General features: G+C 58.2%; 38 protein-coding genes. 22 read left to right on the forward strand and 16 right to left on the reverse strand.

The window, feature by feature from the left end; translation table 11 throughout:
* Positions 1-360: 360 nt before the first annotated feature.
* The 7 genes from JRJ26_14075 (at position 361) to JRJ26_14105 (ending at position 10,267) form a co-directional block, all read left to right on the forward strand.
* A complete protein-coding gene (locus JRJ26_14075; GenBank protein MBW2058617.1) occupies positions 361-1,719 on the forward strand; it encodes a TrpB-like pyridoxal phosphate-dependent enzyme in 1,359 nt (452 codons plus the stop codon).
* A 110-nt stretch (positions 1,720-1,829) separates the two neighbouring features.
* Positions 1,830-2,096 carry a hypothetical protein gene (locus JRJ26_14080; protein MBW2058618.1) on the forward strand — a complete coding sequence of 89 codons (267 nt, stop codon included), beginning with the start codon at positions 1,830-1,832 and terminating at the stop codon, positions 2,094-2,096.
* 333 nt (positions 2,097-2,429) lie between these two features.
* Positions 2,430-2,888 (forward strand): NAD(P)H-dependent oxidoreductase subunit E, encoded by a 459-nt coding sequence (locus tag JRJ26_14085; GenBank protein ID MBW2058619.1) that lies wholly within the window; start codon positions 2,430-2,432, stop codon positions 2,886-2,888.
* Complete coding sequence (locus JRJ26_14090) at positions 2,857-4,755, forward strand: 4Fe-4S binding protein (protein ID MBW2058620.1); 1,899 nt, start codon at positions 2,857-2,859, stop codon at positions 4,753-4,755. Before JRJ26_14085 ends, JRJ26_14090 begins: the two co-directional genes overlap by 32 nt.
* Before the next feature lie 25 nt (positions 4,756-4,780).
* Positions 4,781-6,088 (forward strand): (2Fe-2S)-binding protein, encoded by a 1,308-nt coding sequence (locus JRJ26_14095; GenBank protein ID MBW2058621.1) that lies wholly within the window; start codon positions 4,781-4,783, stop codon positions 6,086-6,088.
* A gap of 78 nt (positions 6,089-6,166) precedes the next feature.
* Positions 6,167-9,673: an FAD-dependent oxidoreductase gene (locus JRJ26_14100; GenBank protein ID MBW2058622.1), complete on the forward strand. Its 3,507-nt coding sequence runs from the start codon at positions 6,167-6,169 to the stop codon at positions 9,671-9,673.
* A 9-nt stretch (positions 9,674-9,682) separates the two neighbouring features.
* Positions 9,683-10,267, forward strand: a complete 585-nt coding sequence (locus tag JRJ26_14105) for an indolepyruvate oxidoreductase subunit beta (protein MBW2058623.1) — start codon at positions 9,683-9,685, stop codon at positions 10,265-10,267.
* Here the strand turns inward: JRJ26_14105 and JRJ26_14110 are convergent.
* Entirely contained in the window at positions 10,257-10,709 is a 453-nt protein-coding gene (locus JRJ26_14110; protein ID MBW2058624.1) for a GNAT family N-acetyltransferase, read from the reverse strand. The two genes, JRJ26_14105 and JRJ26_14110, sit on opposite strands and share 11 nt — an antisense overlap.
* A 205-nt stretch (positions 10,710-10,914) precedes the next feature.
* Between JRJ26_14110 and ade the strand changes: the two genes are divergently transcribed.
* On the forward strand, positions 10,915-12,648 hold the full coding sequence (gene ade / locus JRJ26_14115; protein ID MBW2058625.1) for an adenine deaminase: 1,734 nt from the start codon (positions 10,915-10,917) through the stop codon (positions 12,646-12,648).
* On the opposite strand, the gene JRJ26_14120 is transcribed toward ade, so the two are convergent.
* Positions 12,624-13,196 (reverse strand): epoxyqueuosine reductase QueH, encoded by a 573-nt coding sequence (locus tag JRJ26_14120; protein ID MBW2058626.1) that lies wholly within the window; start codon positions 13,194-13,196, stop codon positions 12,624-12,626. The two genes, ade and JRJ26_14120, sit on opposite strands and share 25 nt — an antisense overlap.
* 238 nt (positions 13,197-13,434) lie before the next feature.
* Here JRJ26_14120 and JRJ26_14125 point away from each other — a divergent pair, with 238 nt between their 5' ends.
* A complete protein-coding gene (locus tag JRJ26_14125) occupies positions 13,435-16,266 on the forward strand; it encodes a pyruvate, phosphate dikinase (protein MBW2058627.1) in 2,832 nt (943 codons plus the stop codon).
* Between the two features lie 93 nt (positions 16,267-16,359).
* On the opposite strand, the gene JRJ26_14130 is transcribed toward JRJ26_14125, so the two are convergent.
* The gene (locus JRJ26_14130) at positions 16,360-17,268 is read right to left on the reverse strand and encodes a glucose-1-phosphate thymidylyltransferase (protein ID MBW2058628.1); all 909 of its coding nucleotides are present in this window, start codon (positions 17,266-17,268) and stop codon (positions 16,360-16,362) included.
* Positions 17,269-17,835: 567 nt separating this feature from the next.
* On the opposite strand from JRJ26_14130, the gene JRJ26_14135 reads away from it, so the two are divergent.
* Positions 17,836-18,165, forward strand: coding sequence for a PilZ domain-containing protein (locus tag JRJ26_14135; GenBank protein MBW2058629.1), 330 nt, complete (start codon positions 17,836-17,838; stop codon positions 18,163-18,165).
* 30 nt (positions 18,166-18,195) lie between these two features.
* Here JRJ26_14135 and JRJ26_14140 read toward each other — a convergent pair whose 3' ends face one another.
* From JRJ26_14140 to JRJ26_14175, 8 genes are all read right to left on the reverse strand, one after another.
* Complete coding sequence (locus JRJ26_14140; GenBank protein ID MBW2058630.1) at positions 18,196-18,582, reverse strand: hypothetical protein; 387 nt, start codon at positions 18,580-18,582, stop codon at positions 18,196-18,198.
* Positions 18,583-18,629: 47 nt separating this feature from the next.
* Complete coding sequence (locus JRJ26_14145; GenBank protein ID MBW2058631.1) at positions 18,630-20,699, reverse strand: glycine--tRNA ligase subunit beta; 2,070 nt, start codon at positions 20,697-20,699, stop codon at positions 18,630-18,632.
* Positions 20,700-20,742: 43 nt separating this feature from the next.
* Positions 20,743-21,621, reverse strand: coding sequence for a glycine--tRNA ligase subunit alpha (locus JRJ26_14150; GenBank protein MBW2058632.1), 879 nt, complete (start codon positions 21,619-21,621; stop codon positions 20,743-20,745).
* A gap of 342 nt (positions 21,622-21,963) precedes the next feature.
* Positions 21,964-22,728, reverse strand: a complete 765-nt coding sequence (gene recO / locus JRJ26_14155; protein MBW2058633.1) for a DNA repair protein RecO — start codon at positions 22,726-22,728, stop codon at positions 21,964-21,966.
* Between the two features lie 60 nt (positions 22,729-22,788).
* Positions 22,789-23,478 (reverse strand): outer membrane lipoprotein chaperone LolA, encoded by a 690-nt coding sequence (gene lolA / locus JRJ26_14160; protein MBW2058634.1) that lies wholly within the window; start codon positions 23,476-23,478, stop codon positions 22,789-22,791.
* Between the two features lie 33 nt (positions 23,479-23,511).
* Positions 23,512-25,680, reverse strand: a complete 2,169-nt coding sequence (locus tag JRJ26_14165) for a DNA translocase FtsK 4TM domain-containing protein (protein MBW2058635.1) — start codon at positions 25,678-25,680, stop codon at positions 23,512-23,514.
* A 64-nt stretch (positions 25,681-25,744) separates the two neighbouring features.
* A complete protein-coding gene (locus JRJ26_14170) occupies positions 25,745-26,398 on the reverse strand; it encodes a 1-acyl-sn-glycerol-3-phosphate acyltransferase (GenBank protein MBW2058636.1) in 654 nt (217 codons plus the stop codon).
* Positions 26,399-26,451: 53 nt separating this feature from the next.
* Positions 26,452-27,228, reverse strand: coding sequence for an AAA family ATPase (locus tag JRJ26_14175; GenBank protein ID MBW2058637.1), 777 nt, complete (start codon positions 27,226-27,228; stop codon positions 26,452-26,454).
* A gap of 118 nt (positions 27,229-27,346) precedes the next feature.
* On the opposite strand from JRJ26_14175, the gene JRJ26_14180 reads away from it, so the two are divergent.
* Complete coding sequence (locus tag JRJ26_14180) at positions 27,347-28,303, forward strand: GDP-mannose 4,6-dehydratase (GenBank protein ID MBW2058638.1); 957 nt, start codon at positions 27,347-27,349, stop codon at positions 28,301-28,303.
* On the opposite strand, the gene JRJ26_14185 is transcribed toward JRJ26_14180, so the two are convergent.
* The 3 genes from JRJ26_14185 to fusA are packed head-to-tail and all read right to left on the reverse strand — an operon-like array spanning position 28,287 to position 32,528.
* A complete protein-coding gene (locus JRJ26_14185; GenBank protein ID MBW2058639.1) occupies positions 28,287-29,444 on the reverse strand; it encodes a pyridoxal phosphate-dependent aminotransferase in 1,158 nt (385 codons plus the stop codon). The genes JRJ26_14180 and JRJ26_14185 overlap by 17 nt on opposite strands.
* Before the next feature lie 2 nt (positions 29,445-29,446).
* Positions 29,447-30,442 carry a biotin--[acetyl-CoA-carboxylase] ligase gene (locus tag JRJ26_14190; GenBank protein MBW2058640.1) on the reverse strand — a complete coding sequence of 332 codons (996 nt, stop codon included), beginning with the start codon at positions 30,440-30,442 and terminating at the stop codon, positions 29,447-29,449.
* 43 nt (positions 30,443-30,485) lie between these two features.
* A complete protein-coding gene (gene fusA, locus JRJ26_14195; protein ID MBW2058641.1) occupies positions 30,486-32,528 on the reverse strand; it encodes an elongation factor G in 2,043 nt (680 codons plus the stop codon).
* A gap of 296 nt (positions 32,529-32,824) precedes the next feature.
* On the opposite strand from fusA, the gene JRJ26_14200 reads away from it, so the two are divergent.
* The 6 genes from JRJ26_14200 (at position 32,825) to JRJ26_14225 (ending at position 38,453) form a co-directional block, all read left to right on the forward strand.
* Entirely contained in the window at positions 32,825-33,952 is a 1,128-nt protein-coding gene (locus tag JRJ26_14200) for a hypothetical protein (protein MBW2058642.1), read from the forward strand.
* Positions 33,953-34,023: 71 nt separating this feature from the next.
* The gene (locus JRJ26_14205; GenBank protein MBW2058643.1) at positions 34,024-34,506 is read left to right on the forward strand and encodes a CarD family transcriptional regulator; all 483 of its coding nucleotides are present in this window, start codon (positions 34,024-34,026) and stop codon (positions 34,504-34,506) included.
* A 134-nt stretch (positions 34,507-34,640) separates the two neighbouring features.
* Positions 34,641-35,720 (forward strand): TRAM domain-containing protein, encoded by a 1,080-nt coding sequence (locus JRJ26_14210; protein MBW2058644.1) that lies wholly within the window; start codon positions 34,641-34,643, stop codon positions 35,718-35,720.
* Positions 35,705-36,457 (forward strand): 2-C-methyl-D-erythritol 4-phosphate cytidylyltransferase, encoded by a 753-nt coding sequence (ispD, locus tag JRJ26_14215; GenBank protein ID MBW2058645.1) that lies wholly within the window; start codon positions 35,705-35,707, stop codon positions 36,455-36,457. Before JRJ26_14210 ends, ispD begins: the two co-directional genes overlap by 16 nt.
* The gene (locus JRJ26_14220) at positions 36,454-36,945 is read left to right on the forward strand and encodes a 2-C-methyl-D-erythritol 2,4-cyclodiphosphate synthase (GenBank protein MBW2058646.1); all 492 of its coding nucleotides are present in this window, start codon (positions 36,454-36,456) and stop codon (positions 36,943-36,945) included. Before ispD ends, JRJ26_14220 begins: the two co-directional genes overlap by 4 nt.
* 17 nt (positions 36,946-36,962) lie before the next feature.
* A complete protein-coding gene (locus tag JRJ26_14225) occupies positions 36,963-38,453 on the forward strand; it encodes a cysteine--tRNA ligase (protein MBW2058647.1) in 1,491 nt (496 codons plus the stop codon).
* Positions 38,454-38,484: 31 nt separating this feature from the next.
* On the opposite strand, the gene JRJ26_14230 is transcribed toward JRJ26_14225, so the two are convergent.
* On the reverse strand, positions 38,485-38,973 hold the full coding sequence (locus tag JRJ26_14230) for a DUF4833 domain-containing protein (protein MBW2058648.1): 489 nt from the start codon (positions 38,971-38,973) through the stop codon (positions 38,485-38,487).
* A gap of 297 nt (positions 38,974-39,270) precedes the next feature.
* Between JRJ26_14230 and JRJ26_14235 the strand changes: the two genes are divergently transcribed.
* Together JRJ26_14235 and uvrB are read left to right on the forward strand one after the other, a co-directional pair.
* Entirely contained in the window at positions 39,271-40,617 is a 1,347-nt protein-coding gene (locus JRJ26_14235) for an FAD-binding protein (protein ID MBW2058649.1), read from the forward strand.
* Between the two features lie 17 nt (positions 40,618-40,634).
* Positions 40,635-42,629: an excinuclease ABC subunit UvrB gene (gene uvrB, locus JRJ26_14240; protein MBW2058650.1), complete on the forward strand. Its 1,995-nt coding sequence runs from the start codon at positions 40,635-40,637 to the stop codon at positions 42,627-42,629.
* Between the two features lie 17 nt (positions 42,630-42,646).
* Here the strand turns inward: uvrB and JRJ26_14245 are convergent, their stop codons facing one another.
* Complete coding sequence (locus JRJ26_14245; GenBank protein ID MBW2058651.1) at positions 42,647-43,474, reverse strand: undecaprenyl-diphosphate phosphatase; 828 nt, start codon at positions 43,472-43,474, stop codon at positions 42,647-42,649.
* 416 nt (positions 43,475-43,890) lie between these two features.
* On the opposite strand from JRJ26_14245, the gene JRJ26_14250 reads away from it, so the two are divergent.
* The 3 genes from JRJ26_14250 to JRJ26_14260 all read left to right on the forward strand — a co-directional run.
* Positions 43,891-45,240 (forward strand): GumC family protein, encoded by a 1,350-nt coding sequence (locus JRJ26_14250; GenBank protein MBW2058652.1) that lies wholly within the window; start codon positions 43,891-43,893, stop codon positions 45,238-45,240.
* A gap of 11 nt (positions 45,241-45,251) precedes the next feature.
* Positions 45,252-46,517: a DUF4388 domain-containing protein gene (locus tag JRJ26_14255; protein ID MBW2058653.1), complete on the forward strand. Its 1,266-nt coding sequence runs from the start codon at positions 45,252-45,254 to the stop codon at positions 46,515-46,517.
* Positions 46,518-47,200: 683 nt separating this feature from the next.
* Positions 47,201-48,469: hypothetical protein (locus JRJ26_14260; GenBank protein MBW2058654.1), on the forward strand; the 1,269-nt coding region annotated here is incomplete at its 3' end.

Consider the following 48,469-nt stretch of genomic DNA (forward strand, 5'->3'; position numbering starts at 1 on the left):
TCAGCCACTAAATCCAACCTACTCCCCAATCCGAATCTCGCCTAGTCGAACATAACTTAGCCCTTTTCGGGGGCTTAACTATCCGCGCCGGCAAAAGTTACGGAATCGCTGCTCCAGGGGGAAAATCCTTGACAAACCGCCCGAATGGTGCTATGGACTAACCTGCCCTGTTTTGTCGACAGGCCTTTACATCTTCAATGAATTTCTATCAGGGAGGGAGGTGCGAGCCACCTGCAGAGCCGCTTCCAGCCCGACAGGGGGTGCAGCGGCACTGCCACGAGCAGGCCATGATTGTGTCCTGCTCAGGACCAGAGGAAAGGGTCGACCAGGAAACATCCCCAAAACAAAAAGGAGGACAAGATGGAAAGAGCCATGTACTTCCTCGATCAAAAAGATATGCCAACCCACTGGTACAACATCCAGGCCGACTTGCCGGAGCCATTGCCGCCGGTTCTTCATCCAGCCACCGGGAAGCCAGTCACTCCTGACGATCTAGCCCCACTCTTCCCAATGGAGCTGATCAAGCAGGAGGTGAGCACAGAGCGCTGGATCGAGATCCCCGAGGAACTCCAGGCTGTCTACCGCACGTGGAGGCCCACCGTGCTCCATCGGGCGTACAGGCTGGAAAAGGCTCTGGATACACCGGCCAAGATCTTTTACAAATACGAGGGGACAAACCAGGCCGGCAGCCACAAACCCAACACGGCCACAGCCCAGTGTTACTATAACATGAAGGAGGGTATCAGGCGGATAACGACTGAGACCGGCGCCGGACAGTGGGGCAGTGCCCTCAGCCTAGCCGGAGCGTTCTTCGGTGTGGAGATCAAAGTCTACATGGTCAGGATCAGCTACGACCAGAAGCCATACCGGCGCATCGCCATGGAGACCTGGGGGGCAACGTGCGTTCCCAGTCCCAGCAGGGAGACCAAGGCAGGGCGGGAAATGCTCGAAAAGTGGCCGGATTGCCCTGGCAGCCTGGGACTCGCCATCAGCGAGGCGGTCGAGGAGGCCGTGGGCCGGGACGATACCCACTACGCCCTTGGAAGCGTACTCAATCATGTTCTCCTCCACCAAACCATCATCGGCGAGGAGACCCGCAAGCAGATGGAAATGGCGGATGCCTATCCTGATATTATTGTCGGCAACATCGGGGGCGGATCGAACTTCGCCGGGCAGTTCCTGCCCTGGATAAGGGACAAGATCAGCGGGCAAAAGCCCGACCTCCGGATCATCTGTGTGGAGCCTGAGAGTTGTCCCACCATGACCAAGGGGATATACGCCTATGACTTCGGTGACTCGGCGGGAATGACCCCCCTGCTCAAGATGAATACCCTGGGCCACGGGTTCATTCCACCCCCCGTCCACGCGGGAGGACTGCGCTATCACGGCATGGCACCGATCATATGCCATCTCCATCAATTAGGCCTCATTGAAGCAGTGGCTGCCCATCAGACGGCCACCTTTGAGGCGGGGGTGAAGTTCGCCCGGACCGAAGGCATAATCACCGGGCCTGAGCCGTGTCACAATCTGAAAGTGGCCATAGACGAAGCCCTCAAGTGCAAGGAATCGGGCGAGGCAAAGACCATCCTGATCGCCCATAGCGGCCACGGTCACTTCGACCTTGCAGCCTACGATGCCTACCTGTCCGGCAAGCTGGTGGATTATTCCTATCCGGAGGAGGAGGTAAAAAAGGCCCAGGCCGACCTGCCCAAGGTCTGAGCCCCGGGACCGGTGGGAAAGACAATAGACGGCGTTGCTGGTGAGGGGGTACACCCGCAGGTTCCGAGCGGCTCTGTGGATGTCCTCCCCTCGCCGTGGAGGGGGCCAGGTTGATCGAAGAGCATGACGGGAAAGGGATTCGATGCCCGAGGTTGGGCGGAGAGGTGACCTTCAAGTTCTGCCGTACAATGAACGACCACCTCCCCTGCGGGTGGATTGCCAGGTGCTGGCGCGGGCAGCTGGACATAGAGAAGTTTCTGGCCGACCATTATTCACCTCAAGAGCTCGACCGAGTGTTCACCCCTCCGAAATCGAAGCTGGAGACCCTGGTGGAGCTCGTCGAAAAGGCAAAAAAGAGAGAGAAAGAGTCCCAGTGACACCCCCTGCCGGGTTCTCCCTCTGTTCGACCATTTCCAAGAAAGCCCCCGGGGGAGTTGAAACGGTCTCGGAACCAAGGCGTCTCCTTTCGGGGATTGGAGGCTCCGAGGGGCGTTCTCGGCAAGCTGCCGTAGGCTCTGGTCGATCATCCCTCTCGGCACAGAATCAGTGTAAAGTCGCGGTACTCCCTGTACAGGTTCACGCGGGCTGGGGATGGCCTTGCATTGTGGCCGATCGGAGTCGATCCGTCAGGCTCTCCCGCCCGTTCCCGGGTCCCGGCCGAGTGGAGGAGGAAGTGCTCCATGGCTGAAGGCCGGCACGGGGAGAAACCCATGGACGAGGTTTTGGACACGGTCTCGGAAATCATCGAGAGACACGGGTACAGGGATTCCTCCCTGCTCGCGGTCCTCCAGGAGATCCAGGAGGAGTTCAGATTCCTGCCACGAAAAGCCCTCCTCCAGGTGGCAAGGACTCTCGACATCCCCCTCACCAGAATCTACGGGGTCGCCACCTTTTACAAGGCTCTCAGCCTGGAGCCCCGGGGGAGGCACACCATCCGGGTCTGCCTGGGAACGGCATGCCATGTCCGGGGAGGGGCAAAGATCCTCGACTTTCTCGAGAACCGGCTCCATCTTCAGGGTGGGGGTACCACGAAGGATCTGAGGTTCTCTCTGGAATCCGTCAACTGCGTGGGGGCCTGTGCCCTGGGTCCGCTGGTCATCATAGACAATCACTATCACGGCAACGTCCGGCTCGGGGATGTGGAATCCATCCTTGAAGAGTACGGATAAAGACCATAAGGTGGACCGTCGAATACCGAGCATTTCGGCACTAAGGGCTTTCCGCCGGTCCCTTCAGCACTCCAGGGATCCGGCCAAGCCCTGCATAACCGTCTGTGGAGGAACCGGCTGCCTGGCCTCCGGGGCCCGCGAAGTTACAGGGGCCTTCCGGGAGGAGTTGAGAAAAGAAAACCTGGATCGGGAGGTCGCCCTCCGGGAAACGGGGTGTCACGGGTTCTGCGAGCGAGGCCCCCTGGTTGTAATTCGTCCTGAAGGCGTCTTCTACCAAGGGGTGCAACCCGGAGATGTCGCGGATATCGTCGCCAAGACCGTCAGGAAGGGGGAGATCATCGATCGTCTTCTCTATGTGGACCCGGTGACAGAGGAGAGAGTCCTGCACGAGAGGGATGTCCCCTTCTACAGTCTTCAGATGCGCCTTGTCTTCGGAAGCAACGGAGAGATCGATCCCACACGGATCGACGACTACATCGCCATCGGGGGGTACCAGGCCCTTGAGACGGTCCTCTCGGCCATGACCCAGGAGGAGGTCATCGACGCAATCAAGCGATCGGGCCTGAGAGGCCGCGGCGGGGGAGGATTCCCAACAGGGGAGAAATGGGATGCCTGCCGCCGGGCCCCGGGCAAAGAGCGGTTTGTCGTCTGCAACGCCGATGAAGGCGACCCTGGTGCCTACATGGACCGGTCTCTTCTCGAGGGAAATCCCCATGCCGTCATCGAGGGGATGCTCATCGGCGCCTACGCCATCGGGTCCGAGGAGGGCTATGTCTATGTCCGTCATGAATACCCCGTGGCCGTGGCCCACCTGATCCGTGCCATCGACCAGGCAAAGGCTTGCGGTCTTTTGGGCAAAGACATCCTGGGCTCCGGTCTGAACTTCACCCTCAGGGTGAACCAGGGAGGCGGCGCGTTTGTTTGCGGCGAGTCCACGGCCCTGATGGCATCCCTGGAGGGGAGGGCCGGAGAGCCCCGGGCCAAGTACGTCCACACTGTGGAGCGCGGCCTCTGGGACAGGCCGACTGACCTGAACAACGTGGAGACCTGGGCCAATGTGCCGGTCATCATCGCCCAGGGACCGGAAAAGTACTCCAGTGTCGGCACCGAGGGCTCGAAGGGGACAAAGATTTTCTCCCTCGTAGGAAAGATCAACAACACCGGCCTGGTTGAGGTACCCATGGGAACAACCCTCCGCCGGATCATATACGACATCGGCGGAGGGATTCCCGGGGGAAAGCGATTCAAAGCCGTGCAGACCGGAGGACCCTCTGGCGGCTGCATTCCCGGGCATCTCCTCGACCTCCCCGTGGATTTCGACCGGCTCCAGGAAGCAGGATCGATGATGGGTTCGGGCGGCATGATCGTCATGGATGAAGAGACCTGCATGGTAGATATGGCCAGGTACTTTGTCCGCTTCCTCGAGGGGGAATCCTGCGGCAAGTGCACGCCCTGCAGGGAGGGGCTCTACCAGATGGACCGAATTCTCACGGATATCTGTGAAGGAAAGGGGACGATGGGGGATATCGAGCTTCTGGAAGACCTGGCCTGGACCATGAGGGAAACCTCTCTGTGCGCCCTGGGGACGACTGCACCCAACCCGGTCCTGTCGACTATCCGTCACTTCAGGGAAGAGTACGAGGCCCACATCCGAGACAAGCGCTGTCCGGCAGGGGTGTGCAAGACTCTGATCACCTACACCATCGACCCGGAGCGCTGCACCGGCTGCGGTGCCTGTCTCAAGGTCTGCCCGGCCGATGCCATCTCAGGGGAGGCCAGGCACCCGCACCGGCTGGACAGGGAGCGCTGCGTCAAATGCGATGCCTGCCACCAGGTCTGCAGGTTCGAGGCTGTCTTGAAGCAATAGGTCGGCCTGTGAGAGGGACCCGGCGATGATCACTCTAACCATCGACGGAAAGAAGGTGAAAGCCGCAGAGTCGGCAACACTGCTGGACATCGCCAGGAAGATGTCCATCCCGATCCCCGCACTATGCTATCATCCGGACCTCACCCCTTACGGTTCGTGCAGGCTCTGCACCGTGGAGGTGAGAGACAAGGGGAGGGAATCCCGCCTGGTCACGGCCTGCAACTATCCCGCCAGGGAGGGAATCGAGGTAAGAACCCGTTCGAGAAGGGTCCTGCGTGCCAGACGGCTTCTGGTTGAGCTCCTCCTTGCCAGGTGCCCGCAGGTCCCTGTCATTCAAGAGCTTGCCCGTCGACTGGGGGTCGAGAAGAGCCGCTTTAGGACCGAAAACCGGGAAAACACCTGTGTCCTCTGCGGCCTCTGTGTCCGGGTCTGCCGGGAGATCATCGGAGCCGAGGCAATCGGTTTTTCCAACCGGGGTATCTCCAGAAGGGTCGGGGCCCCCTTCGGTATCGATACGGAGAACTGCCTGGCCTGTGGGGCTTGCGAGTACGTCTGCCCCACAGGGACAATGGAGATGGAGATCGACCGGACCAGAAAGATCAAACACTCCGCCACGGGGACGGTGCGGTCTTGCAAATATGTGAGACTGGGACTTCTCGACTTCATGATCTGCTCCAACGGCTATGAGTGCTGGCGGTGTGAAGTGGACCAGGCCATGGAGGATCGCTTCCACACCCATCCGGCCCTTGCCTTCAGACCGGCCGAACAGAGGCGTGCCTTCAGGCTCCATGGCTTCACCTTCCTCCCAGACCGGAGTTACAGCGCGTGGCACGTCTGGGCAAAACCGATGGGCAGGCTCATCCGACTGGGGTTGGATGACCTGGCCTCGACCTTTGCAGCTCGAGCGGATCGGATCGATCTCCCCGGGGCCGGCGATTCTTTGGAGAGGAACGGGCCTTTGGTCAGGATCGTTGTGGGGAAGAGAGAACTCACGATCCCCTCTCCCCTGGGCGGGAAGGTCTCCGCCGTGAATCACGACCTCAAGGAAGATCCCATGTTGGTCTGGAAGGCTCCTTACCACCGGGGATGGCTTGTCATGGTCGAACCGGGTCCTTCCGGGGATCTTTCAGGACTCCGTTCCGGAGCATCGGCCGCACCGTGGTTCGACGGCCAGGCCTCACGAATGGCGGTTTTTCTCATCCGAAAAACGGGGAAGACGACAGCCCGGGAGGAAGGGTCTTCTCAGAACTCCCTCTTCCAGGTCGGCCCGCTCGTCTCCCTCACCTCGGGGTGCCACTGGGAAGAGGTCGAGGAGATACTGTTTTCCGGCTGAGGGTTTCACCCCGTGGTGGCGGGAGTTCCTTCGGCCTTCATGGACCAGCAGACAACAAGGAGTGGAAAGAGGATTACCATGCCGGGGTCAGAGAAGAGAGTCCTTTTGGGGAACGAAGCCATCGCCAGGGGGATCGTGGAGAGTGGATGCCACTTCATGGCCTCCTACCCGGGAACTCCCAGTTCGGAAATCCTGCCCGGTGTGGTCCTCTTCAGCAGGGAGAACAATCTCGACACGTACATCGAATGGTCCACAAACGAAAAGGTGGCTTTTGAGAACGCCCTCGCCGCCTCCTACACTGGAAAGAGGGCCGCTGTGGCAATGAAGCAGGTAGGACTCAATGTGGCTACGGATCCCCTGATGAGCTCGGCCTACATAGGGACCATGGGCGGCTTCGTTATCATAAGCTGCGACGATCCAGGACCGCACTCCTCCCAGACAGAGCAAGATACACGCTTCATGGCCATGTTCGCAAAGATACCGGTCTTCGACCCGGCCAGTCCGAGAGACGCCCATGAGATGATGCCCCTGGCCTTTGAATTGTCGGAAAAATTCCAGATCCCCGTACTCTTCCGTCCGGTCACAAGGGTCTCCCACGCCAGGCAGACCATCCGGTTCAGGTCTATATCCAGGCTCGAAAGAAGGGCCCACTTCCAGCGGAATCCCCAAAGATGGAGCGCAACCCCGAGGTTTCGCTTTTTCCTTCACAGGCAACTCAACCTGAAGCTCAGGGAGATCGCCGGCGAGTTCGCTTCCATGGGATCCGTCAACTTTGTGGAACACGGCCGGGAGGACGCGCCTCTGGGTATCATTGCAGGGGGCATCTGTCATGCCATGGTCCGGGACATCCTACGCGAAATGTACCTCCAAGAGGAGATCCCCCTCCTCAAAATAGGGACGCCCTACCCCCTGCCCACCGGTACGGTGGAGGCATTCATCAGCCATTGCAGAAACGTCCTGATCCTGGAAGAAACCGAGCCGGTCATAGAACTGCAGATCCTGGACAAGTCGAAGCTCCGGGGGAGGCTCGACGGAACAGTCCCCGCCGAGGGGGAGATGACTCCTGACACGGTCAGCCGAATCCTCTCCGATCTCTGCCGAGGGCTCTCCATCCCCTTGCCGGACAGGCCCTCTCCAGGGGAACTGGAGCAGATCATCGGCGATCTCGGGCTCCCCCTTCGCAGGCCGTCCCTCTGCCCGGGTTGTCCTCACAGGGCGTCCTTCTACAGCCTGAAACGAGCCTTGCCGGAGGCCATCTTCACCAGTGACATCGGATGCTACACCCTTGGAATGAACATGGATGCCGTCGACACCTGCCACGACATGGGGGCGAGCATCACCTTTGCCAGCGGCCTCTACCATGCCTACAACCAGGATGGGCTCGATCCTCCCATCATTGCCACCATCGGGGATTCGACCTTCTACCACTCCGGCACTCAGGGACTGCTGAACGCCGTCTACAACGGTTCCCGCTTCATTCTGGTAGTTCTCGACAATTCCACCACCGCCATGACGGGAATGCAGCCTACCCCGGAGTCGGGCCTTACGGCCGACGGGCATCCCGGGACGGCCCTGTCCCTGGAAGAACTCGTCAAGGGGGCCGGTGTGAAGTATGTCCGACTGGTCAACCCTTACGATATGAAGGATCTCGTCAGGGAGACGCGGAGGGCCCGTCGATACACCAAACAGCCCGACGGAGGGGTGGCAGTCCTCATCGCCAGGTATCCCTGCATCACCCACCAGCCGGAGCAACTCAAGATCCGCCCCATAAAGGTCGACATCCGCCACCTGCCTCCACCGGACAAGGACATCCACCCCGTGGCAGGAGGCGCCGTACCCGAGGCTCTTCTGCCGGTCCATCGAGACAAGCCAGCCCCGTGCACGGCCGCCTGTCCCCTCCAGGTCGATGCCAGGGGATACATTGCCCTCATCTCTAAAGGAAGATTCGATGAAGCCCTGGCTCTGGTCCGTGAAAAGAATCCCTTCCCCGGCATCACGGGAAGACTCTGCGCCCGCCCCTGTGAGAAGATCTGCCGCAGAAGAGCGGTGGACCAGCCGATCGCCATCGATCTTCTGAAGCGGTTTCTCGCCGACAGGGAAGGCGCCGCCGCACCCCGCTTCCGTCCGGGCCCCAAGAGAAATGAGAAAGTCGCCATCGTGGGTTCGGGTCCTGCCGGCCTGATGGCAGCCTTTGATCTGAGACGGGAGGGGTACGGGGTGACGATCTTCGAGGCCCTCCCGGTCGCCGGAGGGACCATGGCCGTGGGTACAGGCCGGTTTCGACTCCCCCAAGGCGTGTTGGACCGGGAGATTGAGATCGTCCGCAACCTCGGGGCCGAGATTCGTCTGAACACACCCGTCGGAGACGGGGTTGCCCTGAAAGACCTCAGGACCCGGGGTTACGAGGCTGTCCTTCTCGCCCTGGGGGCTCACAGGGCGGACGGTCCGGGTCTTCCCGGCTCCGAGGCTGAAGGCGTCATCGATTCACTGGCCTTCCTGAAGCGGGTCGCCCTGAAGGAGACGGCCCCCGTGGGATCAAGGGTCGTTGTGATCGGCGGAACCGACCGGGCCCTCGATGCAGCGCGAACCGCCCTCCGATTGGGGGCAAGGGAGGTCACGATCCTCTACAACCGTTCAAGAAGGGAACTACCCGCCCAGGAGTCGGAGATCATCCAAGCCGAGAAAGAGGGTGTAAGGTTTCGTTTTCTCTCGGTTCCGACGAGGATAGCCACCTCGGGTGGTAGGGCCAGAGGGGTGAGTTTCAAGACCGCTGTTCTCGGGAAGCCCACCAGCCTGGGCAGGACGAGGATCGTCTCCACTAGAGGTGCGGAAAGAACGCTGAGAGCCGACCTCGTCATCACTTCTCCAGCATATGTCCCGGATCTTTCCGGTCTCGAGGAGACAGTTGCCCTCACCTCCTGGAAAACGATCCATGTGGACCCGGTCACACTGGCCACAACGGCAGAAGGGATCTTCGCGGCCGGAGATGGGGTGACGGGCCCGAAGAACCTCATCGACGCTCTGGCCGGCGGCAGAAAGGCCGCTCTCTCGATCGTTCGATACCTGAGAGGCGAGGATATGGCGAAGGGTCGCGAGATGGAGGGCCGCCGCATGAAGTTCGCGTCGGCCAGGATCGACCAGGTGGAAAAAGGGCGGAGAATCGAGGAACCCACCCTGGCCGTGGAAGCACGGGCCGGCAACTTCCAGGAGGTTCTGCTCCTGCCAGGCGAGGAGGCGATCATCGAGGAAGCCAGGCGCTGTCTTCACTGCGGGGCCTGTTTTCACTGCGACACATGCCTGATCCAATGCCCGGAGCAAGCCATATCCAAGACCGAAGAGGGCTATACCGTCGACTACGACAAATGCACGGCCTGCCGGGTATGTTTCCTCGAGTGCCCGACCTCTGCCATCGACATGCCTGCAGTCGGTGCCTGTGTGGGTTGTGGGTACTGTTTGAAGCGCTTCGAATGTCCTTCCCTGGTCCTTGGAAGAGAGGGGCAGGTGGAGATCGACCGCTCGACCTGCGTGGATTGCGGTCTCTGCATCGAAGTGTGCGGCCAGGAGGCGATCGTGCCCATTGGTTGAGGGTCACCTATGCGAATCCAGATGATAATCTCAGGTGTGGGAGGACAGGGCGTGCTCTTTGCCACACGGATCTTCTCGGTCATGGCCATGACCGAAGGGAATGATCTCATCGGCTCGGAGACCCACGGAATGAGTCAGCGGGGGGGATCGGTCATTACGCATCTCAAAATCGGTGACTTTGAGAGTCCCCTGGTCGAGAGAGGCAGGGCCGACGTTCTTCTCTGCCTCGAGAAGAGCGAGGCCTACCGGGCCTTGCCCTACATAAGGCAGCGAACCAGAGACAGAGACGGGGGGATCTGCTTTGTCAACGCCCCGGCGGCGGATTTCCTGGACGGACGGGTTTCCCGCTATCTCGAGGAGAAAGGAGTCGAGATCCCGGTATTCCCCGCAGGCGAACTCGCACGGGAGATGGGTTCTCCCAGATCGGCCAATATCGCCCTCATCGGTTTCGCCTCCGCCCATCCCAGGCTTCCCTTTTCTCCGGAAAGGCTCAGGTCGACCATCGGAGAGATCACACCTCCCGGGTTCAGAGAGATCAGCCTGAAAATCTTCGACAAGGCCCTCATGGAGGGCCGGAACACCTTCAGATCTTGAGCTCCAGATTGATCATGTCCCCTCGCGTGAACCCGGCCTTCTTGTAAAACTGGAGCAAATCCCAACTCGACCAGTTGACAAGGGTATGGATCGTCTCAACGCCCTGCTCCTTGAAACACCGGATCACCCGGTCCAGGAGAGCACTGGCCACACCCCTTCTCTGATAAGCCGGGTCGACGCCGATCGTGTCGACCCAGCCGACCGTATGGGATATCCGGAACTCCCGGCCGCTTATCTCTCCCAGGATGAACCCCACAATCCGGCCCTCAGCCTCGGCAACGAACCCCGTGCTGTCGGAGTTATCTCCCCGGAAACGGATCTTTCGCCGCCAGTAGTCGTATCGCTTCTCTCCAAGGACTTTTTCGTCGATGGCAACAACCGCTTCCAGATCGTCCTCTCTCATGGGCCTGATGCGGATCTCTTCAGAAACACTTTGAGGCATCTACTTCTCCCGGGCCGACTCACGAGTTTGTTCCTTTTTTAACAAAGTGCCTCCCTTTTGTCAACTTTCCGTCTCGGGTCTTCCCAGTTCTGGCAGTGAAGCGGACCCACGCTTTCTGTAACATGGGCAGACTCGAGTCAGCGTTCCGTGTATTGATCCTCCAGGGGAACTCTGGTAAGAGTGTTACATCAACCGTGAGGATCCCATGAAGGCAAGCAGGACACCGACCGTAAGGGATCTGACCCAGAGGATCGCTGCAGCCGCAGGCCGGGTGCGAATCGACCTTCTCCTCAGGGGAGGAAAGATCGTCGACGTTTTCTCAGGGTGCCTCCGTGAGGGGGACGTGGCGATTCACCGGGGCCGAATAGTCGGGTTCGGACCATACAGAGCGCGGAGAGATATCGACGTCTCAGGCCATATCATCTCCCCGGGCTTCCTGGACGGCCACGTCCATATCGAGAGCAGCCTCGTCACCCCACCTGAATACGCAAGAGCCGTCGTTCCCCACGGAACAACGGCCGTCATCGCCGATCCTCACGAAATAGCCAACGTCCTCGGAGCCAGAGGCATCCGGTGGCTGGTCAGATCCGCCCGCAAGAGCCCACTCCGGGTTTTCGTAATGGTCCCCTCCTGCGTTCCCGCCACCCCACTTGAGACATCCGGCTCCTCTCTCTCTGACACCGAGATCCAGACCCTCATGGACAACCCCTGGGCTCTCGGCATAGGGGAGGTGATGGACTACCCCGGCGTCGTGGCCGGAGCACCTCCTGTCTTGAAGAAGCTCACCGTTTCGGCGGGAAAACGGATCGACGGCCATGCTCCCGGCCTCACCGGCAAGAGACTCTCTGCCTATGTCGCCGCGGGAATCACATCGGACCACGAATGTACGGCCATAGAGGAGGCCCGTGAAAAACTCGCCAATGGCATGATCATCATGATTCGCGAGGCATCCTCGGCCAGGAATCTCGCCGACCTGGTCCCCCTGGTGACAGGGGAGAACTCCCGCAGGTTCGTACTGGTCTCCGACGACCGGCATCCCCACGATCTTGTCCGTGAGGGCCACATGGACGGAATCCTTGCAAAGGCGGTCCGCCTGGGCCTCGATCCGATCACGGCCATACGGATGGCAACCCTCAATCCGGCAGAGTACTTCGGGCTCCACGACATGGGCGGTATCGCCCCTGGATATCTGGCCGATCTTGTAGTCCTCGAGAACCTCGAGGATTTCCAGGTGCGATGGGTCATCCACGGGGGGGAGCCGATCGTGGAAAACGGCATGGTACGACAGGAGGCATTCCCCTCCAAGCTCCCTCCCCTCGCAAATTCCGTTCACCTCTCGAGGGTGAAACCCGAGGACCTGCGGCTCAAAGCCCGCTCAAAGAGGGTGAGGGTAATTGAGATCGTACCTGATCAGATCGTCACCGGAGGATCGATAGAATCGGTCCCGGTGACAGGGGGCTTTGCTCTGGCTGACCCTGAAAGGGATCTTCTGAAAATCGCCGTCCTAGAAAGACACCACCGGTCCGGCAGGATGGGTAGGGGATTCGTAAGGGGTTTCGGCCTGAAGCAGGGAGCCATAGGATCTTCCGTGTCCCATGACTCCCACAATGTCATCGTCGTGGGAGCGGACGACGGGGACATGGCCCTGGCCGTAAACGAGATCCGGCGGATGAAGGGAGGCATGGTGGCTACGGCCGAGGGCCGCGTATTGGACGCCCTCCCCCTTCCCCTTGCCGGGCTTCTCTCCGATCTGCCCGTGGAAAGGGTGGAAGACAAGCTCATCCGCCTCCAGGCCGAGGCCGCCCGTCTGGGATCCACGCTGGCAAACCCCTTCATGACCCTCTCCTTCATGGCTCTCCCCGTGATTCCCCGCCTCAAGATGACCGACAGAGGGCTGGTGGACGTCGAGGCCTTTCAGATCATCGATGTCTTTGTCTGACGCCTGCCCCTCCCGAGGTACCTCTCCTTCTCGCTGTAGATACACCCGCAGTACTCCTGGCGGTAGAGGCCGATTCGCTTCGACTCCTCGATCCCTTCCCTCCATCCAACACGAAAGTCCTCGTAAGCAAAAGGGATCCCGAATCTCCTGGCCGCGCTCTCTCCTATCTCTCTGATCAATTCGTGCTTCTGCTGCTTGCTGTAGAGAAGGGTGGTAGTGAAGCCGCCGAAACGCCCTTTCTTGGCCATCTTGGCCGTCGCCTCGAGACGCCGGTTATAGCAGTAGGCACAGCGGTTCTCCTCGCGGAAAACCACGTCTCTTATGAAACCCTCGACGTCATACTCGTCCCGGATGATGAGTCGCACCCCTTGAGATCGAAAAAACGCCTCGGCCGCCTCTCGCCGCCTCAGATATTCCTGAAAGGGGTGGATATTGGGGTTGTAGAAGAATCCAAAGACCTCGCTGTCGGCCTTCTTCAGCCGCCTGAGGGGGAAGATGGCACAATTGGCGCAACACACGTGAAGCAGAACCCTCCTCGTTTCCTCCATATCACCCTCCTCCCCATCAAAACGGAGATAGGCCTCGACCGCTCGTGACAAACAACCAAGGAAACCTATCGGATCGATGGTTTCCCTGTCAAGTCTGCTCTTGGGCGAGCGGGCGGGGGGATCCCAGGCCGGCGTGTCTCGAAGGGTGGCATAATTTTTCAGATGGTGTAGATTTTATTTTGTAATCTGATAGTATTTAGTCCCTGTGTATACTCTCGAGAGGATAAAGGAGTCTGTTATGGAGAAGATCAAATACGTCTACGATTTTGAAGAAGCCGACGGCAAGAACAAGCAGCTTTTCGGAGGCAAAGGAGCCGGTCTTGCCGAGATGACCCAGATCGGGCTTCCTGTTCCCCCCGGATTTGTCATCACCACGGAGGCCTGCCGCAAGTACTATGCGAACCGGAGGAGCCTCCCGGACGGCCTTATGGATGAAATAGTGGAGCATATGAGACGGCTTGAGGACAAGACCGGCAAGGGGTTCGGCGAACCTGACAACCCGCTTCTCGTGTCGGTTCGATCCGGAGCCGCCATGTCGATGCCCGGCATGATGGATACCATACTCAACCTTGGACTCAACGATCAGGTGGTCGAGGGACTCGCAAAGGCCACGGGAAACCGACGCTTCGCCTATGACTCCTACCGCCGATTCATTCAACTCTTCGGCAAGATAGCCCTCGGCGTAGAAGACAGCCGTTTTGACAGGATACTCGAAGAGGAAAAGAAGCGCCGGGGTGCCAGCTTCGACACCGACCTTGATACCGAGGCGCTCATCGAAATCTGCGAGATGTACAAGAAGGCCATAAGGGAGGACTCGGGCCAAGAATTCCCCCAGGATCCCTGGGTCCAACTCCGTATGGCCGTCGAAGCCGTCTTCCGTTCATGGATGGGCAAACGGGCCGTGGACTACCGGAGGGAGTTCAAGATCACTCCTGCCATGGCCAACGGAACCGCCGTCAACATCTGTACCATGGTCTTCGGCAACATGGGTAATGATTCGGCAACGGGGGTCAACTTCACGAGGGATCCGGGAACCGGCGAAAACGTGCTCTTCGGCGAATATCTCCCCAACGCACAGGGCGAGGATGTGGTGGCCGGCATAAGGACGCCGAAACCCATCTCCCAGATGAAACAGGAGATGCCCGAACAGTACAGAGAACTCGAAAGGATTCGTCACATTCTGGAGAAGCACTACCGCGAGGTTCAGGACTTCGAGTTTACCATAGAACGGGGTAAGCTTTACATGCTCCAGACCCGGAACGGAAAGATGAATGCCGCCGCGACCGTCAAGACATCCTGTGACATGGTGAGGGAGAAACTCCTTACAAAGGAGGAGGCCCTCCTTCGCATCAGCCCCGATCACCTGGAACAGCTCCTCCACCGCCGGATCGACCCGAAGGCCGAGGCGAGGCCCATCGCCCAGGGCATCGGTGCCTCTCCAGGTGCGGCCAGGGGCAAGGCGGTCTTTGATGCCGACCAGGCCGAGCGTCTCGGCCGGTTGGGCGAGGCTGTCATCCTGGTCCGCGAGGAGACAAAGCCGGAAGACATCCACGGGTTCTTCCAGGCGAGGGGCATACTGACGAGCCGGGGCGGCAAGACCTCCCATGCGGCCGTGGTGGCCCGGGGCATGGGCAAGCCCTGTGTAGTGGGCTGCGAGGATATCCAGATAGACGACAGGAACAAGGTCGCCGTGGTCAAGGACCATCACCTCCTTGAAGGCGACACCATCACCATCGACGGGGCTTCCGGGGCGATCTATATCGGCGAGGTCCCGACCGTGGACCCGGAGTTCGGCCCCGATTTGCGGGCAATCCTCAAATGGGCCGACGAGATCCGGGCCCTCGGGGTGAGGGCGAATGCGGACACACCCAAGGACGCTGCCAGGGCCAGGAGACTCGGAGCCGAGGGGATCGGCCTCTGCCGAACCGAAAGGATGTTCAACGCCCCGGACCGCCTCCCCATCGTCCGCGAAATGATTCTCGCCAATACTGCCAAGCAGAGACAGGAGGCAATAGACAAGCTCCTCCCCATGCAGAAAGGGGATTTCAAGAAGATCCTCAAGAGGATGCGAGGACTCCCCGTGACGATCCGCCTTCTTGATCCGCCTCTTCACGAGTTTCTCCCCTCCGTGGAATCTCTGGTTTGGGAGATCGAACGACTCAAGGACGTGCAGAGGAGCCTCAGGGAGATGGAGACTTTTCCGGATTCGGTCAAGGTGATCGTGGAGCCCTCTCTCCGGAAGTACATCCCCAAGATCGAACACGTGATGGAGGAACTCTCCGAGATAAGGGAGAGGGAACTTCTGGATGAACTGATCAAGAAGAAGGAGGAGATCCTCCAGAAGGTGCGTGAGACGGCAGAGGTCAACCCAATGCTCGGCAACCGGGGGGTACGCCTGGGTATCAAGTATCCCGAGATCTACAAGATGCAGATCAGGGCCATTCTGGAGGCCTCGGCGGAGTTGATCAAGGAAGGGGTCGACATCCACCCTGAGATCATGGTCCCCCAGGTCTGTACCGCCCAGGAATTGAAGCAGGTCCACAAGTGGCTGGTGGCTATCCAGAAATCCGTCGAAAAAGAGAGGGGAGTCTCTGTTCCGGTTCAGTTCGGAACAATGATCGAGGTGGTTCGAGCCTGTATGCGCGCCGGGCGGCTGGCCGAGGTGACCGATTTCTTCTCTTTCGGGACCAACGATCTCACCCAGGCCACCTTCTCCTTCTCGAGAGAGGATGCCGAGAACAAGTTCCTTCCTCTGTATAACGAGATGCAGATCCTCATGGACAACCCCTTCGAGGTCCTGGATATCAAGGGTGTGGGGCGGCTCATGAAAATCACCATGGAATGGGGCAAGAAGAGCAACCCCAATCTCAAGGTGGGCATCTGCGGCGAGCACGGAGGCAATCCGAGAAGCGTCGAGTTCTGCCATACCCTCGGGCTCACCTACGTGAGCTGTTCTCCTTACCGCGTCCCCATCGCCCGACTCGTGGCCGCTCAGGCCAAACTGAAGGAGATGAAGAGGGACAAGGCCGAATTGGAGGATCCTGACTACCCGTTCAATATCTTCTTCTAGGATCCGGGGAGGAATGCCGGCCGGGAGAGCCGGCAGTATCTCTTGCCGGGCAGGTTCGGCCCTCCACGAGAGGGGGCCGGGGGCCCTGTCTGCTCAACAGACGATCTCGACCTGCCTGTCTGGAAAAGAGAGGACCAGAGTATTGGGCGGGGAAAGGGTAAAGGCGTACTTCTGGCCGCAACTGCACTGGCCCTTCAGTTCTTTGCAATAGCCGATCATCTCCTTGACTCTGTCGATCCTCGTGATGAGCTGGCCGCAGTTTGGACACGCCAGTGGGTCCCCCCAACCAGATCCGCCACGGTTAGCCAAGAAAACAGAACGGGGTTCACCCAGATGGCCCGATGTCTTGATGACCGTCCCTGACCGGCAGTAGCCGCCTATGGTGATGCCCGGATAGACGGTCACCCCCTTTTCCAGAAGGGTCCCAGGGTTGGTCACGCTGTTGCAGCCGATCTCGGTATCGTCGCCGAGGATTCCCCCCATCTTTCTCATCCCCGTATCATGGCTGGTCCCGTTGGTTCTGACTTTCACCGAAGTGGGGCTCATCCGCATCTTGACATTGGCCAGGATCACACCGGCTCCGAGATGGGAGTTGCTCCCGAGAACGCTGTCTCCGACATAGGCGAAATGGTCCGCCCTGACGTGATTCAATAGGATAGATCGGATCACCTCGGTGGTGTGCCCTATCACACAGTGGTCGCCCGTGATCACGCCTCCCCGGATATAGGCTCCATGGCGGATCTGACAGTCCTTGCCGATAATCGTGGGCCCTCGTATGTACGCCCCCGATTCAATAACAGTCCCCTCGCCCACATATACCTCACCTTCGATCCGGATATCCTTCCTCTGGGACGAACACGTGTTCGGGCAGAGGTTGTCTCGAATATAGGGATCCCTGCGATTGAGGACCTCCCAAACATATTCAACTCCGCCAAAGAGATCCGAAAACGGAACCTCGCTGAGATCAAAGAAGTTCTCCATCCTTGACATTCGTTCGTTCATCAAGCCCCCCCTGTCACCCGGTTTAGCCTTCTCATCCGGAAGAGTCAACTTCCCTCTCATGGTCGGGAACCTACCGGCTCCCGGATCAGCGGCACGAACGGACTATCCTACCGCAATTCCGATACCAATATCCGGGGTGCTGTAACTATTTGAATTCACACACTATCCAACCCGCATCCTCCCTGAAGGGATTGAATACCGGAAAAAATTTTCATAATAACTCCAATGATTGTCTCAAAGAATAACCACCATCTCTCAATCATGGGGGAGCTTTACCCCCCCATGGCCGGGCCGGTGGCTCGAGCCTCCCGCACACCCTCCACTCACCGGTACCGTAAATCCGCGGTTCCCTTGCCCCGCCTCTGTCGCGCGGGGCAGTTGGAGATAGGAAGCCTATCTTGGCACCACTATTGCATATATAGACGGAAAACCTGCAATCGATACACAGAAATCCAGGCAAGCACGACTTTGTCTGTCTCAAGCCCAAAAAGCACAAGAGGCAACACCAGAGACAAAGAAATCATCTCTTTCCCCTTTGTCGGTCCTTGTCTACAATGGAGCAAGAAAATGTGCTATCCCGCACAGGAAAAACGAAGACACCCCCGCTTCCCCCATCGTTGTCCCCTTTCCTTTGTACGCCTCGATAGACTCAACATAGGTGAGACCGAGGATCTCAGCTTAGGCGGGATGAAGATCCGCTCCCGCCACATCCTCATCGTCGGCGAGACCTATCAATTCACCGTGGTAATGGACGGGCGGGTCATCACCCCCACAGGCAGGATCGTCTATCTCGAAGACCAACCCGAATTCTCCTATGGGGCAGGGGTCTCTTTTCTCAGGCTTACAAAGGATCACAAGAACCGGCTCAGCCGTTTTCTATCGGCCTCCCGTTCCTAGACCCGGCCCGGAAGCGTGCGGGGAAGGCCCTTATTTTTTCATGTCGAGGTACTTGAGAAAGGAGAGATCGATGTCGATGCCGTAGACCTGTTGCACCTTGTTTATCTTCCGGATAACCGAATCGAACTCCTCATAGAAAGTCTCTATTATCCGGACAGCCAAGTCCGATTTCTTCTCTTTCTTCTCCAGCAGATCGACAAGTCCTTTCAGCAGCAAAAGATTCCGTCTTGCGATATCACCCCGCCCCACCAACAGGGGAGCCATGAACATGATGATAAAGAGGTTTTCGAAGGCCTCCTGAGGATCCCTCTTGAGCAGCGAGAAAGTATGGGCCAGGCTGATATACTCGCGCTCCAACCTGGGCCTCATCTCCCTCGAAACGTATCCCTCGATGAGAAGCCGATCTTCTTCCTCCACCCCAGATCCCTCTCCCTCCAGAGCCTCCGGCCGCTTTCCCCCAGGGTTCACTCCGTGGTGATTCTGGAGAAATCCGCAATTCGGCGGAAAAGGTCGACGATCCGCCCCAGAAGACCGAGCCGGTTGTCACGGATCTTCTCGTCCTTGTCCATAACCAGAACCCGATCGAAAAACCGATCCACCGGATCCTTCAATCGGGACAGTTCGACCAGTGCCTGCCGGTAATCCTTCGCCCTGAGAAGCGCATCGAGCCGGCCGCTCACCTCGCTAAGAATCCTGTACAAATCCCTCTCGGCCTCCTCGCTCAAGAGGGAGGGGACGACTTTCCGGCAAGACCAGGCCCGTGTGATGTGGACGACCCTCTTGAACGCGGCAGTCAGGGCACGAAACTCCTCGGACTTCTTCATCTCCGCCAGAGCGGAGATCCGCTGCCAGCAGTCCATGACATCGTCAAAGGTAGAAACCAGAACCGCCTCGACCGCGTCATGGGGGAGGCTTCTTCCGATCAATAGATTTTCGAAACGCTGCCTGAAGAACTCGAGAACCGAGTCTTCGGCCTCTCTGGGGGGTATCTCCAATCTCTCCTTGAGAAGTTCCACACTCTCATGGATGAGCTCCTTGAGGGAGACGGAATACCCTTTTTCCAACAGGATGGTCAGAACCCCGATGGCCTGACGCCGGAGAGCAAAGGGATCACCGGCGCCCGTGGGCGCCAACCCCACACCGAGGCACCCCGCAATGGTATCGATTTTGTCCGCAATGCTGATGGAATCCCCTATCACGGATGAGGGTAACCGATCTCCCGCAAAGGCGGGCAGATAATGCTCGTAGATGGCATCGGCCACCTCTTTCGGCTCACCCGAACGGAGTGCATACTCTCTGCCCATGACCCCTTGAAGGCCAGGGAACTCCCCGACCATTCCCGTTACCAGATCGGCCTTGCAGAGAAAAGCGGCTCGATCCACGAGGGCCTCGGCATCCGGGCTCAGCTTTCTCACGACAATACGGGAAAGCGAGCGGAGCCGCATGACCTTCTCATAGGAGGTCCCGAGCTTTGCCTGAAAGACCACCCTTTTCAGGTCTTCGACCCTCTTCTCCAGCGGCAGGCGGAGGTCCTCGGTGAAGAAGAACCTCGCGTCGGAAAGCCTCGCTCTCAAGACCCGTTCGTTTCCCCTCCTCACTACGTCCATATTCGCAGCCAGAGTGTTGCATACACAGACGAAGTATGGGAGCAAATCACCCCCGTGGTCCACCACTGGAAAATATCGCTGGTGGTCCTCCATGGCATGAACGACCGCCTCCAGGGGGAGTTCCAGGAAATCCCTTTCAAAACTCCCCAGGACGATCACCGGGTATTCGACGAGATAGGTCACCTCTTCGAGAAGCTCCTGACGGAGGAGAATCCTCCCCGAGACCTTACCCGCCGCCTCGTTGATCCCCCTTTCGATCGTCCCTCTCCTCTCTTCCGGGTCGACAATCACGGAGGCCTCGCGGAGCTTGCCCAGGTAGTCCGAGAACCCATTTACCTCTATCGCTCCCGGGCTCATGAACCGGTGCCCGTAGGTCAGGTCCCCGCTCTGGATGTCCTCCAGGCGAAAAGGAATGACCTCGTCACCGAAAAGGGCCAGGATCCAGTGAATGGGCCTGACAAAGCGGAGCCCGGATCTACCCCACCGCATCGATTTCGGAAAGGAGAGACCGGTAATAAGCCTGGGGAGACTCTCCCCGAGCAGGTCCACGGTTCTCCTCCCCTGCCGGCGTCGCACGGCGCAGACATACTCTCCCCTCTCGGTGGCAACCGTCTCGAGATCCTCAACCTCCACTCCCTGTGCTTGGGCGAATCCTCTCGCAGCCCGTGTGGGGCGACCTCTCTCGTCAAAAGCCGCGTGCTTCGGAGGACCCAGTCTTCTCTCGACCGCATCCTTCTGGAACTCCTCCACATCCCCCACCCAGACAACCAGGCGTCTGGGAGTTCCCATAGACCGAATCTGCCCGAAATCGACGTCCAGGGACTCGAGCTCCCCCCGCATCGACTCTTCCAGGTCCTTGAGGGCCTTGGGGGTCAGGCCGGCGGGGATCTCCTCGGCCCCTATCTCCAGAAGCAATTCTTTTGCCATCGTAACTCCCGGTCCGAGCCGGCGTGTCGCAAGCCTCCGGCGCCTATGCTCCAAGCCTGTTCAGAAGGGGATACCCCATGGACTCCCTCTGATCGAGATATGCCGCAGCGCACCGGCCTGCCAGATCTCTCACCCGATGGATAAAACCGGTCCTCTCGGTCACGCTTATGGATCCACGAGCATCGAGAATGTTGAAGACGTGTGAACATTTCAGGCAGTAGTCGTAAGCCGGAAGGGGAAGGCCTCTCTCCACAAGGCGGGAACACTCCTTCTCGAAGAGATCGAACACGGTAAAGAGCATGGACGTGTCTGCCACCTCGAAGTTGTAGATCGAATACTCGGCCTCCCGGCGGTGGTAAACGTCGCCGTAACGGATCTCTCCGGTCCAGATGAGATCGAAGACATTGTCGACCTCCTGAATATACATGGCGATCCTTTCAAGACCATAGGTCAGCTCCACCGGCACCGGGTCGAGGTCAAATCCTCCTGCCTGCTGAAAGTAGGTGAACTGGGTGATCTCCATCCCATCGAGCCATATCTCCCAGCCCAGGCCCCAGGCTCCGAGGGTCGGCGCCTCCCAGTCGTCTTCCACAAAACGGATGTCATGGGCCAGGGGATCCAGACCCAGACTCCTCAGGCTGTCCAGGTAGACCTCCTGCACGTCCAGGGGAGAAGGCTTGAGGACCACCTGGTACTGGTAATGCTGTTCAAGGCGGTTGGGATTGTCGCCGTACCGACCATCGGTAGGCCTTCTGGAAGGTTCCACATAGGCCACCATCCAGGGTTCCGGTCCCAGAACACGGAGGAAAGTCGCAGGATTCATCGTCCCCGCACCCACCTCTGTCTGGTAGGGCTGCCAAATAATGCATCCCCTCTCTGCCCAGAACCTTTCCAAGGCCAATATCAATTCTTGAAAAGTCACAGCCCCATCCCTCTGTTCTCTTCATATGACCCCGAAAGCGGCCGAAAACTAAAAGTGATTAACACTTTGTCCCCACCCTGTCAAGGAGAACACCCCCGGGGAGTTCCCCCATTTTGTGGAAACCCTTTGTTCCGGAGCGACATTGCGGAAGCACTGGGGCACCCATCGAGGTTGGGCGGGAAGGAGACAGGGCGTGTTCGTGGGGCGTGCTCGTGTTCGTGAGGCGTGTTCGTGTTCGTGAGGCGTGTTCGTGATTCGTGTTCGTGGGGCGTGTTCGTGAGGCGTGTTCGTGGGGAAGGGGCAAGAATTCCCCGCCGGGAGCAAGCCGGAACCCGACGTCCTTCATGAAGGGGCTGACTTAATGCTCTCCAGGAATCGAAGCGACTTGAGTTCCCTGTTGAGATGGTGTTTGACAAAGCGGGGCAGAATCTCACGGCTCTCCCTGAGAGCGAGGGGCGAAAACCTCAGCCGTTCTATCTTTGAGAGGTCGGTCTCGACGGCCTTCTCAAGAATCCGGGCAGTCCCAAGAGCAAGGGGAAACGACTCCTCCCCGGCAGGGCGGCATCTCTCACAAAAGACCCCACCCCTGGCCGGAACGAACCAGATCCTCCCCGGCCCATCAATGGAGCTGCCGCAGCGGACGCAGGACTCGAGGGTCGGCCGATATCCAACCAGAGAGAGGAGGCGTACCTCGAAGATCCGCAGCATCTCCTCCTTTGTCCCTGACTGGTCCAAAATGGATAGAAACCCCCTCAGGAGATCGAAAACCCCTCTGTGGGCCTCTCCTTCCTCCAACATGGCGTCCACCAACTCCGCAAAGTAACTCCCGTAGCTCATCCTGGCCACATCCTGGCCGAGGGTCGGAAAGAACTCCACCACGTCACACTGGTCGATCCGCATGAGGGGCCGCTCCTCTTTCTCTGCAAAAAGAACCCGCACGTGGCAAAACAGATCGAGGCTGTTGGCGAATCGCCTTCTGCTCCGCCGAGCGCCCTTGGCGATCCCCCTGACCTTCCCGTATTCCCGGGTCAAGAAGGTGACGATCCTGTCGGACTCGCCATAATCGAAAGAGCGAATCACGATCCCTGTGGCACGTTTCAGGGGCATGGGTACGACTGTCCCGGGATCCGTGGTCCCGGCTGTTGGCCGTGGTTTCCGGCGGTTCCCCTAATCCTGAGACCCGGGGAAACCCTCAATGACCTCAATACCCGGGGGGACCACGAAGGTGAAAAGATCGGCAGGCAGTTTCCGGTTGACCCGGACTCGCTTCAAGAGGGTCCTCGTGAGATTACCGTATGCATCGTAGACCTCTGCCTGATCGACGTAGCCCGTCTTTCGATCCACAAGAAGGACCAACCTGTCCATCATCGCCTGGGGTTTCCTGGGAACAAGCTCGATTCGGTAAGCCCCATGCCAGGTTTCAACCTCCCGGTCCCACCCGTGGATTTCAAAATCCTCTGCAAGGTCGCTTTCACCCATGAGAAAGCCCAGGAAAAAACCTCCCCTCTCGAGATCCACCCTTCCCACATTGACCTGTTTATCCCGGGGCTGATAGAACCAGAGGGTCTTCCCGTCGCTTACCCACACGTTCTTTGGCGGCGTGGTGTATTCGACACGCATGAGTCCCGGCCTCTGGAGATACACCCGCCCCCTGGCCTTGGTGACCCGTGTCTGGCCCAGCATCCTGGTGGTAGTCTCCTGGACAAAGTCTGCCTTGAGGCTCCAGACACACCCGTACCGCTCCTCTATCCCCCTGACCACTTCCCCTGTTGTAAGGGCCGGACAGTCGGCCACAGGCATGACGGAGAAGAGAATCAGTGAAAGAAGAATCGAGGAAAGAGTCAACCTCGCTCTCATCCGGCCCTCATCGACTGAATACCGGAGATCCCCCTAGACCTTGTGAATCAAAACCTCCCGGGGCTTCACGCCGTCCGACGGCCCCACGATACCGTCGGCTTCCATCCGTTCCACGATCCTTGCAGCCCGGTTATACCCGATCCGGAATCGCCTTTGAATCAGCGAGATCGAGGCCTGGCCGGTTTCGGCCACGAAGGCCACGGCCTCGTCGTATTTTTCGTCGTATTCCTCATCTTCACCCGGGCCCTCTCCGGCCTGTTTCTCCTCCATGATGGAGACGTTGTATTCGGGTTTACCCTGCTTCTTGAGGAATTCAACCAGTCTTCTGATTTCACTTTCAGAGATATATGCCCCGTGCACGCGGATCATCTTGGAACTTCCAGGTGGCAGGAAGAGCATGTCTCCGGCCCCGAGCAGGTGTTCCGCCCCGATAGAGTCGAGAATCGTCCTTGAGTCGGTCCTCGAGGAGACCTGGAAGGAGATCCTGGCAGGGAAGTTGGCCTTGATCAGCCCTGTGATGACATCGACCGATGGTCTCTGTGTAGCCAGTATCAGATGTATACCCACGGCCCTTGCCATCTGTGCCAGGCGCGTGATGGCCTCCTCCACGCCTCTTGAGGAAACCATCATCAGGTCGGCCAGCTCGTCGACCACCACAACGATGTAGGGCAGTTTCTCGGGAAGGGACACCGGCTCGCCTTCCCTTCCGCCCGAGGTCCCATCGAGTGTCCCGTAGCCACGGCCCCTGCGATTCCCCAGGCTTTTCTCTATCTCGCGGTTGTGTTGATCGATGTTCCTGACCCCTTTGTCGGCCAAGATCCCATAACGCCTTTCCATCTCGCCCACCAGCCATTCGAGGCCGTGGGCCGCCTTCTTCGGGTTGGTCACAACCGGCAGGAGCAGATGGGGAATCCCCTCGTATAGGGAGAGCTCAAGCATCTTCGGGTCGATCATGAGGAAGCGGACCTCTTCAGGCCTGCACCTGAGAAGGATACTGCAGATCATTGCGTTGAGGAATACACTCTTGCCCGACCCTGTCGAGCCAGCTACCAGGAGATGGGGCATCCCGGCAAGATCGATCACGAGAGGCTGCCCTGAAATCCCCATCCCCAGGCAGATAGAGAGCTTGGACCGGGACTCTCTGAAGGCCTCCGATGTGGCGATCTGCTTGAGATAGACCGTCTGGCGCACCTTGTTGGGAATCTCGATGCCCACAACGGCCTTTCCCGGGATGGGAGCCACAACCCGGATGCTCACCGAACTCAGGGCAAGGGCCAGATCATCGGCCAGCCCCACTATTTTGCTGACCTTCACCCCTGGGGCTGGCTCGAATTCAAAGACCGTGATCACAGGGCCGGGCCTGACCTCCACGACCTTTCCTTCAACCCCGTAGTCCCTGAGCTTCTTTTCCACGATCCGTGAATTCATGACAAGACTCTGCCTGTCGACCTTCACGTCGTCAACCTCAGGCGCATCGAGGAGAGAGACAGGGGGAAGATGAAAGGTTCCCTTGGCCTCCAGGAATTCAAACTCTTCCTGCTGACGAGACCGGGCGCTTTGCGCCTTTGTTACAGAGGGCTCAACCACCCGAGTTACCCTCGCCGGGGTCTCTTTGTGCCGGGACTTTCTCTTCCCTCCCACCCGCCGTTCTCTTCCAGTCCGCTCGAGGTGGATCGTGAACAGGATCCTCACCTTTCCCGCCGCCTCCGATATCAAACGGCCCAAACCAAGGGCCAGCCTCGACGGGGAGAGCCCCGTAGTCATTATGGTGAATACCACCAGGAGAAGGATTACCAAGAAGGACGCACCAAAGAGGCCGACGTATCTTGAGAGCTCTCCGGAGAGGAGCGCGCCGAAGGCACCACCGGCTGCCATCTCCTGCCCGCGAATTGTAAGGTTTTCCACCCACCTTCCAAGACCGATGGAAACGGTCAAGGCGAGAAGGAGCCCTCCCCCTCCTCTCACCAACACCCGGCCCGCTCCGCTCCGGCTTATCACCAGCACTCCCACCCAGACCAGCAGAGGCGAAAGGAGATAGGCACCCCCTCCCAGGACCTGGATGAAGAGATCGGCGCCATAGGCACCTACGACCCCCCCGAGGTTCCGGATCTCCCTCACCCCCCCCACATGCTGTACGTTGAAGGACGGATCTGACGGATGATAGGAAAACAGGGCTACCCCGAGGAAAAGACCGGCTCCCATCAGAAGAATACCCAGGATTTCGCGCCCCACGCCGTCCTCTCTCAATTCTCCAACCCCTCACGCCTCAGCGGGCAAAGCCGTTCTCTATGGCCTTTCTCACCTCTTCCATCATCCGGTTTCGATCCGCCAGACTCCCCCCGTCACCGCCGATGCGCCTGCCCACGACGATCTCGATCGTTCCGGGTTTCACTCTCAGTGAACTCTTGGGCAGGACATCCCTGCTGCCCCTAATCGATATGGGAACAATGGGGACACCGGCCTTCAAGGCCAAGGTGAACCCTCCCTTCTTGAAGGAGTGAATCCTTCCATCAGGGCTCCGGGTTCCCTCTGGGAACACCATCACAGAAGCCCCCTGTCGAACAGTGGCGACTGCTCTTTCGATACTTTCCAAGGCCTTCTTCCTGCCTTTCCGATCGATGCTGATGTAGCCCGCGGCCTTCATGGCCCATCCAAGAATAGGAACCCTGAAGAGCTCCTCCTTGGCGAGCCACTTGAAATCAACCGGAAGATAGGCCAGAAGAGCAAAGATGTCAAAGGCACCCTGGTGATTGGCCATGAAGATCTGGGGCTTACCCTTCTCTATTCGATCGGCGCCGGACAGGACCACTCGCACGCCGGCACTCCTCACGATCACCCACCCCCAGGCCCGCGCATACCAGTGGATCAATCTTCCCTTCCGGTCAAAGGGGAATGTGAGGAACGCCAGGATGGAGAGCACGATCGTGCTTATGACTAGGCAGAACAGTCCAAAAATGGTCCGCAGGAATCTTTCTATCTCTTCTCCCCCATTCGGTCGGCGATAACCCGGACCTCTTCTCTTATCTCATTGTCGAGGTCGTAAGGGGAAACCCCGAGGCGGTCGGCTTCTATGATCTTGGGATTGAAGCTGAGATAACCGAGAATCTCGAAATCCTGTCCCAGGCTTTCCTCGATGAGTCGCCTGTCCTGGTCAGAGGAGACCTTGTTTCCCACGACATGGACGCTGGAAATCCCCAACTCGCCGGCCAGCCGCTTTATCTGTCTTGCCGTTCCAAAGCTCCTCAGGCCGGGCTCGACGACCACCACAAACACGTCCATGTAAGCCGTGGACCCCCGGCTCAGGTGCTCCAGTCCCGCTTCCATGTCGACTATGACCGTCTCTTCTCTTGCCACAAAGAGATGACTGATCAGGCTTTTCAGCAGAACATTCTCCGGACAGAAGCAGCCGCTCCCTCCAGACAGGACACCACCCAGAACCAGGAGCTTGACACCTCTGTAGGTCACACTGTACTCGTCTGGTATGTCATCAACCCTGGGATTCAGCTTGAACATCCCTCCGAATGTCCCTTTCTTGCTGGAAGTCCGTTCCTCGATGAGACTCGTCTTCTGAGCCAGAGGAGTCAGGCCTGCCAGTCGATCCGGGGGGATTCCGATGGCCGAGGCCAGGTTGGCATCCATGTCCGCATCGATGGCCAAAACCCTCCGGCCTTGCTCAGCAAGCAGGCGGGCCATAACTCCGGCCAGGGTCGTCTTGCCCACCCCACCTTTCCCAGAAATCGCTATTTTCACAACGGTCTCCAAGAATCTATCTAACACGCCCCCCACTGCTTGTCAACCGGCGGGAAGCGTGTTAGGATCGCACATTGGGATGGGTATGACATCGGGTGTGATTCCGCAGGGAGGGTCGATGCAGTCGGTCTTGGTCACCGGAGGAGCCGGTTTTATCGGGTCCCACTTCTGTGAACGCCTGGTGAGAGAAGGGATCCACACGGTCTGCCTCGATAATCTCGACGACTTCTACGACCCTGCCGTCAAGAAGAGAAATATCGCCTCTCTGCTTACCTCTCCTCTCTTCGAGAACATGGTGGGGGACGTGCGCGACCTGGCCTTTCTCAGGGATCTCTGCAGGCCTCGGAGCTTCGACGGCATCGTTCATCTGGCCGCCCGCGCAGGGGTCCGCCATTCCATCCAGAACCCCCTGCTTTACGAGGAAGTCAATATCAGAGGAACCCTCAATATCCTGGAGATTTGCCGGGAGTTTCACATCCAGCGGCTCGTCTTTGCCTCCTCCTCTTCCGTGTACGGTGAAAAGGCGAAAATCCCCTTCTCCGAGGCAGACCCTGCCGATTCACCAATCTCGCCTTACGGCGCCACAAAACGGGCCGGGGAGATCCTCTGCTATACCTATCACCGTCTCTACGGTATCGATGTGGCCTGCCTCAGATTCTTCACCACCTTCGGCCCGCGCCAGAGACCGGAGATGGCAATCCACAAATTCACGCGCCTCATCGATCAGGGCGAGCCTGTTCCCGTGTACGGCGACGGCAGTTCACTGAGAGACTACACCTACATCGAGGACATCATCGACGGCCTCTTCAAGGCACTCCAGAAAAACAGGGGCTATGAGGTCTACAATCTGGGAGAGTCCAGAACCACTCGGCTCGTCGATCTGCTCAAGATGCTCGAGACGGCTCTCGGCCGCAAGGCGCTCGTCCGGCACTATCCCGATCAGCCGGGAGATGTGCGGGCCACATGGGCGGACATCACCAAAGCCAGGCAGAGGCTCGGCTACGATCCTAGATTCAGCATGGAAGAAGGAATCCGCAGGTTTGTCGCATGGTACAGGATCACCCGAGCTTCCTGAGGGCCGCTTCGATCCGGTCGAACGCCTCTTCAAGCACAGAGGGCGCAGTTGCGACATTGATTCGAACATGCCCCTCTCCGTGAGGCCCGAAATCCGATCCGCTCTGCACGATCACCCGCGCCTCATTCTTGAGATATTCGGTTATTTGCAGGCTTGTCATCCCAAAGGAGGCCAGATTCGGGAAGAGGAAAGGGGTAGCCTTGGGCCGGGGACACCAGACTCCGGGGATCTGGGCCAGCCTCCGGAGCCCATAATCCCGCATCCTCTCAAGATGGGCCATGAAGACGCGAAGCCAGGGCCGGCCATGGATCAGGGCCGCCTTGGCCGCGGCCTGGGCCAGTGTATCGGTATGAACAATCATCCCGTGGAGCCGCTTCTTCAGCTCTTTCATGTGGCGGCCCCGATTTACCAGGTAGGCGATGCGGAACCCGGGAATGCCGTAGGCCTTGCTGAATCCGTAAACCGCCAGGGTCCTCTCGAACATATCACCACTGAGGGAAGCGAAACTCACATGCTCCCCCTCGAAGACCATGTCCTCATAGAGCTCATCCGCGAATACCAGCAGGTCCCGCTCTTGGGCGATGGCTCCGATCGACTCGAGCTCCTCACGGCTGAGAACACGCCCCGTTGGGTTGTGCGGGTTGCACACCATCAGCATACGGGTCCGACCCGTGATCCGGCGCCGGAGATCATCCAGGTCGAGGGCCAGGTCACTGGAAAAATCCAGGGGACTGAAGACAGCGGTCGCCCCCGCATAATCCACGTTTTCCATGAAGGGAGGATAGACAGGAGCAGGGCAGATCACCGCCTCATCGCCCGGTCTCAGCGCATAGTAGCAAGACAGAAAAATGCCGAACATCGTGCCCGGGATCATGTGGACGTCCTCAGGAGTAGCCGGAATCCCGTTGACACGGTTTAGCTTCTCACAGACCACCTCGAGGACGTCGGGGTCGCCCCCGCATGGACCGTAGGGCGTCCGGTCCTCCTCAAGGGCCCTCATGATTCCCTCCTTGATCTCGGGCGGACTCCTGAAATCGATGTCCGCCACCGAGAGGGAGATCACATCCTCCGGCCACGGCCCCCACTTGAGCGCAGCCCGCCTCCGAACAAACCCGTGGTCGATGCGATCAAACCTTACCATCGCTATCGCCCCTCTTCCTCCCTCAGGTCCCCTGCAACGATGCGAATCACCTCGCCCTCCCCCTTTCGAAGGATAAGAGCGCCGTTCTGGTCGAGCCCCTCGGCCACGCCCCGATGGATCCTGCCGAAGGAACTCACTTCCACGGTTTTCCCGCGGATAGCCGCCGCATCTTCCCACCTGGCCAGGGCCAAACCGCTCCCGTGAACAAGCAGAGCCCGGTACCAGGAATCGATGCTCTTGAGAAGAGACCTGGCGAACCGGACTCTCGAGACCCTGCGGCCGGTTTCCATCATTACAGAGGTCGCATTGTTGAGGACGTCATGGGGAAAGTCCTCCTCACCCATATTGAGATTGACCCCGAAACCGAGGACCACAAAATCGACCCGATCAGCCTCTGCCTTCACCTCGTTGAGCAGCCCTGCCAGCTTTCTCCCCCGAACCAGAACGTCATTCGGCCACTTGAGCTCCACTCCCAAGGCAAAATCCTCTTCAAGGGCCTCGGCCGCGGCCACCGCCCCCATGTAAGTCAGGATTGAAACCAGGGAGGGAGGGATTACAGGCCTGAGAACGACTGAGAGATAGAGGTTCTTGCCCCCTGGAGAGATCCAAGAACGATTCAACCGCCCCCGGCCTCTGGTCTGCGAATCGGCTATCACAGCCGCTCCTTCCCCGGCGCCCTTGACGGCCGCTTCATATGCCAGATCGTTTGTAGATGTCACATCATCAAAAGTGTACAGCTCTCTGCCGACGATCCTCGTATCGAGATTCCGCCCTACTTCCCTGCCCGACAGGACATCGGGCTTCTCGACCAGAAGGTAACCCCGGCGGGTCCTGGCCCGGATCCCGTAACCCCCGTCCCTCAATAATCTGATCCTCTTCCAGACCGCAGCCCTCGACAGGCCGAGCCGACGGCTCAGCTCCTCCCCCGACACATAGCCCCCTCGTTCCTCAAGGGCGGCGAGGATCGACTCATCGACGGCAGAGTCCGGAGTTTTCATTCGAGACATCTTTCCCGGAGACCCTGTCCAGACTCCTGATCCCTCACTTCTCGGAACCCTTGTCATACCGTGAGAACTGCATGGAGAAGGTACCCCGGCCCTGGCTGAGCGACCTCAGGTCCGTGGAATAGCCGAACATCCGGGTCAAAGGGCAGAAGGCCTGGATATGGACGACTCTCCCCTTTGGAACAATCGCCTCCACATCGGCCTGCCTCGATTTCAGGTCTCCGAGCACCTCTCCCATGAACTCCTCGGGAACTACCACACTTACCGACATGATGGGTTCGAGAAGCACCGGGCTCGCCCTCTCGCACCCCTCGCGCAATGCGTTGGAGCCCGCAATCTTCAGGGCCATGGTGGAGAGATTATCCTGGTCGAACCTGACGCCCACCAGTTCCACTCTTATGTCGGTAACGGGGAAACCCATGATGGGCCCCACAGTAGCCGCATCCTCTATCCCCTCATAGATGCTCTGAAGGGCCTCCTCGGGCAGCTCCTCCGGAGGGACCGACGAGGTCAATTCGACCCCCCGCCCCCTCTCGTGGGGCGAGATCCTCAGGGTCACTTCGCCGAAGAGACGGGTTTCGTCCACCTGGCGGAGGAATCTCCCGGTCTGGGTTACGGTCTTCTCTATGGTCTCCCTGTAGACCACCTGAGGGCGGCCCACGTTGACCGGGAGATTGTACTCTGTCTGGAGCCGATTCACCAGCACGTCGAGATGGAGCTCCCCCATCCCCGAGATGATGGTCTGTCCGGTCTCCTCATCGAACTTCACCACAAAGGTAGGGTCCTCCTCGGCCAGCTTCTCGAGACTCAGGCTGAGTTTCTCCTGGTCCTGATTTGTCCGGGGTTCGACGGCCACCGAGAGAACGGGTTTGTAGAAATCGATCGGCTCAAGTAGAATGGGGGCCCCCCTGTCACAGAGGGTATCGCCCGTAGTGGTGCCCTTCAGCCCCATCATGGCAACGATGTCCCCTGTGGAGGCCCTGTCTATCCTTTCACGGTGATTGGCGTGCATCCGGAAGATCCTCGAAACCTTCTCCATTCTACCGAGCCGGGGGTTGAGGGCCTCTTTCCCCACCCCGATGCTCCCCGAGTAGACCCTCACATAGACCATTTTTCTTCCCTGTTCCATCATGACCTTGAAAGCCAGGGCCGAAAAGGGCTCGTGGTCATCCGGCAGCCGCGTCTCCGACTCACCGGTTTTCGGGTTCTTCCCCGTAATACCCGGCACGTCCAACGGTGAGGGCAGGTAGCTTGCCACAGCATCGAGGAGAGGCTGGATTCCCTTGTTCTTCAAGGCCGAACCGCACAGGACAGGCACGAGCTTCATGGCGATGGCGGCCTTCCTGATGGCGTGGACCAGCTCTGCCTCTGTTATCGGTTCTCCTTCGAGGTATTTCTCGGTCAAGAAATCGTCGGTCTCAGCCACCCTTTCGATCAACAGGGCTCGATAGACCTCCGCCTCTTCGCGATACTCCTCTGGAATATCGATCTCACTGTACGAGGCGCCCAGGGTTTCCTCATGCCAGACAACCGCCTTGAATCGAATAAGGTCGATGATCCCCCGGAACCCGCCCTCGGTCCCCAGAGGCAACTGGACAAGGAGGGGGTGGGTCCCGAGTCGATCTATCATCATCTGGACCGTACCGTGGAGATCCGCCCCTACCCGGTCCATCTTGTTGATGAACGCTACCTTTGGAACCCCGTACTTGTCGGCCTGATGCCAAACCGTCTCCGACTGCGGTTCCACGCCCCCCACAGCGCAAAACACGACCACCACACCGTCGAGGACCCTCAGGGCCCTTTCCACCTCGATAGTGAAGTCCACGTGGCCGGGGGTGTCTATGATATGAATATCGTGGCCCTTCCACGTACACGTAGTCACAGCGGAGGTTATGGTGATGCCTCGCTCCTGTTCGAGTTCCATCCAGTCCATCACGGTGTCACCGTCATGGACCTCCCCCATCCGATGCGTCCGCCCGGTGTAGTAGAGAACCCTTTCGGTAACGGTCGTCTTACCCGCATCGATATGGGCCACGAATCCGATATTCCTGGTCTTTTCTAGCCTCTTCCTATAAGCCATATCCCTAGGGTATCATCGCCTTCGGCCAGATCTGCCGGAAAAGAGGGTGGAACAGAACGCCGGAAACGCATGGGGTATTGCGGCATATTAAAGGGTTCTCCTCAAAAAGTCAAGCCAGGCAATGGACAGCCACGAACAAGCGGATCCCGCCGCCAATGGAATTCGCCGGGCTCTCTCTCCAAGACCACGCCCTGTTTGCCTTTCGTGGTATTGCATTTTGGGTTCCAATCTGTTAGTATGTTGTGCAGCTTTCGTACCGTTTTTTCTCTGTTTTCCCGCGGGAAGGTGAAGAGAGCTTGCCCGGACGTGTCTTAGACCGCTGCCTGCAGACCGTTCTGATCACTGCTCTTCTTGTGCTGGTGGGCTGTTCCTATCTGGAGAGATTGAAGGTCCCCCTGTACGGTGGAGTGGACAAACGGGTCCAGCACAGGGAAGTTGTCCGCATAGGCAAAAAGGTGTACGTGAAGGTTCCAAACCCGGAAGCACGGATGGATAATCCCTACGAACGTTTTCTCTATGTCCCTCTTGAGGAGTATCTTGCCAACCGCAAGACCTATGACAGTCTATCCTCCTCCTTTCCGGGGCCCGAGAACCAGAGACGAGAGCCCGTGAAACCGACGCCGCCATCTCCCTTTCCGGTGGAGGAGATGAATCAGACCGGCCGGCTGCAGGCTCGGCTGCACCTCAGGAAGAGACTACTGGTCGCTCCTTTTACAGACGCCGCGGGTTCCGGTCCTGACGGGCTCTCCGAAATCCTTACCGAACGGCTCATCTCGAGAATCGAGGCTGTGTCCGGCGAGGTTGTTGTCATCGATGGTTCCGCCATGGCGGAGAGACTCGAAGAGAACGGTGTTGAAGGCGCTTCCTTCGGTTCCCAGGAAGTCATCCAACTGGTGCGCCGGTTGTATAACATCCATGCCATCCTCACCGGAACGATCGACTATCTCTTTGTCTCCTCTACTGAGAGCCTGGTCAAAGGCGGTGGAAAGACCGCATACGCCATTGCAGGAGTGAAGGCCCGCCTCATCGATACGGCATCGGCCAAGGTTCAGGGTGAATGGGAGGAGAGAAACCCGGTTTTCGATTCAGAGGGAAAAGGCCGGTTCTCTGACGAGAAGGCCCGGCTGAAGGCAATCGACCTGATCGCTTCGGACCTCGCCTCGGTGGTCGGCGAGGAGCTACGGAAAATCGACTGGTACACCACCATCGCCAGTGTCCGTGGCAGCCGGGTCTATATTCCTGCCGGAAGACTGTCCGGGGTCGAGGTGGGCAATGTCTTTTCCGTCTTTTCCGGCGCTTCCCCGGGCGATCTCAAGGGGGAGATCCGCGTGGCGGCCCTGTTCGGTATCGATGCTTCATTGGCGGAGGTAACAATGGGTGAGGGCTTCAGAACGAACGATCTGGTCCGACCTGTATTCCAGTGATGATCTCAATACTGCCATGGAGAAAGGGGAGAGACCAAGGGGTGGGAACTCAAAGAAGAGGAGTCTAAATAATGTTTGAGATTGGGGACAAGGCTGTCTATCCTGGACATGGAGTCGGTATCATCGAGAGAATCGAGACCCGGGAGGTTTCCGGAGGCAACAAGAGCTTCTATGTGCTGAAGATCCTCGACAACGGGATGACTATCAGGATCCCCACGGACCATGCAGAGATGGTCGGGCTGAGGGAGATCATCCCGGAGGTTCAGGTCCCTAGGGTCTTCCAGATCCTCAAGGAGAAGGACGTTTCGGTTTACAACCAGACGTGGAATCGCCGCTACCGGGAGTACATGGAAAAGATCAATACGGGGTCGATTTTCGAGATAGCCGAAGTCTTGAGAGATCTCTATATGCTGAAAAGCGAGAAGGAGCTCTCCTTTGGTGAGCGAAAGATCCTTGACACTGCGAAGAACCTTTTGGTCACCGAGATCGCCATTGCAATGCGTGCCCAGGAGAAAGAAATAGTTCAAGAGCTCCGGACGATCCTGGAAAACTGATCGGTTTGAAATGGCATACTACACCCATTCGGTTTTGTAGAAACTAAATTCAAGAGACTTCAACGGCCCCTCCACAGCCAGCTGAGTCCATCCGATCTAAGAAGACCTTCCGGGATAGAAACGCTGTCCTGACCATGGCAGATCAGCCACGAAGCGGACTCATACCCGGTCTGGAAGGAGACAACATGGGATCCTTAATTCTCTGGATAGTTTTGATCCTTGCTTGCTCGCTTGGAGGATACATGGCAAGCGGTGAACTGACTACTTCTAAAACCCTGGCACTCTGGGGGCTGCTGGGCGGAGCAGTACTGGCGGTCCTTACCATACTCTCTGTGGAGAACATGAAGAAGACCCCCCTGAGAAAGGTCTGCGGGGCAGTGATCGGCCTGCTGGTAGGACTGGTTTTTGCGCGGCTCCTTTCAGGGGCGGTCCCGCTCTTCGTCAAGCCCGGAAGCGCCGCCATCAGCGGGGTGATCTATGCTATCCTGGGCTATGTAGGGCTCAAGATAGGCCTGAAAAAGGGGGAGGAATTCACGCTCCAGAGTCTGAGAGCATCCAAGGCCGGTGACGGAGAGTCCTTCAAGATTCTCGACACGAGTGTCATTATCGACGGGAGGATCGCCGATGTCTGTGAGACCGGATTCATCGAGGGGGTCTTCATTATCCCCCAGTTCGTTCTCCATGAGCTGCAGCACATCGCCGACTCCCCTGACCCCGTGAAGAGGACCCGGGGCAAACGAGGGCTGGAGATCCTGCACAGGATGCAGAAATCGGTGGACATCGAGGTTCGCATCAGCGATCAGGATTTTCCCCGCATCAAGGAGGTGGACTCCAAGCTGGTGGAATTGGCCAAGAGAACCGGAGGCACGATCATAACCAACGATGCCAATCTCAATAAGGTCGCAGAGCTCCAGGGCGTTGCTGTACTCAACATCAACGCACTGGCAAACGCCTTGAAGCCCGTGGTTCTGCCTGGGGAAGAGATCAACGTCTATGTGCTCAAAGAGGGTAAGGAACCCGGCCAGGGTGTGGCCTATCTCGACGACGGGACCATGGTGGTAATCGAGAACGGGAGAAGGTTCATGGGCCGGTCCCTGGACGTGGTGGTGACAAGTGTCCTCCAGACAACCGCGGGACGCATGATCTTTGCAAAAGAGAGCCTCGGCACTTACGGTGAATCGATCCAGCACCGTCAGGGATGGCAAAGGGGTTAGACGTGAAGAGACGGGGGAGGAGAGTCGCCGCACTGATCGTGGCCGCCGGGGAGGGCTGCCGGATGGGTACCCCTCGGCCAAAGCCCTTTGTCCTGCTGAAGGATGTGCCGATTCTCGCTTATGCTCTCCATCCCTTTGAGATCTGCAGCCGCATTCAGAGCCTCTATCCGGTCCTCCGGCAGCAGGATCTCCCCTCATGGCAAGGGGAGATTCTCGACAGGTTTCCCTTCAAAAAGACAAGACAACCGGTCGTTGGAGGGCCGAGCCGCCAGGATTCCGTCCGGCTCGGCCTCGAGGCGATCACAGAGGATATCGATACGGTCCTGATTCATGATGGGGCCCGTCCCTTTGTGGATGGATCCCTGCTCGATCAGCTCCTCGATACCATGGAGGGGGTCCAGGCTGCTGTCCTCGCCGTACCGGCAAGGGACACGATGAAGGTAGTCTCGCCCTCGGGCCGGGTACTGGAGACACCGGACCGTAAAGGTCTGTGGCACATTCAGACTCCCCAGGCCTTCGACTTCAGTGTCATCCTCGAGGCCCATCAAAGAGCCGCAGCAGACGGCATTGTGGCCACAGACGATGCCGCCCTGGTGGAGCGGTTGGGCGTGCCTGTGACAGTGGTGGAGGGCTCTTACAGAAACATTAAGATAACTACTCCTGAAGATCTGATCATGGCCCGCGCCCTCTTGGAGAACGGGGGAGGAATCTCATTGGAATCCTGGAAACCGCTATGAGAATCGGCTGGGGTTACGACCTTCACCCCCTCGTGGAAGGGAGAGCACTGGTCCTGGGAGCTGTAAAGGTTCCCTTCAAGAGGGGACTCCACGGACACTCCGACGGGGATGCCCTGATCCATGCCGTCTGCGATGCGATGCTTGGGGCAATGGGGGCAGGGGATCTGGGAAGGCTCTTCCCCGACACCGACCCCAAACTCGCCGGCATAGAAAGCAGCCGCCTTCTGGAGGAGATCGCTCAAAAGGCAAGACAGCGAGGGTACAGAATTCACAACGTGGATGCCACCATCGTGGCCCAGATGCCGAGGCTGGCCGACTATCTTCCCGAAATGGAGCTGAACCTGGCGAAAACCCTCCGGATAGACAGACGGAAAATCAACGTGAAGGCCACCTCTCCTGAGGGAATCGGAGCAATCGGCCGGGGAGAGGCTATTGCCGCTCAGTGCGTCGTACTCATGGAGCGTGAACAAAGCACCCACGACCCGTGAATCGGCTGGAGATCGAGATGGCTTTGCGGATCTACAACACTCTCACCCAGAAGAAGGAGACCTTCGAGCCTCTCCACCCTGGTGAGGTCCGCATGTACGTTTGCGGCGTCACAGTCTATGACAGATGCCATATCGGCCATGGCAGGGCAGCCGTTGTATTCGACTGCATTTACCGGTACCTGAAGGCAAAGGGCTACAGGGTCACCTATGTACGAAACATAACCGATATAGATGACAAGATCATCAACAAGGCCCTTCAGGAAGGCGTAGAGGCTCGGACCATAGCAGAGAGGTATATCAGGGATTTCCAGGAGGACATGAAACTCCTCGGGGTTGCTCCACCCACCTGCGAACCAAAGGCGACGGACCACTTACCTGACATTATCGCCATGATAGAGAAACTCATCGAAAAGGGTTACGCATACTCGGTCAACGGCAAGGTCTTCTTTTCCGTGTCCAGGTTCAAGGGGTACGGACGTCTATCCCACAAACGGGTGGAAGAACTCCTGGCCGGAACGCGGTTCGAGCCGGATCAAGACAAACGGGAAGTCGCGGATTTTGCCCTCTGGAAGGCCGCCAAGCCGGGTGAGCCCTGGTGGCCCAGCCCTTGGGGGCCAGGTAGGCCGGGATGGCACATCGAGTGTTCTGCCATGAGTACCAAATACCTGGGCGAAACGTTGGATATTCACGGGGGAGGGCGAGACCTTGTCTTCCCCCATCACGAAAACGAAATAGCCCAGTCAGAGGCGGCTACGGGTAAGACCTTTGTTCGATACTTCGTCCACAACGGGTTTGTCACCAATCAAGGGGTCAAGATGGCCAAGTCCCTGGGCAACGTCGTATCCATCAGGGAAGTGGTGGAACAGGCCGACCGGGAGGCGGTCCGCCTCCTCCTCCTTTCCCACCACTACCGAAGCCCTGTGGACTTCTCCAAGAAGGCCCTCGGAGAGGCCTCGGAAAAGATGGAGCGCTTCTACCTTCTCCTCGAGGAGATGGACGGCAGGCTGAAAGCCTCGCCTCCCTCGCACATCCCCGTGGAGGAGCTGAGACGGAAGATCCCCCCGGAACAGATAGACCGCCTGGAGCCCCTTCTCGGGTTTCCAGAACGGTTCCAGGAGGCGATGGATGACGATTTCAATACCGCCCTGGCTATCGGGCATTTCCACGACATGGCAAGGGTGCTCAACTCGATCCTCCATCAACCGGGGAAGAATCCTCTTGTCGACCTGTCTCTCCTCGCATTCGGAAGCGACTGTTTCAAGACCCATGGAGCTCCGCTCGGGCTGTTTCAGCTCGATCCTGCTAGCTATCTGAATCAGAGAAAGATGAAGGGCCTCGGAAAGCTCACTCTCGAAGAGAGCGAGATCATCCGTCTCCTCGAGGAAAGAGACAAAGCCCGGAAAGCAAAGGACTGGAAGCGTGCTGATGAAATCAGGAAGAGGTTGGCAGCCCACAAGATAACCCTGGAGGACGGCCCTGGTGGAACTCGCTGGCGGATCGCGGAATAAGGCGCCGGCATCCAAAAGGGATCCACTCTCTTCAATGCGGATAGATCCGCTCCCCGATAGGGAAATTCTTCCGACTGCTTCTGCCGAAAAGATCGATGAAGAGGACCTTTGGCATGCCGAACCACCTCTCCCTGGATTCCACATGGATCTTATCGAGGACCGCCTCCTGCCCGTCGATCGTGACGAAGGCCCTGTACCCGTCGCGGGTCTTCTTTACCAAGATATTCCTTTTCTTGAAGGCGGTTAGGATGATTTCGAACCGGTCTTTTCCCAGTTTCCTCTGCGATTTTATACCGTAGGCGAACTTTCTCTGAACAGCGGTGAGCCCCCGTTCCTCGCCGTTTTCGAGAACCCAGTAAGCCACCACCTCTCCAGACGGACGCATAGAATACTGCACTATGTTCCTGTTCTTGCTCCGCTCGATAAAGAAAAGAGGAAAGTCGCCCTTGCCGAGCGCAGGGGACACGAAGGAGACAAGACCTCCCACAAGAATAAGGCACAGGTAGGCAAATTGTTTCATGCGATCTCCTCTATCGTCTGTCGCCAGTATAGCAAATCTGTTGCCAGAAAAACAAGCAGATTGCCGGGAAGAGAAACCGCCGGATGGCCGGCCCTCGCTGGAGAATCACCGGAGACCGAAGATTACGCGGTTTCTGGGCTACCAATCCTGCCGGGAGGAGCCTCCCCGGAGGGGCGAGATCCTACTGCCCTTTTCTTGACAAACCGGAACGACGGATGCAGTATGTTGCTTGTGTTGCTATGGCTGCTTTCGCAGCCGCTTCTGCCCGAACCCGGATGAGGAGTATCCGAGGAGGCTCTGTTGGCCGACTACAGGGTGATCATCGTCGGTGCCGGCCCTGCGGGAATCTTTGCCGCCCTGACCCTCAAGGCCGGGGGGCTCGATGATATCCTGATCCTCGAGCAGGGCAAGGAGATAGAAGGGCGACGGCGGGATACGGCAAAGGATCTCCTCTGCGGGTGGGGAGGCGCCGGTGCTTTCAGCGACGGAAAGCTGACCCTTTCCCCGGAAGTAGGGGGATTCCTTGAGGAATTCGTCTCAAGAGACCAACTCAGCCCGCTCCTTGTAGAAACCGATCGCCTCTATGTCCACTACGGGGCGCCTCAAAAGACCTATGGGTCTCCCTCGGCGCAGACAGAAGAGCTTGCCCAAAAGGCCAGACTGGCGGGGATGGACTTCATCCCCACGGAGATCCGCCATGTGGGAACCGAGAACTTGGTGAGAATCCTCAAGAGGATGCGGGAAGATCTCAAGGGGGGTGCAACCGTCAGTACAAACACCCGGGTGGAGCACCTGTGGGGGGAAGAAGGGCGAGTTCGAGGAGTAATCCTTGAAGGCGGGCAAAGGCTCACTGCCGATTACGTGATCGCGGGTCCAGGACGGATAGGGGCGGACTGGGCAAGGGAGGAGACGAGGCGCCTGGGCATCGCTTCATCACCAAATCCGGTGGACATCGGCCTTCGAGTGGAGACCCCCGCTGCGATTCTGATCCACCTCACCGATGCAACCTATGAATGCAAACTCATCTACAACTCCACCACCTTCGATGACAAGGTCAGGACTTTCTGCATGAATCCCCATGGAGAGGTCGTCACCGAAGAGAGCAATGGGATAGTCACGGTCAATGGCCACAGCTATGCGAGGAAGAAGACGGAAAACACCAATTTCGCAATTCTGGTTTCCAGCACTTTTACCGAACCCTTCGATGACCCTATCAATTACGGGAAGTTTATTGCCACCCTGGCCAATCTCCTCGGCAAGGGCGTGATCATTCAGCGACTTGGCGACCTTATGAAAGGGAGGCGGTCCACACCGGAACGGATATCCAGGTGTATTACCAGGCCCACCCTTCCCTCGGCTACTCCGGGGGACCTGAGCTTTGTGCTGCCCTATCGGTACCTCAAAGACATCATGGAGATGCTCGAGGCCCTGGACAAGATCGCTCCCGGGATCTACTCCCGCCACACCCTTCTGTACGGCGTTGAGGTGAAGTTCTATTCCAACCGGATCATGCTCTCACCCGGCCTCGAATCCCAGCTGGAGAACCTCTTCTTCGTCGGCGACGGCGCCGGGATAACCCGGGGGCTTCTCCAGGCATCGGCCAGCGGTACCATAGCGGCCAGGGAAATCCTCAAGAGAGCATAACCCCCTTCCGAGCAATCATGAGCCCGTTCAAACTCGTCAGCCCCTTCAGACCCACAGGCGATCAGCCCAAGGCCATAGACGAGCTGACCCGCGGCCTGATGGAGGGGGCCAAGCACCTTGTTCTCCTCGGGGTCACCGGTTCGGGAAAGACCTTTACCATGGCAAACGTGGTCGAAAGGGTTCAGAAGCCCACTCTCGTCATCTCTCACAACAAGACCCTCGCTGCTCAACTCTACGGGGAGTTCAGGGAACTCTTCCCGGACAATGCGGTCGAGTTCTTTGTCAGTTACTACGACTACTACCAGCCCGAAGCCTATATTCCCAGTGCGGATCTCTACATCGAGAAGGACACTTCGATCAACGACGAGATCGACAAGATGCGCCATTCAGCCACCAGGTCTCTCCTGGAGCGCAGAGACGTGATCATCGTCGCCAGCGTGTCGTGTATCTACGGATTGGGCTCACCTGAAGACTACCAGGGACTGCTGCTTTACTTGGAAAAAGGGGAGCGTCTTTCGAGGGAGCATATCCTGTCGAGGCTCGTGGAGATCCAGTACGAACGGAACGAACTCGATTTCCACAGGGGGACCTTCCGGGTTCGTGGAGACGTCATCGAGGTCTTTCCGGCCCACGAGGAGAGCCTTGCAGTCCGTATCGAGCTGTTCGGCGACCTGGTGGACAACATCTCAGAGATCGACCCGCTCAGGGGCAGGGTTGTCCAGAGGCTCGACAGGATCGCCATCTACCCCGGCAGTCATTACGTAACCACTCAGGAGAGGCGGAAAAGGGCGATCGAAAACATCCGTATCGAACTCGAAGAACGTCTCTCCTGGTTCCGCCGTAAGGGGCTTCTCGTGGAGGCCCAGAGGTTGGAGCAAAGAACGAGATTCGACCTCGAAATGCTCGAGGAAATAGGCTACTGCCAGGGCATCGAAAACTACTCCCGCCATCTCACCGGCCGGCAGCCGGGCCAACCCCCTCCCACCCTGCTCGACTATTTCCCCAAGGATTTTCTCCTCTTCATAGACGAGAGCCACGTGACCATTCCCCAGCTCAACGGCATGTACTGGGGAGACAGATCGCGCAAAGAAACCCTGGTGGAGTATGGTTTCCGGCTTCCATCGGCTCTAGACAACAGGCCTCTCAACTTCGGCGAATTCGAGTCACGTGTCAACCAGGTGGTTTACGTCTCAGCGACTCCGGGGGAATACGAGCTCAACAAGAGCAAAGGGCGGGTCGTGGAGCAGATCATCAGGCCTACGGGATTGATGGACCCCGAGATCCACGTGAGGCCTGCAGCCAACCAGGTGGACGATCTCTTGGACGAAATAGGCAAACGGGTGGACCAGGGGCAGAGGGTTCTCATCACTACTCTGACCAAGAGAATGGCAGAGGATCTGGCACAGTATTACACCGAGATCGGCCTTCGAGTCCGGTATCTCCATTCAGAGATCAAGACTCTCGACAGATGGGAGATCATCCGAGGCCTCAGGTTGGGGGAGTTCGACGTCCTCATCGGCATCAACCTTTTGAGAGAGGGACTCGACATCCCGGAGGTATCTCTCGTGGCGATCCTGGACGCCGACAAAGAGGGCTTTCTCCGGTCCGAGAAATCGTTGATACAGACCTGTGGCCGCGCGGCAAGGAACGTCAACGGAACGGTCATCCTGTATGCCGACAGGGTCACCTCTTCCATGGAAAAGACGATCCATGAGACGGAGCGGAGAAGACGAATCCAGGCCGAATACAACAAGGCCCACGGCATAACACCCCAGACGATCAAGAAATCCATCGGCAGCATTCTCACGTCCGTCTTCGAGGCCGACTACTTTACCGTCCCTGTGGTGGCCGAACCAGAAGGCGGGTATGTTCCCGAACATGCCATTCCGGAGATGGTCGAAAGACTGAAAAAAGAGATGAAAGAGGCGGCAGAGAGGCTCGACTTCGAAAGGGCGGCCGAACTCAGGGACAGGATCCATGAGCTCCAAAAGCGAGAACTGATGGCCAAGTAACCGGCCTCAACTGTCCTCTACCCGACAAGGGAGAGAATCAATGCCGCCACCCCAGCAGCCCAGCAGTAATAGGCGAACCGGTAAAACCTGCCCCCTCGGATCATCCCCAGCAGGAGCCGCAAGGAGCCGTAGCCGGTCACAAAGGCCACTCCTCCGCCGAGAAAAAGATGCACCGGCGCGGGAGCCCCCGACCCACCATGGGGCACGAAGGCGAGGAGGAGGGCGCCTAGGGTGGCAGGGATCACCAACAAGAAGGAAAACCTTGCCGACAGTTCCCGGTCGAGCCCACGGAGCAGACCTGCCGACACGGTCATACCGGATCGAGAGATCCCTGGAAGCAGGGCCAATCCTTGACTAACACCTATCCAGACCGCATCCCAGAATCCCATCTCCGGTACTTCCCTGCCCCGCCCTCTGAAGCAGGCGGTCAGCCACAGGACCGATCCCGTCACCAGGAGAGCGACCCCTACAAGGAGGGGCGATGCAAAGAGCGGCTCGATCCGTTTCCCGAAGGTCAACCCGACCAGTCCGGCAGGAACCGTTCCCACCACTATCCAGAGTGCGAACCTGCATCCAGGCCGGCCGAGAAAGCCCGGCCCGGCCTTTCTCCTGGCCCGATCTGCCAGATAGCAAAACAGATCCTCGGCGATCGACCTTATGTCGTCCCAGTAGACCAGGATCACGGCTAGAAGTGTTCCACCGTGAAGGACGATGTCAAAAAACAGCTGAGGCTCTTCCAGGCCGAAAAGGCTCTGGAAAAGCACCAGGTGACCCGAACTGCTCACAGGAAGAAACTCTGTTACCCCTTGAATGATTCCCAGAACGATCGACTCGAGAGAAGAAATGGCATCCTCCTGAACCTTCCGGATGGGAAAACCGGTACCCCCGTCCTGCCGTCCCTTCCGGTTTTGCCCGGAACCGGTGAACAGCAGCTCTCCCGGCACCGGGACAATACACTACCACATCCGGCCCTGCCAGAAAAGAACCGTGCCCGCGGTCCCGCCCCGGCCATGGCCTCTCATATCTCCGGATTCTCCTCGGACCTTCCTCCAGGCAGCCCGCAGAAAAGGGTCGAGAAGACCAAGGAAGAACACGAAAACGCAGGAAAAGGACTAAACCCGGCCGCCGATTCTACCGATGCATCATATGGGCCGTGACGCTGTTCGGGACGAGGCTGCGGCCGGCAGGAGGTTTCTTTGGCACTGATTTTGCTCTTGAAACCCTGGGTTGAACTACCAAAGCCGTAAACGACCGGGTTGTCATGGAAGAACCTGAAGTCCATCTATTGGACTACCTCAAAGTCATCTACAAGCGGAAGTGGCTCATTCTGGCCATCATGCTGATGGCCATGGCCCTGGGGTTCTTCCAAGTCTACAAGGCCATCCCTGTCTATCGGGCGGCCTGCACCATCAAGATCGGCGACCGCCTCAACACGGTGATCAATTCAGGTCAGGTCATTCAATACGCCGACCACTGGTCCTCGGAAAAAAACATCAACACCCATATCCAGATAATGATGAGCGACCCCGTCCTTGAAAAGGTCATCGAAACCCTCAACCTGTCCACTCCCACCAATTCCCGGGTGCGGCCCGATACACTCAAGGGATACATAAAAGTTACCGGGGTAAAGGACACCAATCTGATTCGAATCAAGGCTACTCATCCGGACCCCAAGATGGCCCAGAATCTCGCCAATGCCATGGCGACCGCTTACCGGGACTTCACCATCCAGAAGCGTCTGAACTCCTCGCAGAACAACGTCCTCTGGCTCAAGGAGGAGATCGGTCAACTCAAGAAAAGGATGGAGGAAGCCGACTACAATCTGTACCAGTACAAGAAGAAGAGCCATATTCTCTCTCTGGAAAGGGAGACCAAGATGGAGGCCGAGGAACTCTCGCAGCTTCGGTCTGCCTACAATCAAGCCCGAGTCAAACGCATAGAAATCGAAGCCCAGATCAAGGAATTGAAGCGGATTTCCAGATCCAAGAAGAAGTACATCCCCTCCTTTCTACAGGGAGAACTCCTGCCCACGCTGAACAGCCAACTGGTAGCCGCCAGACTCGAACTGGCCAGGCTCCAGAAGAAATACGGCCCCAAGCACCCGAGGATCATCGCAGCCAGGTCGAGCATCGTTTCCATCGAGAACCAGATCGATCAGAACATCCGGAAGGCTATCAAGAGCCTCCGATCCGAACACGCTGTTCTCACGGCAAAGGAAAAAACACTGCGGGAGTCCATAAAGAACTATACACAGAAGGCGATGGAGACCGAGCAGAAGCAGATCCAGTACGCTCTCCTCGAAAGAGAGGCCCAACTGAACAAGGAGCTCTATGATATCCTCGTCGCCAAACTCAAGGAGATCAACATCACCGACGGTCTCGAATCACCCGAAGTCACCATCGTGGAAACAGCCGAGCTTCCCAGGACTCCTCTCAATACGAGAAGGAACAGAACCCTGGCCGTATCTGCCGTCATCGGATTGATCGTCTCTCTAAGCCTTGCATTTTTTCTCGAGTATCTGGACGTGGGGCTCTCCACAAGGGAGCAAGCAGAGAAGTATCTCGATCTTCCCGTCTTGGGGGTGATTCCCGAAACCCGGACGAGAAGTTGAAAGAGCAGTCCATGGGTCGAAACCATCACAAGAGCATCTTCGAAATCAGGAAGGACGGCCCCTTTGCCGAAGCCTTCGACAACCTGATGGTCAACCTCCTCATGTCGTCCCTCGACAGGCCCATCAAGAGCGTCCTCGTGACCAGCAGCATCATGGGAGAGGGGAAGACCCTCAACGCCATCAATCTCGCAATCAACATGGCCGCCACCGGAAAGAAGGTTCTCCTGGTCGATCTCGACCTCCGCCAGCCCAGCGTTCACAAGTGGTTCAATCTCAACGGAAGCTTCGGCCTGATCAACGCACTCGTCGGTATGACCAGCGTCAACATCGATTCCGGCAGGCTCGGCAGCTACACGATCGGCGACATCTTCTATTTCCTCGAGGCTCAGAGCCGCAGCGGAGTGGTCACCTTCGAGGCGGACAACACCGCCGTGGATGTGACCTTCAAGGACGGGAACATCATCAATGCCAACCTCAAAAGCCGGCCCATCGAGAGGACCCTCGGCAGGATCCTACTCCACTACGAGAGGATCAGTCAAGACCAACTGAAGGAGGCCGTCAGCATCCAGGAGCGCACGAGAAAGCCTCTGAGCCAACTGCTGGTCAGCCTGGGCTTTGTTTCCAAACAGGACATCAAGAAGGTGATGAAGGCGCTCATCGAAGAAAGCCTCCGAAGGCTCTTCCTCCTGAGCAACCCGACTTTTCGTATCAGAAACCTCAACGGGTCGGAAATAGAAGACTACGCCGAAGAGGTCGCACGGGAACAGGACTTTTTCAGGGATTTCGTCAGGCTGAACAGGGCTCCCTTCTTCAACCGCGTGGTGAGTAGGGCGGTGTTGTCCACGCCCATTGAAAATCTGTATGTCTGCCCCTGCGGAAAGATTCCTCCCAACCCCGTGGAGATCATGGGTTCCAAAAGGATGGAGGAGTTTCTCAAGATCGTCACCAGCAGTTTCGACATGGTGGTCCTCGACTCCTCACCGGTCCTCGGAGCCGCCCATGTCTCTCTCTCCCCGTCTCTGGTGGACGGCGTGCTTCTCGTGGTCCGCGCCGGAAAGACGGATAAGAAGATCGTTCTCGAAGCCAAGAAGCAACTCGAGATGGCCAATGCCAGGCTCCTCGGTGTGGTCCTCAACGGGATGGACCGGCGGATGCACTATCGCCGTTACTACCGGTATTACGGACGGGACCACCAGCCAGACAATGGTGAAGCGGGCGAGAGAAAGCTTATCCCCATGTTTCAGGACGACAAAGAAGCCCCCGGGGGCACCCTCTAGACTTGAATTCTCTCTTGCGTCCAACGCTTCTCCACTTTCGGCCCGTCTTTTCTTCCTCCAGGAGACCTCCTGACAGTCCCCGCACAACGGCGACACCGGCCGGGGCCCTCCCGATGTATCCTGCAACCTCTTTGCCTCTATCCCCGCCGTGTGTTCATGCCACGCAGCAGAAGATTCGACGCATCCAGGTATCGAGCTGTCCCCTTGATCTCAAGGAGCCCCGTGGTTCCCCCACGTGTTTCTCCATCATTCTTCCCGGCCCATCCGGTTCAAAGCGGCCCCAGGCATAGCTGCAAGACCCCTGACAGGGAAACTCCACCCATCTCTACTGGAAAGGCGGACGTGATTTGGCATCAGGCAACAGGCGCAGAGGTCAGGCCGCTTTCCATCTGACCCTGGTCTGAAAAAAAGGATTGAAACTATGAAAAAATGTTAGATCTTTTCTCATCCACCTGCTTTCTGGCAACGGAAATGATCATATTTTTCGGTCACTTACAGTAATACCGCCCTCCTGTTTGCGCCGGCTTTCCGGCTGGAACGGTTCTTGCTTTGTAGTTGGAAACTCTGGGGCCTTCCTTCCGGGTGACCCCGGAACCGAGATGGATGGAATTCCTAGGAGGAACCATATAGGCCGGAGAGAAATCGATTGTGAAGATCGAAAGTCCTTTGAGAGGATTGTAACCATGAAGAGACGAGTTGGTTTGCTGGCATCACTTATTATTGGAGTGTTTTTCATCTTGATTGCAGCCCCTCACGCGGCTCATGGGGCGATTGCGGTCGACAACGTGTCCACGGGGACTACCGACAGGGGCTCAACCATCACGATCAGCCATGAGACATCAGGCTCTGACCGTCTGATGCTCGTTGGGGTCTCTTTCAACAACGATTCCTATGAGACCGTTGCCGGAATCACGTACAACGGCGTCCCGCTCAGCTTTGTGGGGGAAGACCACAGGGATGACGATGCGAGGGTCGAGATCTGGATGCTTGTTGGTCCTGACCTCGGGACCCATGATGTTAAGGTCACATTCAACAGGGCTCTCTACAGGCAGGCCATTGCGGGTGTCGTGACGTTTACGGGTGTGGACCAGAACGGTCCTCTTAGGACCTTCGCCTCTGAGTATGGCGATGGGAGCACAGCCTCTGTGGGCGTTCCCTCGGCAACGGGGGAGTTGGTTTTTGGTATCGTTGCCGCTGAGTGGCCATCGGGGTTGACCGCGGGGTCTGGGCAGACCGAGCGTTGGAATCTCAGCATGGGCGGTGGCAGGACCGGGGGAGCCGGGAGCACGGAGCCGGGTGCATCGACGGTTACGACCTCCTGGACCCTGGGCTCGTCGGACCACTGGGCGGTTGCCGGGATTTCCGTGAAGCCCTCGAGCGGGGCGACCCCGCTTTCCGTGTCGATCACCTCGCCGACCAGTGGACCCACCTATTCGACCACCGGAGGAGTGATCAGCCTCGGGGGCACGGCCGGTGACGACGTCGGGGTCGTGGAGGTCACGTGGAGTAACGACCGCGGGGGTTCCGGTACGTGCTCGGGCACGACGAGCTGGACTGTGGAGAACATCACCCTGGCTGAAGGCTCAAATGTCATCACCGTCACGGCCCGGGACGCTGACGGCAACACGGTGACCGACACCCTCACGGTAAACTACACCCCTGATTCGGGCTCAGGTTCGAGTTCCACTACCACTGGAGATGCCCCCGGAGACACCGTGCTCTTCCGGGTCCCTTTTGAACCAAACGTGCTGATTATCTTTGACACTTCGAGCAGCATGAACGAAATCCTCTGGCTCGACGGCTATGACCGGAACATCGACTACGAGGGACAACTCGGCCCTCAGGGAAAGGCCGTGGTCTTTTCGAGCGACCATGCGATAAGCAAGAATTTCGTCACCTACGACACGGCCTCTTCAAGGGTCCAGCTCAACTACCTTAGGTGCGATTCCTCA

The organism is Deltaproteobacteria bacterium (assembly GCA_019308905.1).
Lineage (GTDB): Bacteria > Desulfobacterota > BSN033 > WVXP01 > WVXP01 > JAFDHF01.

What these genes read in the sequence shown, in the direction of transcription:
- JRJ26_14110 (MBW2058624.1), bottom strand. Translation starts at nt 10,709, where the DNA reads ATGCCTCAAAGTGTTTCTGAAGAGATCCGCATCAGGCCCATGAGAGAG.
- JRJ26_14180 (MBW2058638.1), top strand. Translation starts at nt 27,347, where the DNA reads ATGCAGTCGGTCTTGGTCACCGGAGGAGCCGGTTTTATCGGGTCCCAC.
- lolA (MBW2058634.1), bottom strand. Translation starts at nt 23,478, where the DNA reads ATGAGAGCGAGGTTGACTCTTTCCTCGATTCTTCTTTCACTGATTCTC.
- JRJ26_14130 (MBW2058628.1), bottom strand. Translation starts at nt 17,268, where the DNA reads ATGAACGAACGAATGTCAAGGATGGAGAACTTCTTTGATCTCAGCGAG.
- JRJ26_14185 (MBW2058639.1), bottom strand. Translation starts at nt 29,444, where the DNA reads ATGGTAAGGTTTGATCGCATCGACCACGGGTTTGTTCGGAGGCGGGCT.
- JRJ26_14125 (MBW2058627.1), top strand. Translation starts at nt 13,435, where the DNA reads ATGGAGAAGATCAAATACGTCTACGATTTTGAAGAAGCCGACGGCAAG.
- JRJ26_14075 (MBW2058617.1), top strand. Translation starts at nt 361, where the DNA reads ATGGAAAGAGCCATGTACTTCCTCGATCAAAAAGATATGCCAACCCAC.
- JRJ26_14085 (MBW2058619.1), top strand. Translation starts at nt 2,430, where the DNA reads ATGGACGAGGTTTTGGACACGGTCTCGGAAATCATCGAGAGACACGGG.
- ispD (MBW2058645.1), top strand. Translation starts at nt 35,705, where the DNA reads ATGGCAAAGGGGTTAGACGTGAAGAGACGGGGGAGGAGAGTCGCCGCA.
- JRJ26_14145 (MBW2058631.1), bottom strand. Translation starts at nt 20,699, where the DNA reads ATGGCAAAAGAATTGCTTCTGGAGATAGGGGCCGAGGAGATCCCCGCC.
- JRJ26_14165 (MBW2058635.1), bottom strand. Translation starts at nt 25,680, where the DNA reads ATGGGAGCCGGTCTTTTCCTCGGGGTAGCCCTGTTTTCCTATCATCCG.
- JRJ26_14190 (MBW2058640.1), bottom strand. Translation starts at nt 30,442, where the DNA reads ATGAAAACTCCGGACTCTGCCGTCGATGAGTCGATCCTCGCCGCCCTT.
- JRJ26_14250 (MBW2058652.1), top strand. Translation starts at nt 43,891, where the DNA reads ATGGAAGAACCTGAAGTCCATCTATTGGACTACCTCAAAGTCATCTAC.
- JRJ26_14220 (MBW2058646.1), top strand. Translation starts at nt 36,454, where the DNA reads ATGAGAATCGGCTGGGGTTACGACCTTCACCCCCTCGTGGAAGGGAGA.
- JRJ26_14210 (MBW2058644.1), top strand. Translation starts at nt 34,641, where the DNA reads ATGGCAGATCAGCCACGAAGCGGACTCATACCCGGTCTGGAAGGAGAC.
- JRJ26_14100 (MBW2058622.1), top strand. Translation starts at nt 6,167, where the DNA reads ATGCCGGGGTCAGAGAAGAGAGTCCTTTTGGGGAACGAAGCCATCGCC.
- fusA (MBW2058641.1), bottom strand. Translation starts at nt 32,528, where the DNA reads ATGGCTTATAGGAAGAGGCTAGAAAAGACCAGGAATATCGGATTCGTG.
- recO (MBW2058633.1), bottom strand. Translation starts at nt 22,728, where the DNA reads ATGCCCCTGAAACGTGCCACAGGGATCGTGATTCGCTCTTTCGATTAT.
- JRJ26_14090 (MBW2058620.1), top strand. Translation starts at nt 2,857, where the DNA reads ATGTGGAATCCATCCTTGAAGAGTACGGATAAAGACCATAAGGTGGAC.
- JRJ26_14225 (MBW2058647.1), top strand. Translation starts at nt 36,963, where the DNA reads ATGGCTTTGCGGATCTACAACACTCTCACCCAGAAGAAGGAGACCTTC.
- JRJ26_14105 (MBW2058623.1), top strand. Translation starts at nt 9,683, where the DNA reads ATGCGAATCCAGATGATAATCTCAGGTGTGGGAGGACAGGGCGTGCTC.
- JRJ26_14230 (MBW2058648.1), bottom strand. Translation starts at nt 38,973, where the DNA reads ATGAAACAATTTGCCTACCTGTGCCTTATTCTTGTGGGAGGTCTTGTC.
- uvrB (MBW2058650.1), top strand. Translation starts at nt 40,635, where the DNA reads ATGAGCCCGTTCAAACTCGTCAGCCCCTTCAGACCCACAGGCGATCAG.
- JRJ26_14135 (MBW2058629.1), top strand. Translation starts at nt 17,836, where the DNA reads ATGTGCTATCCCGCACAGGAAAAACGAAGACACCCCCGCTTCCCCCAT.
- ade (MBW2058625.1), top strand. Translation starts at nt 10,915, where the DNA reads ATGAAGGCAAGCAGGACACCGACCGTAAGGGATCTGACCCAGAGGATC.
- JRJ26_14205 (MBW2058643.1), top strand. Translation starts at nt 34,024, where the DNA reads ATGTTTGAGATTGGGGACAAGGCTGTCTATCCTGGACATGGAGTCGGT.
- JRJ26_14120 (MBW2058626.1), bottom strand. Translation starts at nt 13,196, where the DNA reads ATGGAGGAAACGAGGAGGGTTCTGCTTCACGTGTGTTGCGCCAATTGT.
- JRJ26_14255 (MBW2058653.1), top strand. Translation starts at nt 45,252, where the DNA reads ATGGGTCGAAACCATCACAAGAGCATCTTCGAAATCAGGAAGGACGGC.
- JRJ26_14095 (MBW2058621.1), top strand. Translation starts at nt 4,781, where the DNA reads ATGATCACTCTAACCATCGACGGAAAGAAGGTGAAAGCCGCAGAGTCG.